The organism is Streptomyces sp. TM32 (assembly GCF_004122755.1).
GTDB classification, from domain to species: Bacteria; Actinomycetota; Actinomycetes; order Streptomycetales; family Streptomycetaceae; genus Streptomyces; species Streptomyces sioyaensis.
Window position 1 is genome coordinate 1 of sequence record NZ_SDIG01000010.1, and the last position, 56,652, is coordinate 56,652.

50 protein-coding genes, 2 tRNA genes and 1 pseudogene (1 of these 53 only partly in view) are annotated in these 56,652 nt (G+C 72.5%); 31 read left to right on the top strand and 22 right to left on the bottom strand.

Annotation, left to right across the window (positions count from 1 at the left end):
* Positions 1-118: 118 nt before the first annotated feature.
* Entirely contained in the window at positions 119-1,096 is a 978-nt protein-coding gene (speB, locus tag EST92_RS04250) for an agmatinase (protein ID WP_129244659.1), read from the bottom strand.
* A gap of 226 nt (positions 1,097-1,322) precedes the next feature.
* Between speB and EST92_RS04255 the strand changes: the two genes are divergently transcribed.
* A complete protein-coding gene (locus tag EST92_RS04255) occupies positions 1,323-2,123 on the top strand; it encodes a phosphatase (protein ID WP_129279591.1) in 801 nt (266 codons plus the stop codon).
* A 98-nt stretch (positions 2,124-2,221) separates the two neighbouring features.
* On the opposite strand, the pseudogene EST92_RS04260 reads toward EST92_RS04255, so the two are convergent.
* The 3 genes and pseudogenes from EST92_RS04260 to EST92_RS04265 form a co-directional block, all read right to left on the bottom strand.
* Positions 2,222-3,393 (bottom strand): annotated as a pseudogene (locus EST92_RS04260) (methyltransferase domain-containing protein).
* Complete coding sequence (locus EST92_RS31525; protein WP_174243917.1) at positions 3,390-3,542, bottom strand: hypothetical protein; 153 nt, start codon at positions 3,540-3,542, stop codon at positions 3,390-3,392. The pseudogene EST92_RS04260 and the gene EST92_RS31525 overlap by 4 nt, the downstream one beginning before the upstream one ends.
* Before the next feature lie 42 nt (positions 3,543-3,584).
* Positions 3,585-3,878, bottom strand: coding sequence for a hypothetical protein (locus tag EST92_RS04265; RefSeq protein WP_129279592.1), 294 nt, complete (start codon positions 3,876-3,878; stop codon positions 3,585-3,587).
* Between the two features lie 264 nt (positions 3,879-4,142).
* Here EST92_RS04265 and EST92_RS04270 point away from each other — a divergent pair, with 264 nt between their 5' ends.
* From EST92_RS04270 to EST92_RS04290, 4 genes are all read left to right on the top strand, one after another.
* The gene (locus EST92_RS04270) at positions 4,143-4,685 is read left to right on the top strand and encodes a UTRA domain-containing protein (protein ID WP_129279593.1); all 543 of its coding nucleotides are present in this window, start codon (positions 4,143-4,145) and stop codon (positions 4,683-4,685) included.
* Positions 4,682-5,461 (top strand): GntR family transcriptional regulator, encoded by a 780-nt coding sequence (locus tag EST92_RS04275; protein WP_129279594.1) that lies wholly within the window; start codon positions 4,682-4,684, stop codon positions 5,459-5,461. The genes EST92_RS04270 and EST92_RS04275 overlap by 4 nt, the downstream gene beginning before the upstream one ends.
* A 297-nt stretch (positions 5,462-5,758) precedes the next feature.
* Positions 5,759-6,613, top strand: coding sequence for a hypothetical protein (locus EST92_RS04280; protein ID WP_129279595.1), 855 nt, complete (start codon positions 5,759-5,761; stop codon positions 6,611-6,613).
* 790 nt (positions 6,614-7,403) lie between these two features.
* Positions 7,404-7,811: a hypothetical protein gene (locus EST92_RS04290; RefSeq protein ID WP_129279596.1), complete on the top strand. Its 408-nt coding sequence runs from the start codon at positions 7,404-7,406 to the stop codon at positions 7,809-7,811.
* A gap of 778 nt (positions 7,812-8,589) precedes the next feature.
* Here the strand turns inward: EST92_RS04290 and EST92_RS04300 are convergent.
* Positions 8,590-9,513, bottom strand: coding sequence for an acyl-CoA thioesterase II (locus tag EST92_RS04300; RefSeq protein WP_129279597.1), 924 nt, complete (start codon positions 9,511-9,513; stop codon positions 8,590-8,592).
* Between the two features lie 19 nt (positions 9,514-9,532).
* A complete protein-coding gene (locus EST92_RS04305; RefSeq protein ID WP_129279598.1) occupies positions 9,533-10,690 on the bottom strand; it encodes an acyl-CoA dehydrogenase family protein in 1,158 nt (385 codons plus the stop codon).
* Between the two features lie 262 nt (positions 10,691-10,952).
* Here EST92_RS04305 and EST92_RS04310 point away from each other — a divergent pair, with 262 nt between their 5' ends.
* On the top strand, positions 10,953-11,279 hold the full coding sequence (locus EST92_RS04310) for a hypothetical protein (protein WP_129279599.1): 327 nt from the start codon (positions 10,953-10,955) through the stop codon (positions 11,277-11,279).
* 74 nt (positions 11,280-11,353) lie between these two features.
* Here the strand turns inward: EST92_RS04310 and EST92_RS04315 are convergent, their stop codons facing one another.
* The 5 genes from EST92_RS04315 to EST92_RS04335 all read right to left on the bottom strand — a co-directional run bounded on the left by EST92_RS04315 (position 11,354) and on the right by EST92_RS04335 (position 15,343).
* The gene (locus EST92_RS04315; protein ID WP_161981696.1) at positions 11,354-12,355 is read right to left on the bottom strand and encodes a sporulation-delaying protein SdpB family protein; all 1,002 of its coding nucleotides are present in this window, start codon (positions 12,353-12,355) and stop codon (positions 11,354-11,356) included.
* Positions 12,355-12,960, bottom strand: a complete 606-nt coding sequence (locus EST92_RS04320; RefSeq protein WP_129279601.1) for an SdpA family antimicrobial peptide system protein — start codon at positions 12,958-12,960, stop codon at positions 12,355-12,357. Before EST92_RS04320 ends, EST92_RS04315 begins: the two co-directional genes overlap by 1 nt.
* A 110-nt stretch (positions 12,961-13,070) precedes the next feature.
* Entirely contained in the window at positions 13,071-13,754 is a 684-nt protein-coding gene (locus tag EST92_RS04325) for a hypothetical protein (protein WP_129279602.1), read from the bottom strand.
* Positions 13,755-13,958: 204 nt separating this feature from the next.
* Positions 13,959-14,339 (bottom strand): SdpI family protein, encoded by a 381-nt coding sequence (locus tag EST92_RS04330; protein WP_129279603.1) that lies wholly within the window; start codon positions 14,337-14,339, stop codon positions 13,959-13,961.
* Between the two features lie 386 nt (positions 14,340-14,725).
* Positions 14,726-15,343 (bottom strand): TetR/AcrR family transcriptional regulator, encoded by a 618-nt coding sequence (locus tag EST92_RS04335; protein ID WP_129279604.1) that lies wholly within the window; start codon positions 15,341-15,343, stop codon positions 14,726-14,728.
* 145 nt (positions 15,344-15,488) lie between these two features.
* On the opposite strand from EST92_RS04335, the gene EST92_RS04340 reads away from it, so the two are divergent.
* From EST92_RS04340 to EST92_RS04355, 4 genes are read left to right on the top strand one after another with little or no spacing between them, the layout of a single operon-like run.
* Entirely contained in the window at positions 15,489-17,120 is a 1,632-nt protein-coding gene (locus EST92_RS04340) for a carboxyl transferase domain-containing protein (RefSeq protein ID WP_129279605.1), read from the top strand.
* A 17-nt stretch (positions 17,121-17,137) separates the two neighbouring features.
* Positions 17,138-19,147, top strand: coding sequence for a biotin carboxylase N-terminal domain-containing protein (locus tag EST92_RS04345; RefSeq protein ID WP_129279606.1), 2,010 nt, complete (start codon positions 17,138-17,140; stop codon positions 19,145-19,147).
* Positions 19,144-20,085: a hydroxymethylglutaryl-CoA lyase gene (locus EST92_RS04350; protein WP_129279607.1), complete on the top strand. Its 942-nt coding sequence runs from the start codon at positions 19,144-19,146 to the stop codon at positions 20,083-20,085. The genes EST92_RS04345 and EST92_RS04350 overlap by 4 nt, the downstream gene beginning before the upstream one ends.
* 5 nt (positions 20,086-20,090) lie before the next feature.
* Positions 20,091-21,245 (top strand): acyl-CoA dehydrogenase family protein, encoded by a 1,155-nt coding sequence (locus tag EST92_RS04355; RefSeq protein ID WP_174243918.1) that lies wholly within the window; start codon positions 20,091-20,093, stop codon positions 21,243-21,245.
* Between the two features lie 42 nt (positions 21,246-21,287).
* On the opposite strand, the gene EST92_RS04360 is transcribed toward EST92_RS04355, so the two are convergent.
* Positions 21,288-22,889 carry a beta-N-acetylhexosaminidase gene (locus EST92_RS04360; protein WP_129279608.1) on the bottom strand — a complete coding sequence of 534 codons (1,602 nt, stop codon included), beginning with the start codon at positions 22,887-22,889 and terminating at the stop codon, positions 21,288-21,290.
* A gap of 188 nt (positions 22,890-23,077) precedes the next feature.
* Here EST92_RS04360 and EST92_RS04365 point away from each other — a divergent pair, with 188 nt between their 5' ends.
* The 3 genes from EST92_RS04365 to EST92_RS04375 all read left to right on the top strand — a co-directional run bounded on the left by EST92_RS04365 (position 23,078) and on the right by EST92_RS04375 (position 26,927).
* Entirely contained in the window at positions 23,078-23,368 is a 291-nt protein-coding gene (locus EST92_RS04365) for a hypothetical protein (RefSeq protein ID WP_129279609.1), read from the top strand.
* 61 nt (positions 23,369-23,429) lie between these two features.
* Positions 23,430-25,259 (top strand): glutamine--fructose-6-phosphate transaminase (isomerizing), encoded by a 1,830-nt coding sequence (gene glmS, locus EST92_RS04370; protein ID WP_129279610.1) that lies wholly within the window; start codon positions 23,430-23,432, stop codon positions 25,257-25,259.
* Positions 25,260-25,835: 576 nt separating this feature from the next.
* Complete coding sequence (locus tag EST92_RS04375; RefSeq protein ID WP_161981697.1) at positions 25,836-26,927, top strand: tyrosinase family protein; 1,092 nt, start codon at positions 25,836-25,838, stop codon at positions 26,925-26,927.
* A 194-nt stretch (positions 26,928-27,121) separates the two neighbouring features.
* Here the strand turns inward: EST92_RS04375 and EST92_RS04380 are convergent, their stop codons facing one another.
* Positions 27,122-27,643, bottom strand: a complete 522-nt coding sequence (locus EST92_RS04380; RefSeq protein WP_006605445.1) for a universal stress protein — start codon at positions 27,641-27,643, stop codon at positions 27,122-27,124.
* Between the two features lie 1,022 nt (positions 27,644-28,665).
* Here EST92_RS04380 and EST92_RS04390 point away from each other — a divergent pair.
* The 3 genes from EST92_RS04390 to EST92_RS04400 all read left to right on the top strand — a co-directional run bounded on the left by EST92_RS04390 (position 28,666) and on the right by EST92_RS04400 (position 30,814).
* On the top strand, positions 28,666-29,952 hold the full coding sequence (locus tag EST92_RS04390; RefSeq protein WP_129244692.1) for a helix-turn-helix domain-containing protein: 1,287 nt from the start codon (positions 28,666-28,668) through the stop codon (positions 29,950-29,952).
* A 5-nt stretch (positions 29,953-29,957) separates the two neighbouring features.
* Positions 29,958-30,578 (top strand): oligoribonuclease, encoded by a 621-nt coding sequence (gene orn, locus EST92_RS04395; protein WP_129279612.1) that lies wholly within the window; start codon positions 29,958-29,960, stop codon positions 30,576-30,578.
* Between the two features lie 160 nt (positions 30,579-30,738).
* A tRNA-His gene (locus EST92_RS04400) sits at positions 30,739-30,814 on the top strand.
* A 412-nt stretch (positions 30,815-31,226) separates the two neighbouring features.
* Here the strand turns inward: EST92_RS04400 and EST92_RS04405 are convergent.
* From EST92_RS04405 to EST92_RS04415, 3 genes are all read right to left on the bottom strand, one after another.
* Positions 31,227-32,276 carry a chitinase gene (locus EST92_RS04405; RefSeq protein ID WP_174243920.1) on the bottom strand — a complete coding sequence of 350 codons (1,050 nt, stop codon included), beginning with the start codon at positions 32,274-32,276 and terminating at the stop codon, positions 31,227-31,229.
* A 209-nt stretch (positions 32,277-32,485) separates the two neighbouring features.
* Positions 32,486-33,886, bottom strand: coding sequence for a HAMP domain-containing sensor histidine kinase (locus tag EST92_RS04410; RefSeq protein ID WP_129279613.1), 1,401 nt, complete (start codon positions 33,884-33,886; stop codon positions 32,486-32,488).
* Positions 33,883-34,575 (bottom strand): response regulator transcription factor, encoded by a 693-nt coding sequence (locus EST92_RS04415; protein ID WP_129279614.1) that lies wholly within the window; start codon positions 34,573-34,575, stop codon positions 33,883-33,885. Before EST92_RS04415 ends, EST92_RS04410 begins: the two co-directional genes overlap by 4 nt.
* A gap of 119 nt (positions 34,576-34,694) precedes the next feature.
* Here EST92_RS04415 and EST92_RS04420 point away from each other — a divergent pair, with 119 nt between their 5' ends.
* Entirely contained in the window at positions 34,695-35,255 is a 561-nt protein-coding gene (locus tag EST92_RS04420) for a hypothetical protein (RefSeq protein ID WP_129279615.1), read from the top strand.
* A 72-nt stretch (positions 35,256-35,327) separates the two neighbouring features.
* Here the strand turns inward: EST92_RS04420 and EST92_RS04425 are convergent, their stop codons facing one another.
* Together EST92_RS04425 and EST92_RS04430 are read right to left on the bottom strand one after the other, a co-directional pair.
* Positions 35,328-36,188 carry a fused MFS/spermidine synthase gene (locus EST92_RS04425; RefSeq protein ID WP_129279616.1) on the bottom strand — a complete coding sequence of 287 codons (861 nt, stop codon included), beginning with the start codon at positions 36,186-36,188 and terminating at the stop codon, positions 35,328-35,330.
* Between the two features lie 192 nt (positions 36,189-36,380).
* Positions 36,381-36,704, bottom strand: a complete 324-nt coding sequence (locus EST92_RS04430; RefSeq protein WP_129279617.1) for a chaplin — start codon at positions 36,702-36,704, stop codon at positions 36,381-36,383.
* A gap of 299 nt (positions 36,705-37,003) precedes the next feature.
* On the opposite strand from EST92_RS04430, the gene EST92_RS04435 reads away from it, so the two are divergent.
* The 6 genes from EST92_RS04435 to EST92_RS04455 all read left to right on the top strand — a co-directional run bounded on the left by EST92_RS04435 (position 37,004) and on the right by EST92_RS04455 (position 43,788).
* The gene (locus EST92_RS04435; RefSeq protein WP_343283771.1) at positions 37,004-38,041 is read left to right on the top strand and encodes a hypothetical protein; all 1,038 of its coding nucleotides are present in this window, start codon (positions 37,004-37,006) and stop codon (positions 38,039-38,041) included.
* Between the two features lie 165 nt (positions 38,042-38,206).
* Positions 38,207-39,694 carry a sugar transferase gene (locus EST92_RS04440; RefSeq protein ID WP_129279619.1) on the top strand — a complete coding sequence of 496 codons (1,488 nt, stop codon included), beginning with the start codon at positions 38,207-38,209 and terminating at the stop codon, positions 39,692-39,694.
* Positions 39,691-39,837 carry a hypothetical protein gene (locus tag EST92_RS31530; protein ID WP_154073960.1) on the top strand — a complete coding sequence of 49 codons (147 nt, stop codon included), beginning with the start codon at positions 39,691-39,693 and terminating at the stop codon, positions 39,835-39,837. Before EST92_RS04440 ends, EST92_RS31530 begins: the two co-directional genes overlap by 4 nt.
* Positions 39,834-41,108, top strand: coding sequence for a glycosyltransferase (locus EST92_RS04445; protein ID WP_129279620.1), 1,275 nt, complete (start codon positions 39,834-39,836; stop codon positions 41,106-41,108). Before EST92_RS31530 ends, EST92_RS04445 begins: the two co-directional genes overlap by 4 nt.
* Before the next feature lie 99 nt (positions 41,109-41,207).
* Positions 41,208-42,389 (top strand): ATP-grasp domain-containing protein, encoded by a 1,182-nt coding sequence (locus tag EST92_RS04450; RefSeq protein ID WP_129279621.1) that lies wholly within the window; start codon positions 41,208-41,210, stop codon positions 42,387-42,389.
* 145 nt (positions 42,390-42,534) lie between these two features.
* Positions 42,535-43,788: an NAD(P)-binding domain-containing protein gene (locus tag EST92_RS04455; RefSeq protein ID WP_129279622.1), complete on the top strand. Its 1,254-nt coding sequence runs from the start codon at positions 42,535-42,537 to the stop codon at positions 43,786-43,788.
* 126 nt (positions 43,789-43,914) lie between these two features.
* On the opposite strand, the gene EST92_RS04460 is transcribed toward EST92_RS04455, so the two are convergent.
* Complete coding sequence (locus EST92_RS04460) at positions 43,915-44,382, bottom strand: hypothetical protein (RefSeq protein ID WP_174243921.1); 468 nt, start codon at positions 44,380-44,382, stop codon at positions 43,915-43,917.
* 245 nt (positions 44,383-44,627) lie between these two features.
* On the opposite strand from EST92_RS04460, the gene EST92_RS04465 reads away from it, so the two are divergent.
* Positions 44,628-46,118: a tetratricopeptide repeat protein gene (locus EST92_RS04465; RefSeq protein WP_129279624.1), complete on the top strand. Its 1,491-nt coding sequence runs from the start codon at positions 44,628-44,630 to the stop codon at positions 46,116-46,118.
* Positions 46,119-46,207: 89 nt separating this feature from the next.
* On the opposite strand, the gene EST92_RS04470 is transcribed toward EST92_RS04465, so the two are convergent.
* A complete protein-coding gene (locus EST92_RS04470; protein ID WP_129279625.1) occupies positions 46,208-46,801 on the bottom strand; it encodes a histidine phosphatase family protein in 594 nt (197 codons plus the stop codon).
* Positions 46,802-47,036: 235 nt separating this feature from the next.
* Between EST92_RS04470 and EST92_RS04475 the strand changes: the two genes are divergently transcribed.
* The 6 genes from EST92_RS04475 to EST92_RS04500 all read left to right on the top strand — a co-directional run bounded on the left by EST92_RS04475 (position 47,037) and on the right by EST92_RS04500 (position 52,664).
* Positions 47,037-48,254, top strand: a complete 1,218-nt coding sequence (locus EST92_RS04475; RefSeq protein ID WP_129279651.1) for a hypothetical protein — start codon at positions 47,037-47,039, stop codon at positions 48,252-48,254.
* Positions 48,245-49,795, top strand: coding sequence for a hypothetical protein (locus tag EST92_RS04480; protein WP_129279626.1), 1,551 nt, complete (start codon positions 48,245-48,247; stop codon positions 49,793-49,795). Before EST92_RS04475 ends, EST92_RS04480 begins: the two co-directional genes overlap by 10 nt.
* A gap of 40 nt (positions 49,796-49,835) precedes the next feature.
* Positions 49,836-51,221 carry an AAA family ATPase gene (locus EST92_RS04485; protein WP_129279627.1) on the top strand — a complete coding sequence of 462 codons (1,386 nt, stop codon included), beginning with the start codon at positions 49,836-49,838 and terminating at the stop codon, positions 51,219-51,221.
* Between the two features lie 124 nt (positions 51,222-51,345).
* Positions 51,346-51,729, top strand: coding sequence for a hypothetical protein (locus EST92_RS04490; protein ID WP_174243922.1), 384 nt, complete (start codon positions 51,346-51,348; stop codon positions 51,727-51,729).
* 184 nt (positions 51,730-51,913) lie between these two features.
* Positions 51,914-52,534, top strand: coding sequence for a bifunctional DNA primase/polymerase (locus tag EST92_RS04495; RefSeq protein WP_129279628.1), 621 nt, complete (start codon positions 51,914-51,916; stop codon positions 52,532-52,534).
* Positions 52,535-52,590: 56 nt separating this feature from the next.
* Positions 52,591-52,664 (top strand) — tRNA-Lys (locus EST92_RS04500).
* Positions 52,665-52,735: 71 nt separating this feature from the next.
* Here EST92_RS04500 and EST92_RS04505 read toward each other — a convergent pair.
* Positions 52,736-53,977, bottom strand: coding sequence for a M6 family metalloprotease domain-containing protein (locus EST92_RS04505; RefSeq protein ID WP_129279629.1), 1,242 nt, complete (start codon positions 53,975-53,977; stop codon positions 52,736-52,738).
* Positions 53,978-54,338: 361 nt separating this feature from the next.
* On the opposite strand from EST92_RS04505, the gene EST92_RS04510 reads away from it, so the two are divergent.
* A complete protein-coding gene (locus tag EST92_RS04510; protein ID WP_129279630.1) occupies positions 54,339-56,153 on the top strand; it encodes an EAL domain-containing protein in 1,815 nt (604 codons plus the stop codon).
* 15 nt (positions 56,154-56,168) lie between these two features.
* Here the strand turns inward: EST92_RS04510 and EST92_RS04515 are convergent, their stop codons facing one another.
* On the bottom strand, positions 56,169-56,652 hold the final stretch of the coding sequence (locus EST92_RS04515; protein WP_129279631.1) for an LLM class flavin-dependent oxidoreductase. Its footprint extends 689 nt past the window's final position; only the last 484 of its 1,173 coding nucleotides appear in the window; its start codon lies off the right edge, out of view; it ends in the stop codon at positions 56,169-56,171.

Below are 56,652 nucleotides of genomic sequence, written 5' to 3' on the forward strand. Positions count from 1 at the left end.
GCTAGAGCCGTCCCCGGGGCCCCGGCCCCGGCCCCCGCCGCACGAACGCCGGCCCGCCACGGTCACCCGTGACGGGCCGGCGTTCTCGCTGCCGGGGACGCGCGGCCGCGCGGCGGACCTACTTCCCTTCCCGCCCCGCCGCGATCTGCCGCGACATGATCGTCGTCAGCTCGTACGCGGTGTGCGAGGCGGCCACGCAGGTGATCTCCGCATGGTCGTACGCCGGAGCGACCTCCACGACGTCCGCCGAGACCAGGTTGCAGGACGACAACCCGCGCAGGATCTCCAGGAGTTCACGGGAGGTGAGGCCGCCGGCCTCGGGGGTGCCGGTGCCGGGCGCGTGCGCCGGGTCCAGCACGTCGATGTCGATGGAGATGTACAGCGGACGGTCGCCGATGCGCTGGCGCAGCTGGTCGGCGACCTCGTCCACGCCGCGGCGCATGACATCGGCCGAGGTGACGATGCCGAAGCCCATCTTCTCGTCGTCGTCGAGGTCCTTCTTGCCGTAGAGCGGGCCGCGGGTGCCGACGTGGGAGAGCGCGGAGGTGTCGAGGATGCCTTCCTCGACGGCACGGCGGAACGGGGTGCCGTGGGTGTACTCGGCGCCGAAGTAGGTGTCCCAGGTGTCCAGATGGGCGTCGAAGTGCAGCAGCGCGACCGGGCCGTGCTTCTTGGCGACCGAGCGCAGGAGCGGCAGGGCGATGGTGTGGTCGCCGCCGAGGGTCATCATCCGGGCGCCGGAGGCGAGCAGGTCGTCGGCCGCGGCCTCGACCGTCTCCACGGCCTCGTTGATGTTGAACGGGTTCGCGGCGATGTCACCGGCGTCGGCGACCTGGGCGAGCGCGAAGGGGGACGCGTCCTGGGCCGGGTTGTACGGCCGCAGCAGGCGGGACGCCTCGCGGATGGCGTTGCCGCCGAAGCGGGCGCCGGGCCGGTAGGAGACGCCGGTGTCGAAGGGGACACCCACTACAGCGACATCGGCCCGGCCGCCGACCTCGTCGAGGCGGGGCAGCCGCGCGAACGTCGCGGGCCCGGCGTAGCGCGGGACACGGGAGGAGTCGACGGGGCCCACGGGCCCGGTGGAGGTGGAGGTCATGAAGGTGAGGGTAGGGACGGCCGGGCGATTCCCCCATGGACATTTGCGACGAGCGAGCCGGAGGCGTTCGACATTTCGGCCAGCCGCACGCAGAAGCCCTGGCACCCCGGTGACCTGCCCTTCCTCCCCTGCACCCGGCGACCTCGCCACCCCACTCCCCCCACCCCGGTGTCCGGGCTGCGGAACCGTCCGGCCCCGGCTCATCCCTGCGGGCACAATGGGCGCTATGCCGATAGCCTCCGCAGCCCCCGCCCCCACGCGCGCCGAACTCGTCGATCATCTCGTACGGACCCGGATCGCCGGTGAGGTCGCCACCCCCCGCGAGAACAACCTCTCCCACTACCGCAGACTCGCCAACGGCGACCGCCACTACTGGTTCGGCCTGGAATTCGGCGACCGGTGGACGGACGAGCAGGACGTCCTGGCCGTGATGGCGGAGCGCTGCGGGGTGAACGACGACCCGCACCACCGGCAGGGGCAGGACACCATCGACCCCGAGCTGACGCTGGACGCGCTGGACCGGGCGGCCGCGGTGCTGCGCAAGGCGGCGGCCGACCGGCAGCGGGTGCTGTTCGCCACCGGCCATCCGGGCGGGCTGCTGGACGTGCACCGGGCGACGGCCGAGGCGCTGCGCGCGGCGGACTGCGAGATCGTCGTCATCCCGGACGGGCTGCGGGCGGACGACGGCATGGTCTTCCAGTTCGGCGACGTCGCGATGCTGGAGCGCGGCGCGACGCTGTGGCACACCCACTCCCCCGAGCCGATGGCCGCGATCCTCGACGGCCTGGAGCGGGAGGGCCGCCCGCTGCCGGACCTGGTGGTGGCCGATCACGGCTGGGCGGGCTGCGCCGGCCAGCGCGGCCTGGACGCGGTGGGCTTCGCCGACTCCAACGACCCGGCCCTCTTCCTCGCCGAGTCCGAGGGCACGGTACAGGTGACCATCCCCCTGGACGACCACGTCCTGAGCCCGCGGCATTACGACCCGCTGACGGCTTATCTGCTGGATGCGGCGGGGTTGGTGGGCTGAACGTCTCCTGGTCGACGGGCGGCATGGAACACAGCGGCCAGTCAGAGCTGGAAGCCCGTCCACCGCTCCCCAGTGCCCGAACGGGCCGGTTGCGTTCCTCACACGGCCCAGGAGTCGGCCGGGTCGTCCAGCCACACCCGCTGCCCCTCCGCTGCGACGGTGAGACCGAACCGGGTGTGGCTCGGCTCGCCCCGGCCGACCCACCATCGGAGAGCCGCCTCCACTTCGTCCCACAGGCGACGCGGCCCCGACTGGTAGACCGTGGCCTCCGGTTCGCCGCTGCGGAAAACAGCGGCGGCCCACGAGCGGCTCGTCAGGTCGAAGAACCACGCCCTCGCGGTCCCCCCGTCCGGCCTGTTGATGACATGGGCACAGTCCGGCACACACAGCCCCATGACGAACCGTGCGGGCTCGTATCGGTCCCCCAAATCCGTCAAAGCGACGGTCGTGCTGGAGACGTCGGCGTCGCCGGGGAAATCCGGAACGTGTTCCCTGAACCGGTTCCAGTCCAGGCGCTGATCCCGCAGCTTCATGAACTCGACCATGCGCAGGAACGGTCCCGACGCGGAGCCGTCCTCCCGCACGGTCAACCGGGCAAGTGCGTCCTGGTCGCTGTAATGGGTGCCCCAGGGGGCGAGGATGACCCCGCCCGGCCGTGACTGCTCCAACCAGCGCGGCGGAACCGCTCGCACCCCTGCCGTGACGATCACCCGGTCATACGGCGCCCCGTCCGGCCACCCGTCCCCACCCTCCCCGTGGACCGTCTCGGGTGGAGTCCGGCGCGCAGCAACGCTCCTCGTGCCTGTTCGGTCACCGCCTTGTCGATCTCGACGCTGACCACGTTCCCGCTGCCCAGTCGGTGAGCGAGGAGGCCGGCGTTCCACCCCGTGCCGGTGCCGACTTCGAGCACCCGCATACCTTCGCTCACGTCCAGGTCGCGCAGCATCGCAGCCACGACTGACGGCATGCTCGCCGAACTGGTCGGCACCGTTCCGGGCTCGCTACCCGTGTGCTGTCCGTCGTCCCATTGGGTGACGAGCGGGACGTTCGCATACGCGGTCAGCTCCCACGCTGCGGGGTCGCTGCTCCGGGAGACGGGCACACTTCGGCCGGTTGCCATGTCATGGGCCCAGACGAGATCCGGCAGGAACAGCGAGCGGGGAACGGCTCTGAATGTCTCCGCCCAATCGGACGTCAGGGCTCCCGCTTCGCGGAGGGAGCGCGCCAGCTCGTCACTGGCGCGGTGCTCCTGTTGAGAGTTGAGCCTCACTTGCGATGCGTCCCGTCGCCGGGCGGCATGTCACCGTCCGGGGGCGGCGGCGGGGGCGGCGTCCAGGGCTGGCCGGGGTGCCCGTCCCCGCCGTCTCCTCCTCCGCCTTGCTGCCCGCCCTCGGCAGCGGTGGTGATCTGCAGGCCCATCCCGGACCTCTCTTTCATTCAGTGCGTGGTGCCCTGTACTTGCTACCCGCCGGTGCTCAGCCGCTCGCCCCTGCTCCCCGCGACACGGCGCACGTCCCGCAGCGCCGCACTCAACTGCTGTCCGAGGAAGCGGAGTTGCCGATCGGTCGCGGTGTCGTCCCCGAGCATGTCGGCCGCGTGATCGAGCAGCCCGTCCGCCATCTCCAGCTGTACGTCTTCCATCCGGTCCGCGACACGGGAAAAGCCGCTCTCACCTCTGCCGTCGCTCAGCAGGATGCAGGTCTTGCCGTCGGGGCTCACCCACGGCAGCAGGCGCGTGGTCGGCGACTCGCTCATCGCGCGACCGCCTCTGCCACCGGGGCGAGACCGGGCCGGTCGGAGCCGCGGCCCTGATTCTGCCCACAGGACCGAGGAAATCGGCATTGCCGCGAAAGGCACACGGACACGGGGAACCACCGCCTTGCTCCTTGGCTACACGATCAGCTGAGACCATATCGCTATTCACGAAAAGCAACAAGGTCTCGCGTGGTGGGTGGTGGCCGCAAGGCGTCGCATACCGTGTAGGCGAAGGGTTGGGAGCACCAATCGCCAGGAGGACGCGTGGGTACCAGCGAGTGGGTCAGCACCTCGATGCCGTATCTGACACCCCGTGAGAAGGGGCAGTCCGATGCCTGGGGCGCGGAGACCGCCGCCCGTGGCCGCCGCGGCAGTCAACGCATCGTGCACGCCGGGGAGATCGCGGCACCGGCCGGGATCGCGGAACTCCTGGGCATCGCGGAGGGCGAGAGCGTCGTCGTACGCCGTCGCGTGATGTATCTCGACGACGCACCCTGCGAACTGACCGACACCTACTATCCCGCCCATATCGCCCGGGGAACCCGTCTGGCCGGGACCGCCAAGATTCCCGGCGGCGCGATCTCACTCCTCGCCGACCTGGGGCACGTCGGCGCCAGGGTCCAGGAGGACGTCCTCGCCCGGATGCCTGGCCACGAGGAGCGCGAGGCGCTGCGGACCGGCGCCGACGAACCGGTGCTCCAGCTGACCCGGGTCACGCTGGACGCACACGGCCGGCCGATCCAGGTCGACAGAATGGCGATGCCCGGACACCGTCAGCGGCTGCGCTACGAGATCAAGATCGGATGACTGTGTCGAGAACCGAAGACGACGCGCACGACCGGCGTTCCCTGCACGAACGGATCGCCGCCGACCTCCGCGACGAGATCATGAGCGGTGATCTGGAACCAGGCGCGAAACTGCCGTCCACGACGCACCTCAAGGAACGGTTCGATGCCTCCAGCGCCACCGTGCAGAAAGCGCTCCACCTGCTCAAGGACGAACGCCTGGTCGTGGGTCGCGCCGGAGCGGCGGTGACGGTGCGGGAGCACCGGCAGCAGACCGTACGGCCCGCTTCCTTCATGGCGCCGGCCGGCCCCGGCGAGCAGTACCGCTGGCTCAGCGAGGCGACGAAGCGCGGAGGCCGGGCGCGCAGTGAGCTACTGGAGGTCACCGAAGCCACGCCGCCCAGTGATGCCGCAGCGGCCCTGGGCCTCCCGGACGGCGGCACCGCGCTGCTCCGCCGCCAGATTCTCTTCATCGACGACGAACCGGTCGAACTGGTCACGTCCTACTACCCGTTGGACATCGCCCGCGGTACCGCGATGACGGAACGCCGCAGGATCAAGGGCGGGACGCCCACTCTCCTGGCCGAGCTGGGCTACCCGCCCCGTCTCAGCGTCGACCGGGTCTCCGCCCGCGTACCCACCCAGGAGCAGTACGAGGCCCTCCGCCTTCCCAGCAGCCTGCCCGTCCTCCGTACCCTGCGAGTGATCTACAGCGACGATGAACGGCCCATCGAGGTCACGATCATGGTCAAGGCCGGCCATCTCCATGAACTCCAATACGAGTTCACGCCGGTGTGAGGCCGAGGAGGGCGCACCCCCGCGGCACCCGGACAACCCACCCCTGGATCACTGACCACCGCCAACTGCCCTCCGCCGTGAAGATGCGGCCCTCGCCAGCGAAGAGGGCACCGACCGACGAGAAGACCGCGTTCCCGCGCCGCCCTTCTCATTCCTCGCCGTGCGCTGCGCCGTCCGGCCTGTCGACCCCCGGTTTCTTGCCGACACCCCGGACCTCGCTCTGTCGCTCTCAACAGCTGTGGATGACGGACGCGAGGTGTTTCAGGGGCTCCCGTACGAATGGAAGGCAGTGAAGAAATGGGCGAGTTCCCTGGTTTCCCCACAGCCGCCGTTGCCACCATCGAAGCGGTCTGCGGCATTCCGGTCGAACTGAAGGAGATCTCCTACCGGCGTGGCGCGGCGGTGTGGAAAGCGACCGGCCCGGATGGGGCGGTCGCGGTCAAGGCCGGCGACAGCGAAGGTGCGGCCGTCACTCAGCGGGAGGCAGCGGTCCTCGATGCGATCGGTTGGCCCGACTACCTGCTGGGCTCCGGCGAGGGTGAAGGCGTCGCGTGGTTGGTGACCCGCTGGTTCAAGGGGCCGTCGACCTGGCATGCGTTCGCGCCTGTGCGGTCTGACGCGGACGGGAAAGCAGCCGCCCTGTCGGCCTCGGTGGACCTGTGCCGAGCCGTCGCCGCGCTGCACTCCTCCGCCTGGGTCCATGCCGACCTCCAGCCCTCGCACGGCATCCACACCGACCACGGCGTACGGCTGCTCGACTGTTCCTGGTCCTGGCGCGAAGGTACGGAGCCGGTCACCGGTTTCCGCGGCGGCCTCACCCACCTGGTAGCGCCGGAACTGGCGGCATCCATCAATGCCGGTATCCAGCCGGTCACCCCCACTACCGCCACCGATGTGTACGCCCTCGCCTGCTCGCTGTGGACCTGCGCCACCGGCCGCTGGCCACTGGACTACGCCGCGGCCGGGATCGAGCCCGGCCGGCTCACCCCGGCAGAAATCCGCGCGCACATCGCCCGTCGCCGCGTCCCCCTCGCCACCGCAGTTCCCTGGCCTGCGTTCCAGGACATCCTGCGGCCGGTCCTCCTCGGCGAAGCAACCGAGCGACCCACCGCCGTCGAACTCGCCGAAGCACTGGCAGAGGTGACCACGTGATCACGCTGCGGGAACTCGCCATGGATGACGGTCCCGCACCCCATCCGAGCCACCTCGGATGGATCTGCCGTTGCCCGGCCTTCCGGCAACTCAGATGGTCGAGCCGGACCCGGCACAGCCACGAAGACGTGCACCGCCTCGTGGACGCCGGCTGGACCATCAGCGCTATTGGCCGGAGGCTGAACCTGGACCGCAAGACCGTGCGACGCTTCCGCGACACCGACCTCGACCAACTCCTGGCCTGCGCCCGCGACCGCCGCCCGGCCGGAGTGCTGGAAACGTTCAACCAGCGCGGACACCTGGAGGGCAATGTATGGACGCGCGTCCTTCACGCTCCCTTCGGACCCGGATCCTCACCCAGCCATGAGCTTCACGGAACTGCGGTCAGAGCCAGTTCCCGACGTCGACCACGCCAAGGCCCGCGTGTTTCAGTGCGGACAGAAACCCGTCCGCACTCAGTGGAGTTGCCACGCTCGGTTCGCCTTCTCCCCGTGCCTATAAGGCAGTCGGCCGGGCCGGGCGGTCGCCGCGGTCGGTCCCTCGGGGAGCGGTCTCAGGGGTGGAGGGTCACCCAGTCATCATGCCCAGCGGCAGGGACGGGCGATGTTCGTGGCGAGGCGTTCGAGCCGGTGCTTCCCCGGAGCCTGGTGTACGGGAGTGGCCGGAATTCGCCCCCGGATTGAACCGCTCCGGCGAAGCCCGGCGTCCTCATGATTGCGAACGGGTGAGCCAGTGCTCCTTCATTGCGAACTCGTATCGCCATGATCCACCAGCGTTAGGACTTACAGCCATGAAGCATGCTCTCCGCACCGGACTGGCCGCCGCAGTAGCGGCCACAGCCCTCGCGGTAGCCGTCTCCCCAGCCGTCGCCGCCAACGCCAAGCCCGACCAACCGGCGAAGTCGCGTTATCAGCTTGACACCCGTGCGTCGGCAAACCCGAAGCAGATCAACACCAGCGCGTACAACCGGGCCCGGAGCCTCCTGGCACACGCCGGCAGCATGATGGCGGCCAAGTCTCATCCCATCCACGGCGTTAGTTCCGTAGCGGTCCATTACGGCACCGACATCCTGGCTGAGTCGCGGGACGAGTTCCGGGCCCTGGACGCGAGTGCTCCGATCAAGCGGTCGGGCATGTCGATGGCCCACTGGGACGCCATCCGCCGCGCGGCGGAGGCGATGGGCATCACCCGCTGGTGACCTTGCCGATGGTGTACCGGCCGTGCCGCGGCCGGTGCACCATCGACCTGCAGACGCCGCTTCCGCGACACCGACCTCGACCAGTTGCTGGTCTCCGCCCGCGACCGCCGCCCCAACGGCGTCCTGGAGCTGTTCAAGGCATACCTCAACGCCCGCTTCACCGAAGCGCAGGGCCAGGTCAGCGGCACCTGTCTCTTCCTGGAGATCCGTGAGCGCGGCTACCAAGGCAGCCGGCAGGTCGTTCGCAAGCACCTCGCCACCCTCCGAGCCGGCACCGCCGGACCCGTCCGAGCCGACATCCCGAGTCCTCGCAAGATCACCTCATGGATCATGCGCCCACGCGAGACATTATTGACCGAAAGCCAGGAGGAACGACTCCCCCGATATCGCCCGCGCCTGCGACCTCGCCCGGACCTTCGCCGACCTCGTCCGCCACCAGCGCGGACACCTCCTGCTCGAATGGATCCGCCAGGCCGAGCAGGACGCCCCGAAACCGATGAGCGGGTTCGCCGGCTTCCTCCGCCGCGACCTCGACGCCGTCACCGCCGGCCTCACTCTCACCTGGAGCTCAGGCGTCGTCGAAGGCCACGTCAACAGGATCAAAACGCTCAAGAGGGCAATGTATGGCCGCGCGTCCTTCACGCTCCCTTCGGGCCCGAATCCTCATCCAGCCATGAGCTTCACGGAACTCCGGTCAGAGCCCGGCTGCGACAACGCAACGACCGGAACACCACCCGGGACCGCTCCCCCGCGCCATCACCCGCCTACCCACTACTACCTACGTCCGCGGCACCCGGATGACCCCCTCCTGAATCACCGACACCGCCAACTGCCCCTCCGCCGTGAAGATGCGGCCCTTGCCCAGGCCGCGGCCGGACTGGGCCGTCGGGGACTCCTGGTCGTACAGGAGCCAGTCGTCGGCGCGCAGGGGGCGGTGGAACCACATCGCGTGGTCCAGGCTCGCGCCGACCACGTCGCCCACCGCCCAGCCGCCGCGGCCGTGGGCGAGCAGGATCGAGTCCAGCAGGGTCATGTCGGAGACGTAGGTGACCAGGCAGATGTCCAGCAGGGGGCGGGTGACGGTGTCGCCGCAGCCGGCGCCGTCGGCGAGCGCCTTGTCCAGGTCGCCGTTGGTGCGGAACCAGACCTGGGACCGCGGCTCGCGCACCTCGCCGACGGTGACGTAGGGCGGCTCGTCGACGTACCGCAGGTCGATCGCGGCCCGGGCCTCCAGCAGCCGCTCGGCGACGGCCGGGGTGAGGAACCGTCCGGCGTGCCGCGGCAGTATCTCGGCGGGGGTGGGCAGGGTCAGCGGGTCCGGCGCCGGCGGCATCGGCTCCTGGTGTTCCAGGCCTTCCTCGGCGGTCTGGAAGGAGGCCGAGAGGTGAAAGATCGGCTGGCCGTGCTGGACGGCGACGACCCGGCGGGTGGTGAAGGACCGGCCGTCGCGGATGCGGTCGACGGTGTAGACGATGGGCGCGCCGGGGTCGCCGGGGCGCAGGAAGTAGGCGTGCAGGGAGTGCGGCGGCCGGTCGGCGGGGACCGTGCGCCCGGCCGCGACCAGCGCCTGGGCGGCGACCTGGCCGCCGAAGACGCGGGGCACGACCGAGGCGCGGCTCTCGCCCCGGAAGATGTCCTGCTCGATCCGCTCCAGCGCGAGCAGATCGAGCAGATCGAGCAGGGACCGCTGGGCGTCGTTCACGTGCGAGGGCCCTTGCGGCTCAGAGGCCCATGGACTTGGCGATGATGGACTTCATGACCTCGCTGGTGCCGCCGTAGATGCGGTTGACGCGGTTGTCGGCGTAGAGGCGGGCGATGGGGTACTCGTTCATGAAGCCGTAGCCGCCGTGCAGCTGGAGGCAGCGGTCGATGACGCGGTGCGCGACCTCGGTGCAGAAGAGCTTGGCGGAGGCGGCCTCGGCCGGGGTCAGCTCGCCGGCGTCCAGGGCCTCCAGCGCGCGGTCGGCGACGGCCTCGGCGGCGTCCACCTCGGCCTGGCAGGCGGCCAGTTCGAACTTGGTGTTCTGGAAGGAGGCGACCGCCTTGCCGAAGATCGTGCGCTCCTGCACGTACTCCTTGGCGAACCGGACGGCGGCCTTGGCCTGCGCGTACGCGCCGAAGGCGATGCCCCAGCGCTCGGAGGCGAGGTTCAGGCCCAGGTAGGCGAAGCCCTTGTTCTCCTCGCCGAGGAGGTCCTCGACCGGGATCTTGACGTCGACGAAGGCCAGCTCGGCGGTGTCGGAGATCCTCAGGCCGAGCTTGTCCAGCTTGCGGCCGACGGAGTAGCCGGCGGACTTGGCGTCCACGGCGAAGAGCGAGATGCCGAAGCGGCGGTCGTCCTCGCGGGGCGCGGCGGTACGGGCGCACACGATGACGCGGTCGGCGTGCACACCGCCGGTGATGAAGGTCTTGGCGCCGTTGAGGACATAGTGCGTGCCGTCCTCCGACAGCTTCGCGGTGGACTTCATGCCCGCGAGGTCGGAGCCGGTGCCCGGCTCGGTCATCGCCAGCGCCCACATCTCCTCGCCACTGACGAACTTCGGCAGGAAGCGCTTCTTCTGCTCGTCGGTGGCGAGCATCTGGAGGTACGGGAGGCCCAGCAGCACATGGACGCCGGAGCCGCCGAAGGTGACGCCCGCGCGGGCGGTCTCCTCGTAGATCACGGCCTCGAACTTGTGCGAGTCGATGCCGGCGCCGCCGTACTCCTCGGGGACGCGGATTCCGAAGACGCCCAGCTCGGCGAGCTTGTAGTAGAAGTCGCGCGGGGCCTGGCCGGCGGCGAACCACTCGTCGTGGACGGGGACGACCTCGGCCTCGATGAAGGCGCGTATGGTCGCGCGGAACGCCTCGTGATCCTCGTTGAACACCGTACGGCGCATTGCTACGTCGCCTCCTCCAGGTCGCCGGACCAAGCGCATGGCTAAGCGCTTGCTCAGTGAAAGCTACCCGTCAGTCACCAAGGCTGTCCAGAGGTCAACGAAAACCCGTGCGGGCCGGGACCGCCCTACGCGCCCGGCGCCGCCGTCACGACCGGCGATCCCACCTCCGCGCTTCGCGCCGAAGCGTAAACAATCCGTCATCCGCCGACCATTTCCACAGGAAGCCGTTGATCACCACCGATGAGCCATTTAGCATCAACTCATGGCGGATCAAACGGCAGTTGTAGAAGTCCATGTCAAACCGTCACTTATTGCATCGTGGTTTCACCACCTGCTGACGAATCCGGTCATTGAGGTCGACGGCCAGGAATATGCCGCGAAATGGGGCACGTCAAAGGTCACTGTGACTCCCGGCACACACCGCATCAGTGTGTATTTCCGCTATCGCGGACAAAAGAGCGCGCGGCTCGCCGAGGCGAGCAAGGAGTTCTCGACGGTCGAAGCGCCGTCGGGCGTGCGTGTCACGGCCAGCCTCGGTCCGCGCAACGGAAGCAGGTTCCGGTTCGAAGAACCTGTGACGAGTGGGTAGGACGGTCTCGCGCCACGGGAAAGAAGCCCGTCAGAGCTTTTGGGCTCTGACGGGCTTCTTTCCTTTGCCCGGTCTCAGACGGGCGACGCGGCGGCGGACGGGGCATGCGCACCGCACTCCGGGCACGGATCGACGGCCCGGCCCGCCTCATCCGCCCGGGCCCCGGCGGTGTCGGATCCGGAACCCACCGCCACCGGTTCCGCGGGGCGGCGGTCCGGGGTCGCGCAGACAATCGCGGAACCGATCATCGCCAGCGCGAAACTCCACAGACCCATCGTGAGAATGATCGAGCCGTGCAGCACGATGTCCAGGACCATGCCGACCTTGCGCCGGCGGCCCGAGGACAGCAGGCACACTCCGATCGCGATTTCGATCAGCAGCGCGCCCCACGTCAGGGAAACCACGACCAGCGGACTCTTGGACATCCACAGCAGGACACCGTCCCAGGGCCGGCTCACACCGAACATGCCGTCACGCAGGAAGTAGTACTCGGCCGTTCCATTGGCCCAGTCGGCCACACCGAATTTGCTGAGGGCACTGTCCAGGTAGAGATAGGCGATCTGCACCCGGATGGCCAGAAAAGCGGCCAGCGAAACCGTACGCCACGACGGCGCCAGAGCGGAGTCGGGCCGTTGCCAGTGCCAGGTGCGGCCGTCCGCCAGCCCGATCGGAATCATCAGGAAACACATGATCATGCCGACCGACTCACCGCCGTCGGGCACCGAAATGCCGACCGCGACGGAATACGCAGCCCAGGCGTGCGGGATCACGGTCCACCGCGGCCGATAACCACTGGCGGCCACCAGCAGCACCACGATCAGCAGCCACCGCCGGGGCTCCGCACCCACCGCATCGCCGCCGAGACACAGCGCGGAAGCGGCGCGAACGGTATCGCAGCGCGGGAACTCCCCCATCCCGACGACGGGGACGAGCAGGGCCTTGAGGGGAGTCAGCAGGAGAACACTCAGTTGGGCCACGGCGATGACGCTGCGTCCGACACCGAACCACCGGGAGCGGAGATCGTGCCGTGCGGTGTGCTCGGCAAGCCGGCCGGCGAGGGAATGGACAGCGGGCATTATCTGCATCGGACATCCAGATGTACGATCTTGACAACTCGCCTGGAATACGGGACCAGTTCCCGATAGCTCCAGGGCACGGTCTTCTCCTGGGTGAGATAGGCGTCACCGCACACCGTCGGCACCGGGCTCTCGTTCTTCACCCGCCAGGCTCTGCCGCCGGACGACTCCCGCAGACAGTCGGCGAGGCGACCGTCGCAGGCCTTCCAGCGCGCCGCCGCAGCCGCATTGAGATACCCCAGCTCCGGCCCCTGGGCCCGTTGCGTACGGGACAGGCCGAACAGGTTCGACGGGGCGCCCTGCGGTGTGCGCATCAGACTCCGCCCCGCACCATCCGCCCCCAGGGCATAAGCACCTATCTGCGTGGTCTCGGGATCACGGGTGAAGAAGGCCCAGTTCTCCGGCGTCAGAATGTTCAGGGCGTGCCTGGCACCGCCTTTGGACTGACGGCTGCTCAGCGCGTTGCTCGGCAAGGTGTAGAAGAGGGACGCGGCAAGGTAGCCGAAGAGACACAGGCAGGCTCCGGCGAACAGGACCAGTTGACGTAGCGAAGCATTCCGTCCTTCCGCTGGTTTCACGGGGTGTGTGGTGGGCTTATTGGCCATGCGCGCGCGACCTCGGCTGCGTGTGGTCCGATGGATCAGCGGGGTGTGCCGGCCGCGGCGTCACCACGGCCGACCCACCCGTCATTCCTGCTGCTCGGCGAGCCGGTCGCCTACAGGCTCCGAGCCACGTCCGAGACCATGGTGTCGGCGTCCAGGCTGTTGGGCCGGCTCATGTCGAAGCCGTAGCTCACCGCGGACGGGACCACCACCAGGGCGATGGCAACCTCGGTCGCGCCGGCCACATTCGCGTATCCGATGGCGTTGATGGCACCGATCACGTTGATCTCGATCAGGCCGTTGACGTCGTGCCACCACCAGCCGTTGGTGCGGGCCGTGTCCGTGGTGGCCGCCGCCTTCTGCTGCGCGATGTACTTCTTCACGTCATCGTTGAGCCGGAGCATTCCCTGCTTGGCCTGGAACGGGTCGTTGATCTGGACCGGAACCGTCACCTTCTCGTGGAAGGCGGAGTCGATCCGCTTGAGTACCTTGGTGAATTCGGCTATCTGGGCCGCCGTCACCTTGTCCGCCCCGTCCGTGCGCCGGGCCCTGATCTGCTTGGCCAGGGCGGGGTGGTCGTGAGCGGCCCTGCCCTTGGCGAAGATGAGCAGGCCGACGATGTCCTCGTCGGAGTACTTGATGTGGTGCTTCGCGGTGCCGGCGGAAGCGGCCACGGTCTGCGCCGCCGGGGCGGCTGCCACCGCCGGCGGGGCGGCCACGGCCGACGCGCCACAGGCCACGATTCCGGCCAGTGCCGCTGCCGAAGTGGCGAGTACGGCAGTTCTGTGGAAATGCATGGATCACCTTCACAAGTGGGTTGGTGGTGGGGGTGTTCGGTCATGCCGGAGCACACGACGGAAGGCCCGCTGTCTGCTTGGCATGGGAATGAGGGCACCCGTCGCTTGCCGCACATGACCGGCCGCGCGGGGCGCCGTGGGGCGCGGCGATCCGCCGCACCGGCGGTGGGCCGATGGGTGACTGGAGAGAGAGTTGGGTGCGGCTCAGTCGAGGTGCCGGCGCTCCTCGCGCACCGCGGCACGGGCGGCCGCGGTGGACGAGAGGGCGATGACGGCATCTGCGCTGCCGCTGGTCACGACGATCACCACGTAGACCCAGGACGGGCCACCGAGGAAAGCGTTGACCAACGACGCGACGGCTGCGACGCCGAGCACCGGAATCAGGCGCACGTATTTCCGCTGGGCCGCATACTGCCCGGCACGCCAGGCCACGTCGCTGCTCCGGGTTTCCTTGCTGCGCATTCCAGCAAAGGAATTCTTGCGCAGTGTGCCTTTTCGACTCTTGCCGGCGATGACCCCAACAATGACGGCGGCGGCGGCGAAAATCCCGCTCAGAAAAATACCCGCCATGGACTGGCCGGTCATCGACACATCATGCGGTCCGTGGACCGGATTCCTCTTACGTGAAGCTCAGGCACCGAAACGTCTCCCCCGTGAGTACACAGCTTCCGGCGCTACGTGGTCCCCCGCCGGCCGGCCCTGCGGCCACTGTTTCTACGGGCGTAGCAACTGCGGTTCATCGTGGCACCGTCGCTCGCGGCAATCAACGGCAATCCGGGAGCCTTGACGCCGTCCCCACGGCCGCAGATCCTCCGGTTCACTCCCGGCAATGCGTCCGACATCCGGGAAGGCGGTCGCCGGGCGCATTCCCTTTGCCACCCCATAAAATCTGCCATGGCAATTCCTTGGCATTTCCTTGGTGATCCGGGAACCATCGGCCGGCCGGCGACCAGCGCGGCCGGCGGCCGGGGTCACTTCACCGGCGACGGGTCCCGGTCCGCCGCCGCCGCGAACGCCCCCAGGGCGAGCCGCTTGAGCAGGGACTCGGTGGCCGCACGGGGCAGCAGGCCGGCACGCGCGCTGAGGTGCGGGGTGGAGTTGAGCAGCCCGAAGACCGCGTGGACCGCGGACCGGGCCTCGACCTCCGCGCACACGGGATAGACCTCCCGCACGACCTCCACCCACAGCTCCACGTACTGCCGCTGGAGCTGGCGGACCCGCTTGCGGTCGGCCTCGCGCAGCCGGTCCAGCTCGCGGTCGTGCAGGGTGATCAGCGGGCGGTCGTCCAGCGCGAAGTCGATGTGGCCGTCGATCAGTGCGCGCAGCACCGCCTCGGGGGTCTCGCCGCCCTCCGCGACCCGCATCCGCCCGCCGTCGAGCAGCCGCTCGCTGATGCCGACCAGCAGCTCGGCCAGCATCGCGTCCTTGCCGGCGAAGTGCCGGTAGAGACCGGGGCCCGAGATGCCCACGGCCGCCCCTATTTCGTCCACGCCGACGCCGTGAAAACCGCGCTCCGCGAAGAGCCGGGCCGCCTCCCTGAGGATCTGCTCACGGCGGCTGATCGGGGCGGGGGCCTGCGCATTACTCATGCCGTCGATTGTAGACAGCCGGGTTAGTGCTCGTTAACCTGAAGGGGGAGTGGTTAACGCCCATTAACCCGGCCATCAACCCGAATGGCCCGGCATCCGCGGACCGCGGCGACGGGACAGCGACCGAGCAAGGGGGCTCGTACTGATGGAGCAGGCACCGGTGCTGGGGAGTACCGCCGATCCGGCGTCCGACTCCTGGCGTGCCAACGAGGCCGCGCACCGCGAGCTGGCCGACCGGCTGCGCGAGAAGCTCGCGGCGGCCCGGCTGGGCGGCGGCGAGAAGGCCAGGGCGCGGCACACCGCGCGCGGCAAGCTGCTGCCGCGGGACCGGGTGGACGCCCTGCTGGACCCCGGCTCGCCGTTCCTGGAGCTGGCGCCGCTGGCCGCGGAGGGCATGTACGGCGGGGCCGCGCCGGCCGCGGGCGTGATCGCCGGCATCGGCCGGGTCTCCGGCCGCGAGACGGTGATCGTCGCCAATGACGCCACGGTCAAGGGCGGCACGTACTACCCGATGACGGTCAAGAAGCACCTGCGGGCGCAGGAGATCGCCCTGGAGAACCGCCTGCCCTGTCTGTATCTCGTGGACTCCGGCGGCGCCTTCCTGCCGATGCAGGACGAGGTCTTCCCCGACCGGGAGCACTTCGGGCGGATCTTCTACAACCAGGCGCGGATGTCGGGGGCGGGTATCCCGCAGATCGCCGCCGTCCTCGGTTCCTGCACGGCGGGCGGTGCGTACGTCCCCGCCATGAGCGACGAGGCCGTGATCGTCCGCAACCAGGGCACGATCTTCCTGGGCGGGCCGCCGCTGGTGAAGGCCGCCACCGGCGAGGTGGTCACCGCCGAGGAGCTGGGCGGCGGCGAGGTGCACGCCAGGACCTCCGGCGTCACCGACCATCTCGCCGAGGACGACGCCCATGCGCTGCGCCTGGTGCGCACCATCGTCTCCACCCTGGGCGAGCGCGCGCCGCTGCCGTGGACGGTGCGGACCGTCGAGGAGCCCAAGGCCGATCCGGCCGGGCTCTACGGCATGGTGCCCGCGGACTCCCGTACGCCCTATGACGTGCGCGAGGTGATCGCCCGCCTCGTGGACGGTTCGCGCTTCGCGGAGTTCAAGGCGGAGTACGGCACGACGCTGGTCACCGGCTTCGCCCACCTCCACGGCCACCCGGTCGGCATCGTCGCCAACAACGGCATCCTGTTCTCCGAATCCGCCCAGAAGGGCGCCCACTTCATCGAGCTGTGCGACCAGCGCGGCATCCCGCTGCTGTTCCTCCAGAACATCTCCGGCTTCATGGTCGGCCGCTCGTACGAGGCCGGCGGGATCGCCAAGCACGGCGCGAAGATGGTGACGGCGGTGGCCTGCACCCGCGTCCCGAAGCTGACGGTCGTCATCGGCGGCTCGTACGGGGCGGGCAACTACTCCATGTGCGGCCGGGCCTATTCGCCGCGCTTCCTGTGGATGTGGCCGAACGCCAAGATCTCGGTGATGGGCGGCGAACAGGCCGCCTCCGTCCTCGCGACCGTCAAGCGCGACCAGCTGGAGGCGCACGGCGAGGAGTGGAGCGCCGAGGAGGAGGACGCCTTCAAGGCGCCCGTCCGCGCGCAGTACGAGTCCCAGGGCAACGCCTACTACGCGACCGCGCGGCTGTGGGACGACGGCGTCATCGACCCGCTGGAGACCCGGCAGGTGCTGGGCCTGGCGCTGACCGCGTGCGCCAATGCACCGCTCCCCGAAAAGGACAGCACCGCGCCCGGCTACGGCGTCTTCCGGATGTGAGAGGGATGTCCCCAGGTATGGCCACCAATTTCGACACCGTGCTCATCGCCAACCGCGGCGAGATCGCGGTCCGTGTCATCCGCACCCTGCGCGCCCTCGGCATCCGCTCGGTCGCCGTCTTCAGCGACGCGGACGCCGGGGCCCGGCACGTCCGCGAGGCCGACACGGCCGTACGGATCGGCCCGGCCCCGGCCGCCGAGAGCTATCTGTCCGTGGAGGCGCTGCTGGCGGCGGCCGCCCGCACCGGTGCCCAGGCGGTCCACCCCGGCTACGGCTTCCTCGCCGAGAACGCCGCCTTCGCCCGTGCCTGTGCGGACGCCGGGCTGGTCTTCATCGGCCCGCCCGCCGAGGCCATCGAGCTGATGGGCGACAAGATCTGCGCCAAGGAGACGGTGCGTACGGCCGGTGTCCCGGTCGTCCCCGGCTCCTCGGGCAGCGGCCTGGACGACGGGCAACTGGCCGCCGCGGCCCGGGAGATCGGCATGCCGGTGCTGCTCAAGCCGTCCGCGGGCGGCGGCGGCAAGGGCATGCGGCTGGTCCGCGAGGAGACGCTGCTGGCCGACGAGATCGCTTCCGCCCGCCGCGAGGCCCGCTCCTCCTTCGGCGACGACACCCTGCTCGTCGAGCGCTGGATCGACCGGCCCCGGCACATCGAGATCCAGGTCCTGGCCGACGGCCACGGCAACGTCCTCCACCTCGGCGAGCGCGAGTGCTCCCTCCAGCGCCGCCACCAGAAGGTCATCGAGGAGGCCCCCTCGGTGCTGCTGGACGAGGCCACCCGCGCCGCGATGGGCGAGGCGGCCGTCCAGGCGGCCCGCTCCTGCGGCTACCGCGGCGCCGGCACCGTCGAGTTCATCGTCCCGGGCAAGGACCCCGCCTCGTACTTCTTCATGGAGATGAACACCCGTCTCCAGGTGGAGCACCCGGTCACCGAACTCGTCACCGGCCTCGATCTGGTGGAGTGGCAGCTGCGGGTGGCGGCCGGCGAGCATCTCCCCTGCGCCCAGGAGGACATCACCCTGACCGGGCACGCCATCGAGGCGCGGATCTGCGCCGAGGACCCCGCCCGCGACTTCCTGCCGACCGGCGGCACGGTGCTGGCGCTGCGCGAGCCGCAAGGTGGAGGGGTCCGCACGGACTCCGGGCTCTCGGAGGGCGGGGAGGTCGGCAGCCGCTACGACCCGATGCTGTCCAAGGTCATCGCCCATGGCCCGGACCGGGCGACCGCACTGCGCCGGCTGCGGGCCGCACTGGCCGACACCGTCACCCTCGGCGTGACGACCAACGCCGGTTTCCTGCGCCGGCTGCTGGCCCACCCGGACGTGGTCTCCGGCGAACTGGACACCGGCCTGGTGGAGCGGGAGGCGGCCGGGCTGGTCGACGGCGCGGTGCCGGACGAGGTGTACGCGGCGGCCGCGGCGGTACGGCAGGCCGCGCTGGAGCCGCCGGCGGACGGCGGCTGGCGCGACCCGTTCGCCATGCCCAGCGGCTTCCGGCTCGGCGGCGAGCCCGCCCCCGTCCGCCACTGGCTGCGGGTACCGGGCCACGACCCCGTCGCCCGTGACGTCCGGCCGGACGCGCAGGACGCGCAGGTCACCGCGGACCGGGTACGGGTCACCGTCGACGGCGTGGTGCACAGCTTCCACCGCGCCGGCGACTGGCTCGGCAGGGACGGCGACTCCTGGCAGGTGACCGACCACGACCCGGTGGCGGCCGCGCTGCGCGGGGCCGCCGGGGCGCACGGCGCGGACACCCTGGCGGCCCCGATGCCGGGCACCGTCACCGTCGTCAAGGTCGCCGTCGGCGACGACGTGGCCGCGGGCCAGGGCCTGCTGGTCGTGGAGGCGATGAAGATGGAACACGTCATCTCCGCACCGCACGCCGGACGGGTCACCGAACTGGACGTCACCGCGGGGTCGACCGTCGCCATGGACCAGATCCTGGCCGTGGTCGCCCCGCACGAGGACCCCGACGAGGCCGCCGCGTCCGCCGGCGCCCCCGAGGGCGGGCAGGAGAGCGCCTCATGACCGCGACCGGACTGCCGATGGAGGTTGCCGCGGAGGGGCTGCCCACCCGCGTACGGATCCATGAGGTCGGCGCGCGCGACGGGCTGCAGAACGAGCAGACCGTCGTTCCGACGGAGATCAAGGCGGAGTTCATCCACCGCCTCGCCGCGGCGGGTCTGCCGCTCGTCGAGGCCACCAGCTTCGTCCATCCCAAGTGGGTGCCCCAACTCGCCGACGCGGAGCAGCTGTTCCCCCAGCTGAGCGACCTCGATCCGCACCGGCTGCCCGTCCTGGTGCCCAACGAACGCGGTCTGGACCGTGCGCTCGCCCTGGGCGCCCGCCGGATCGCGGTGTTCGGCAGCGCCACCGAGTCGTTCGCCCAGGCCAACCTCAACCGCACGGTCGACGAGGCCCTGGCGATGTTCGCGCCGGTCGTGGCGCGCGCCAAGGACGCCGGGGTGCATGTCCGCGGCTACCTCTCGATGTGCTTCGGCGACCCCTGGGAGGGCCCGGTGCCCGTGGCACAGACCGTCCGGGTCTGCCGGGAGCTGCTGGACCTGGGCTGTGACGAGCTGAGCCTGGGCGACACCATCGGCGTGGCCACCCCCGGTCATGTACAGCATCTGCTCGCCGCCCTCAACGAGGCCGGGGTGCCCACCTCCCGCCTGGGCGTCCACTTCCACGACACCTACGGGCAGGCCCTCGCCAACACCTTCGCCGCGCTCCAGCACGGCGTGACCACCATCGACGCCTCGGCGGGCGGCCTCGGCGGCTGCCCGTATGCCAAGAGCGCCACCGGAAACCTCGCCACCGAAGACCTCGTGTGGATGCTGCACGGCCTCGGCATCGAGACCGGGGTCGACCTGGACCGCCTGACCGCCACCAGCGTGTGGATGGCCAAGGCCCTGGGCCGGCCGAGCCCCTCCCGTACCCTCCGTGCCCTCTCCCACAAGGAGTGACCCTCATGTCCCTGGACCACCGTCTGCCCGCCGAGCTGGAAGAACTCCGGCGCACGGTCGAGGCGTTCGCGCACGACGTCATCGCCCCGAAGATCGGCGAGTATTACGAGCAGCATGCGTTCCCGTACGAGATCGTGCAGGAGATGGGCCGGATGGGCCTGTTCGGCCTGCCGTTCCCCGAGGAGTACGGCGGGATGGGCGGCGACTACCTCGCGCTCGGCATCGCCCTGGAGGAGTTGGCCCGGGTCGACTCCTCGGTGGCCATCACCCTGGAGGCCGGCGTCTCTCTGGGCGCCATGCCGATCTACCACTTCGGCACGGAGGAGCAGAAGCGCGCGTGGCTGCCCAAGCTGTGCAGCGGTGAGGTGCTCGGCGCCTTCGGCCTCACCGAGCCGGACGGCGGCTCGGACGCCGGCGCGACCCGTACCACCGCAGTACGGGACGGCGGGGACTGGGTGATCAACGGCAGCAAGTGCTTCATCACCAACTCCGGTACGGACATCACCGGTCTGGTCACGGTCACCGCCGTCACCGGCCGCAAGGCCGACGGCTCCCCGCTGATCTCCTCGATCATCGTGCCGTCCGGCACCCCGGGCTTCACGGTCGGCGCCCCGTACTCCAAGGTCGGCTGGAGCGCCTCCGACACCCGGGAGCTGTCCTTCTCCGACGTACGGGTCCCGGCCGCCAACCTCCTGGGCGAGGAGGGCCGCGGCTACGCCCAGTTCCTGCGCATCCTCGACGAGGGCCGGATCGCCATCGCGGCGCTGGCCACCGGCCTGGCACAGGGGTGTGTGGACGAGTCGGTGCGCTACGCCAAGGAGCGGCAGGCCTTCGGCCGGCCGATCGGCGGCAACCAGGCGATCCAGTTCAAGCTCGCCGACATGGAGATGCGCGCCCACACCTCCCGGCTGTCCTGGCGCCATGCCGCCTCCCGGCTGGTGCACGGCGAGCCGTTCAAGAAGGAGGCCGCGCTCGCCAAGCTCTACTCGTCCGAGATCGCGGTGGACAACGCCCGCGAGGCCACCCAGATCCACGGCGGGTACGGCTTCATGAACGAGTACCCGGTCGCCCGGATGTGGCGGGACGCCAAGATCCTGGAGATCGGCGAGGGCACCAGCGAGGTCCAGCGGATGCTGATCGCCCGGGAGCTGGGGCTCTGACGCCGGACCGGCCGGGCGTCCGCGGACGCCCGGCCGGCGGGCTCACTTCCCGGGCCAGGGCACGTCCGGGGAGCGGTAGTAGTTGATGCCCAGGGCGTCCCAGCGCGGCCCCTGGGCGGCCAGCCGCACCTTGTAGCCGTCCCAGTCGTGGCTGTCCGCCGGGGACCAACCCAGCTCGGCGATGCCCGGCAGCCGCGGGAAGGCCATGTACTCGATGTGCGCGGTGGTGGAGAGGGTCTCGGACCACAGGGGTGCCTCGACGCCGAGGACGGAATCGGCGGGCGCGCCGTCGAGATAGCGGCCCGGGTCCCAGTCGTAGGCGCGCTTGACGTCGACATAGCCGGCCCAGGACAGGCCCAGCGGCGTGTTCCGGTCGTACTTCATGTCGAGGTAGGCGCGGTCGGCCGGCGAGAGGATCAGCCGGGTGCCGTTCCTGGCGGCGTCGGCGACCTGGTTGCGCTCCGCCGTGCCGGTCTTGTCATAGCCCCAGTACTGGGCGACGGCGCCCTTGACCGGGTGCGCTCCGGTCAGCTGGTGCCAGCCGACCACGGTCTTGCCGTACTTGGCGACGACCGGCTGCACCTTGTCCATGAAGGTCACGTAGTCCGCATGGCTGGTGGAGTGTGCCTCGTCGCCGCCGATGTGGAGGTACCTGCCGGGCGTCAGGGCCGCCAGCTCGCGGATGACGTCGTCCACGAAGTCGTAGGTCACCTGCTTCGGCACGCACAGCGAGCTGAAGCCGACCTTGGTGCCGGTGTAGAGCGGCGGGGCCTGGCCGTTGCAGTTGAGCTCCGCGTAGGAGGCGAGCGCGGCGTTGGTGTGGCCGGGCATGTCGATCTCGGGGACGACGGTCAGATAGCGGTCGGCGGCATAGCGGACGATCTCGCGGTAGTCGTCCTTGGTGTAGTAGCCGCCGCGGCCCCCACCGACCTGGGTGGAGCCGCCGTAGGTCGCCAGCCGCGGCCAGGACTTGACCGCGATCCGCCAGCCCTGGTCGTCCGAGAGGTGCAGATGCAGCTTGTTGATCTTGTACATGGCGAGCTGGTCGATGTAGCGCTTGACCTGCGCGACGGTGAAGAAGTGCCGGGAGACGTCGAGCATCGCCCCGCGGTAGGCGTAGCGCGGCGCGTCGGTGATGGTGCCGCCGGCGATCCGCCAGGGCTCGCGCCGCGCGCCCCGCCCGCCGTCGACGGGCAGCAGCTGGCGCAGCGTCTGGACGCCGTGGAAGAGGCCGGCCGGGCGGGCGGCGCTGAGGGTGACCGTACGGCCGGCGGAGGTCAGCCGGTAGCCCTCGGCACCCAGGCCCCCGGTGCCGCTGCCGCCGAGCCGCAGCACGATGCCGTCCCGGCCCTCCTTGGTGGTCACCGGGAAGGCGAAGCCGGTGGCGGGCCGCAGCAGCCCCGCCAGCCGGCCGGCGATCTTCCGGGCCTCGCCGGAGCCGCCCGGGACGCGGATCGGGGTGTGCGCACCGAGGGTGACGGCGTCCCCTCCGGCGCGCACGGACGCGGGAGCGGGGATGACCTGGTCCAGGGGGGTGGCGGCCCGGGCGGTGGCTCCGGTGGCGCCCTGCGGGGGTACGGCGGCGGTTCCCAGCCCCGCCGCGGCGACCAGCAGCAGGGAGAACAGCAGTCTGCGTCGTCTCATCGACGATCCCTTCGGCAACGTCGTGCATGGCATCGTGCATGGCATGGAGCGACCGAACGGTGACCATGCGTACCGTGACCCTCTGATCCGGTCAAGGTTCAGACCAGTTTCCGGCCGCCAAACCGGGGATGTGCCCGATAGCGGGCAGATTTCTTGCGATTCCTCGCGCCGCCAAGCAATATCGACGGGTGCTCGAACGCCGTAACCGCAGCGCAGAGGCGCCGCACGAAGACCTGGTGGACCACCTGGTGCGCAGCACGCCGCTGCAGCGCGGTGAGGCCGCCCGGGTGGTGCTGGACGTGCTCGCGTACTTCGACGAGACGACGGAGGAATTCGTCCGCCGCCGCCATCGGGAGCTGCAGTCCCAGGGACTGCGCAACGAGGAGATCTTCGAGCGGATCCGCCACGAGATGCCGCACCGCGCCGTGGCCCCGCCCGCTCTCTCGGCCCGCCAGCTGCGCCGCCTCGTCTACGGCTGACGCCCCCGCCACGGGCGCCGGGCACGACCATTGCCACACCATTTTCTCGGAGGGTCACTGTATGTGCGGGATCGTCGGCTACATCGGCAAACGTGATGTCGCTCCGCTGCTCCTGGAGGGCCTGCAGCGCCTGGAGTACCGCGGCTACGACTCGGCGGGCATCGCCATCCACGCCAAGGGCACCGGCAAGGCCGCGGGCGGCCTGAAGACCGCCAAGGCCAAGGGCCGGGTTCGCGAGCTGGAGTCCCGCCTGCCGAAGCGCTTCGCGGGCCACACCGGCATCGCGCACACCCGCTGGGCCACCCACGGCGCGCCGACCGACGAGAACGCCCACCCGCACCTGGACACCGAGGGCAAGGTCGCGGTCGTCCACAACGGCATCATCGACAACGCCGCCGAACTGCGCGCCAAGCTCCTCGCCGACGGCATCACCTTCGCCTCCGAGACCGACACCGAGGTCCTCGCCCACCTCATCGCCCGTTCCGACGCCGAAAAGCTGGAGGAGCGGGTCCGCGAGGCCCTGCGGCACATCGAGGGCACCTACGGCATCGCCGTCCTCCACGCCGACTTCCCCGACCGGATCGTGGTCGCCCGCAACGGCTCCCCGGTCGTCCTCGGCATCGGCGAGCACGAGATGTTCGTCTCCTCGGACGTCGCCGCGCTGGTCTCGCACACCCGCCAGGTCGTCACCCTCGACGACGGCGAGATGGCCACTCTCAAGGCCGACGACTACCGCACGTACACCACCGAGGGCTCGCGGACGACGGCGACGCCGGAGACCGTCGAGTACGCGGCCGAGTCGTACGACATGGGCGGCCACGACACCTACATGCACAAGGAGATCTCCGAGCAGGCGGACGCGGTGGACCGCGCGCTGCGCGGCCGGATCGACGACCGCTTCTCCACCGTGCACCTCGGCGGCCTGAACCTCGACGCCCGCGAGGCGCGCGGGGTGCGCCGGGTCAAGATCCTGGGCTGCGGCACCTCGTACCACGCGGGCCAGATCGGCGCCCAGATGATCGAGGAGCTGGCCCGCATCCCCTCGGACGCCGAGCCGGCCTCCGAGTTCCGCTACCGCAACCCTGTCGTCGACCCCGACACCCTCTACGTCGCGGTCTCCCAGTCCGGCGAGACCTACGACGTCCTGGCGGCCGTCCAGGAGCTCAAGCGCAAGGGCGCGCGGGTGCTGGGCCTGGTGAACGTGGTCGGCTCGGCGATCGCCCGGGAGACCGACGGCGGCATCTACGTCCACGCGGGCCCCGAGGTCTGCGTCGTCTCCACCAAGTGCTTCACCAACATGGTGGTCTCCTTCGCGCTGCTCGCCCTGCACCTGGGCCGGATCCGTGACCTCTCGGTCGCGGACGGCAAGCGGATCATCGAGGGCCTGCGCAAGCTGCCCGGCCAGATCGACGAGATCCTCAAGGGCGAGGAAGAGATCAAGAAGCTGTCGGCCGCCTACGCGGACGCCAAGTCGATGATGTTCATCGGCCGGGTACGCGGCTACCCCGTGGCCCGTGAGGCCTCCCTGAAGCTCAAGGAGGTCTCCTACATCCACGCCGAGGCCTACCCGGCCTCGGAGCTCAAGCACGGCCCGCTGGCCCTCATCGAGCCCGCCATGCCCACCGTGGCGATCGTCCCGGACGACGACCTGCTGGAGAAGAACCGCGCCGCCCTGGAGGAGATCAAGGCCCGCAGCGGCCGCATCCTGGCCGTCGCGCACCAGGAGCAGGAGAAGGCCGACCACACCATCGTCGTCCCCAAGAACGAGCCCGAGCTGGACCCGATCCTGATGGGCATCCCGCTCCAACTCCTCGCCTACCACACGGCATTGGCCCTCGGCCGCGACATCGACAAGCCCCGGAACCTGGCCAAGTCCGTCACGGTCGAATAACCCACCCGAGGCCTCCCGCCCAGCGGCTCCGTGCGCGCCACCTTGCGCACGGAGCCGCCGCCTCCCCTGCGCCGGCGTCGCCCATACGCCGGCAGGATGCCGCCACTCCGGGAACCGTCACCACCCGGGCGGCAGCACGCAGTTGCCGTGTGCGCGGCCGCCGGGCCCGTCACGCGGCGCGCCCACGTGACCGTTTTCTACCCCTCACAAGCGCACAATCCACCTCCCACAGGCCGGCGAAATGCGCCTGCGCACAATCCCCATGACGCCCGATCAGGCGTTTAGGTCCGCCGGGTGATTGATCGGTGCTGTGGCGGGGCGTGCTGCATGAAGGCGCTGTGCCGGTGGGACTGTGGGGTCGGCAGGTGCGGGGAAGTGCTCGGCGGCGCGGTTCCCGGCGGTCTCGGCCCGTGTGCAGGGCCGCTCGCACCGCCGGATGTCTCGCGGGTAGGGCTGACGGATCGGAGGGCCCTGGTGGGCGCAGAGGCGTGGTCGGCAGGAAGTGGACGCGGTGACCGGGGCGGGAGCGGATCCCGCAGGAGCTTTCTGCGGTCCTCGGCAGGGGCCGCTCTTGCCTTGGAAGGGCTGGTGGGCTCGGCCGCCCGGGCCTGGGCCAGGGAAGCGGACGGTCCGCCCCGGCATGTGCTGGTGCGCAGGGACGTCAAGGACCTGACGCGCAAGGAGAAGGGCGAGTACGTCGAGGCAGTGCACCGACTGAAGCGGATGCCGTCGCCGTACTCCGCGCGCCTGAGCTACTACGACGAGATCACCAGCTGGCATCTCCAGGTCCACCGGTGCGGTCTGTATGGCCACATGTCACCGGTGTTCCTGCCCTGGCACCGGGCCCTCATGCTCCTCTTCGAGGCCGGCCTTGCCCGAGCGGCAGGCAAGCCGATCGCCGTCCCCTACTGGGACTGGACGGACCAGTCGTCGACCGACGCGGTGCTGGCCGACGACTTCATGGGGCCGTACGGCGCGCCGCAGGACGACTACGCGGTGCTGTCGGGGCCGTTCCGCCGCGGATCGTGGGAACTGACGGTCCACGGCCCGCCGTCGGACGACCCGGCGCAGTTCCGGTACCTGGTCCGGGCCCCGGGGACGGCCTCGATCGCCCCGGACCTGCCCACCGCGGCCGACATGCGGACGGCCCTGTCCCGGCCGGTGTACGACCTCCCGCCGTGGGACCTGTCCTCCGACCCTGAGCAGAGCTTCCGGCAATACTGGGAGGGGTGGATCGGCTTCGAAGGCCACGGCGTGTGCGTCGACGACATCATGCAGCCCACCACCGGGGGCGACGTGTCCAAGATCTCGGTCGCCAACCACAACCGCGTCCACTTCTACGTCGGCGGCATGTTCACGCCCAGCAGCGCCGTCACAGTCCACGGCGAGGGCTACCTGGCCTCGCAGCTCGGACTGACCGGGGCCGTCTACGGCACGATCGTCCCGGCGTCCGCGCCCAACGACCCCCTCTTCTGGCATCTGCACTCGAACGTCGACCGCATCTGGGCCCAATGGCAGGAGAAGCACCCCGACGGCTACCGGCCGGTCTCCGGCGGACCGCGCCCGCAGAACCTCGACGACCGGTTCGACGTACTCGCCCCCTACAGCAGGTACAAGACCATCAGGAGCGTGCAGGACATCCGTGCCCTCGGCTACCGCTACGCATGACCGCCGGAAGGCCTCCCATACGGCTCCCCACTGCTGGCTACGGCCGGGGGAATTGGCACCTGGCCGTAGCTTCGGGGGCACCGGGCCGAGTCACGCGCGGCCGGCATCTCGCAGCTCAGCGCCTACTCCGTCGGTCTTCCCGCGCGTACTGCCGAATCCCCGTCAGGGATGCGCCAGGGGTCGTCAGAGATCCGTCAGGGGATCACGATGACCGGGCGCTGCGCCCGGCGGGCCAGCCGCCCGGCGACCGAGCCGAAGATCCGGCCGACCAGGCCGTGCGTGGAGCCGACCACGATCGCGTCGGCCTCGTACTCCTGGCCGACCTCTTCCAGCTCGTGACAGATGTCACCGCCGCGCTCGACGAGGATCCAGGGGACCTCGGAGAGATGATCGGCACAGGCCAGCTCCAGGCCGAGGACTTCGGTGCGGTGATCCGGTACGTCCACGAAGACCGGGGGCTCACAGCCCGCCCAGACGGTCGTCGGCAGCCGGTTGGCCACATGGACGATGATCAACCCGGAGCCGAGGCGCCGGGCCATACCGATTGCATACGCCAATGCCCGCTCGCTCGACATGGAGCCGTCGAAGCCGACCACGACGCCATGACGGAACGCAGGGTCGCAGGAGTGGCGCGTCTTTTCCGCCGCTTCGAGGTCCGCCATCGGATCGGCGACCTGCTTGCGGTCCGCGGGTTCGGGGATTTCGTGACCGGCCATGGATGTCTCGGCGAGGGCGTCCTCTTGCGGAGGGGCGAACGGGGAACAGCGATTGACTTGATCCGGCAGTTGACTGAGCTGGCTCGATCGAGGTCCGGGAGCCATAGTTCAAAGAGGAACAATACGACTGGGAATCATCTTCCCAACCCGATACCCCAAGAGTACGGCGCCACTCCCCCGCTGCCCAGAGCACGCCGGGGACGCGAAGCGCCCACGCGAGCCGGGTGGGGCCTCGAACGTTCCCCGGAGCATGCCGGAGCGTGGCGCGGATGGCAATGCCCCGGCCTGCCCCCGTACGTACCCTCTGACGGTGACCCATGATCGTCGGCGGCGTTGTATCCAGCAGCCCGTCCGAGGGGAGCACATGGTGCCGTTGCCGTCCGACAGATCACCCGACCCGGTGAGCGATGTGGTGCGCTGGGGCGCGTTCAGCTGCGCCCTGGTGCCCTTCGTTTTGATCCTCAGCGGTGCCTCCTGGGCCGGCGCGGTCGGCGCGGCCGCCGGCCTGGGCGCGGTGACCTGCGTCTGTCGCGCACTGTTGCGGCAATCCGAACGGGCCGCCGCGCGGGTCCGGGTGCGCGACTTCGGAAGACACCGGGACAGAACGGGACGTCCGGGTCCGGCAGCGCACGGGGGCGGGCGCCATTCCGGAGGGCGTACGCCGGTCAACTGAGGCCTCCGCAAGTCCGCGCGCGACCGTTTTCAGCCAACTTCCGGCCGAGGTCCATACCTTCTCCTGAGCCCCTCTCAACCCTGGTGTGAGCAGGGAGGAAAGGACCGCTGGGCATGGTTGTGCCCTACTGCGAACGGGCAGAGCCGAGACGCGTACTTCCCATGGAGGCCCGACGAGTGGAACGCTTCGTGATCGAATGCTTCGCGCCAAGTTGCCATATCGACATACCAGCGGGTGGTGAACTTGGCACTCCATCCTCACGGAACACAGTAGATTCGATCTTGGTAGTAACGGCGGGGGAACTGTGCAGGACCGAGAGGGCGAGACGACCGAGGGGGGCTTAAGTGCCATGAGCCAGGACTCCGCTGCCGTACCAGATGCCGCACGCAAGCTCGCCGCCCGACGACGCCGCGAAATAGTCGCGGTGCTCCTCTTCAGCGGCGGCCCCATTTTCGAGAGCTCCATTCCGCTCTCGGTCTTCGGCATCGACCGCCAGGACGCAGGCGTGCCGCGGTACCGGCTACTTGTGTGCGCGGGCGAAGATGCGCCTTTGCGCACGACCGGGGGGCTCGAACTGTCGGCCCCCTACGGGCTGGAGGCGATCTCCCGTGCCGGGACTGTCGTCGTACCGGCCTGGCGTTCCATCACCCAGGCCCCGCCGCCCGCCGCGCTCGACGCGCTGCGCCGCGCGCATGAAGAAGGGGCCAGAATCGTCGGGCTGTGCACGGGGGCGTTCGTCCTCGCCGCGGCCGGACTCCTCGACGGCCGGCCGGCCACGACCCACTGGATGTACGCGCCGACGCTCGCCAAGCGTTATCCGTCCGTCCATGTGGACCCCCGCGAGCTCTTCGTCGACGACGGCGATGTGCTCACCTCCGCGGGAACGGCGGCAGGCATCGACCTGTGTCTGCACATCGTGCGCACCGACCACGGCGCGGACGCCGCGAACGCGCTGGCCCGCCGGCTCGTCGTGCCGCCCCGCCGGACCGCGTCCGACATGGGGCACCAGCGCTACCTCGACAGGTCATTACCTGAAGAGATCGGCGCCGACCCGCTCGCCGAGGTCGTCGCCTGGGCGCTGGAGCACCTCCACGAGCAGTTCGACGTGGAGACGCTCGCGGCGCGCGCGTACATGAGCCGGCGCACCTTCGACCGGCGCTTCCGCTCCCTGACCGGAAGCGCTCCGCTCCAGTGGTTGATCACCCAGCGGGTCCTGCAGGCCCAGCGGCTGCTGGAGACCTCCGACTACTCGGTGGACGAGGTCGCGGGGCGCTGCGGTTTCCGCTCGCCGGTGGCGCTGCGTGGCCATTTCCGGCGGCAGCTGGGCGCCTCACCCGCGGCCTACCGTGCGGCCTACCGCGCGCGCCGGCCGCACGGGGCACCCGAGCCCGCGCTCAGGCCGGAGCGGGCCGACCGCGCCGAGCGGCCGGAGCGCGAGCGGGCGGCGCTGGGTGCGAGCGGCGGGGACCGGTTCTCCGCCGCCGCGCTGGCCGGCCACGGTCTGGCGACCGCGGAACCGGGCGAGGCGGGCAAACCGCAGCCGGAGGGCTATGCCTCCCGGCTGGCGGAGGCCGCCGTCGGGCGAGGACCGGCCCGCCCCGTGCTGCCCGGACAGCGCGAGCGCCCCGTAGGGTGAGATGTATGAACGATCGCATGGTGTGGATCGACTGCGAGATGACCGGACTCTCGCTGGCGAATGACGCGCTCATCGAGGTGGCCGCCCTGGTCACCGACTCCGAGCTGAATGTGCTGGGCGACGGGGTGGATGTGGTGATCCGCCCTCCCGCCGAGTCGCTCGGCACCATGCCGGAGGTGGTGCGCCAGATGCACACCGCCTCCGGGCTGCTGGAGGAGCTGGACTGCGGGACGACGCTGGAGGCGGCCGAGGCGCAGGTGCTTGCGTACATCAAGCAGCATGTGCCGGAGCCGGGGAAGGCGCCGCTGTGCGGCAACTCCGTCGGCACCGACCGCGGCTTCCTGCTGCGCGACATGCCGACGCTGGAAAGCTATCTGCATTACCGGATCGTCGACGTCTCGTCCGTGAAGGAACTGGCCCGGCGCTGGTTCCCGCGGGCGTACTTCAACAGTCCGGACAAGAACGGCAACCACCGGGCGCTGGCGGACATCCGCGAATCCATCGCGGAGCTGCGCTACTACCGCGAGGCGGTCTTCGTACCGCAGCCCGGACCCGACTCGGACACCGCGAAGGCCATCGCCGCCAAGCACGTCCTTCCTGCTGAGCCGCAGTCCACGCCACAGTGAGCCGTGGGGGTGCGTGTCGTGTGGTTCCTTGCGGGTCCGCCGTGACCCGCACGACACGCCCTCGGTCCCGGGACGCAAAACCTGGGCGCGAGCACCCCTCGGGACCCTGTACACTTTTTCTCAGCCGGTGGGGAAAAAGAACCACACAGCACCGGTCATGGTGGGTATAGCTCAGCTGGTAGAGCACCTGGTTGTGGTCCAGGATGTCGCGGGTTCAAGTCCCGTTACTCACCCCACTTCAAGGCCCCCGACCTCAGGTCGGGGGCCTTGGCGTTTGTCGGCCCGAGGGCAAGGGGCCGGAGGACGGGTCGAGAGCGTCGCCGGTGGTCACCGTGGGGTTCGGGCGGGTGAGGGTGATCTTCGCGGGGGGGGCGCGGTGGAGGCCCCCCGGGCGGTACGGCCGCCGACGGCGCGATGCGTCCCCGAATGGACAGTCCGGGCATAGCGGACACGAGGATCTTCCCGGGGCGGCAGACAGGCACACCGCCCCGTCGTCTTCCGTGCGGCGGAGCGGTGCAGTGCGGGGCCGTCCGGGCCGGTGGGCCGCTCTAAGGACGCAGCGGCGGGGCGCGGCGGGAGGGGGGGGCCGCCGCGCCCCGCCGTGGGGGGGGGCGGTCCGGGCCGGCGCCCGGGCCGCCGGGGGGGGGGTCAGCCGGTGTAGGCCCCGAAGGCCTTGGTGAAGTCCAGCGGCTGCTGGTCGATGGAGCTGCAGGTCGGCTGCGCCGAGGGGGCCGGGCCGCCCGGGCAGGGCCGGTCGCGGGTCGAGGACCACATCGACAGGCCGCCCAGGTGCTTGGCCTTGGCGAACGCCACCAGCTGCTTGGCGTCGTCGAGCCGGAAGACCTCCTGCTGGACGTCGTTGACGCCGATCATCGGAGTCACGGCCACGGTCTTCCAGGCGGCCGCGTCGCGCAGCCCGAGCGCCTTCTTGAGCTGGCCCTGGGTGGCGGTGGCGGCCTGGGTGGCGTAGGTGCCCATGTCGCCGCTGTAGGAAGCGCCGTAGTCCATCGCCATGATGTTGACGGCGGAGATCTTGACGCCGTTCTTCTTGGCGTCGGCGACCAGGTTCACCCCGTCCTGCGTCAGGCCCTCGGGCATGACCGGCAGGGTGAAGGAGACGTCCAGGCCGGGGTGGGTCTTCTGGAGCTGGGCGATGGCCTGGGCGCGGCGGGTGTTGGCGGCGGCGTCGGGCAGGGCGCCGCCCTCGATGTCGAAGTCGGCCTTGGTGAGCTTGAACTGGTCGATGACCTTGCCGTACGCGGCGGCCAACTGGTCCGCGGAGCCGCAGACCAGGGCGAGTTCGGAACCGGTGGCGCCGCCGAAGGAGACCCGGGCGTCGCCGCCGGCCTTGCGCAGCGCGGGTATCTGCTGGGCCACCGCGTCGTTGCCGAGCTCGCCGGAGCCGCCCCACTTGGGGTCGCAACCGCCGCCGGAGGTGATGAAGGCGAGGGTGAAGTTCTTCACCCCGGTCTTCCGCACGGTGCCGGGCAGATCGTAGGCGGGGGTCAGCGAGGTGTCGACATACGGGGCGAAGCCGGCGGCGGCCTTGGCGGTGGCGCCGGCGGTCCGCGGGGCCTTGGCGGCCATGGCGCCGCCGGCGACGGCGACGGCACCGCCCGCCGCGACCACGGCGGCGGCGCCGATCACGATCAGCTGGGTGGTGCGGCTCTTGCGCCGGCGGTGTGCCGAGGAAGTCATCTCGTGCCTGCCTGTCGTCACGTGGGGGGTGGGGTGGGGGTGCACCGTGGTGCGTCCCGCACGCTAGCGCCAGGGAAACGGACAAATGTCGGTAATGGTGCGGAGGTTGGGGGACTTATGACCGCCTTAAGGAAGCGGAAGGGGGTGGTTAAGAGCCAGGGGCACATGCCCCGGCCGGATGCCCGGCACCTGCCCCGCCGGGCGGGCGGTCAGGAGCCGGAGCGCGCGGCCCGCCGACGGCGGCCGAGGGTGCGGCGCAGCCGGTGCCCGCGCCGTCCGCCCTGGCGGGCGCGCCGGTCGTCCAGGGCCAGCCAGACCCGCACCTCGGTGCCGCCGAGGACGGAACGGCCCAGGCGGACATCGCCGCCGGTGGATTCGGCCAGCCGCCGCACGATGTCCAGGCCGAGGCCGGTGGAGCCCTCCCCGCCTCCGCCGTGGCCGCGGCGCAGCGCGGCGTCCGGGTCGGCGATGCCCGGGCCGGCGTCCGAGACCAGCACGATCACCGCCTCGTCCGCGTTGTGGACGTCGACCGCGAAGGCGGTGCCCTCGGGGGTGTGCCGGAAGACGTTGCCGAGCATCGCGTCCAGGGCGGCGGCGAGTTCGGGGCGGGCGACCGGGACCCGTACGGGGCGGTCGGCACCGGCGATGCGCACGGTGCGGCCCTCGTCCTCGGCGAGCGCGGACCAGAAGCCCATCCGCTCACGGATCACCTCGGCCGCGTCACAACCGGCCGCGGTGGCTGTCTGCTGGGTCTGGGCCTTCTGCTCGCGGACGGTGCGGATGATCTGGTCGACCTCCCGTTCCAGCTGGGCGACGGCGGCCCGGGTCTGCTCGGCGGCCGGGGTGTCGCCGAGCGAGGCGGCGTTGAGCCGGAGCACGGTCAGCGGGGTGCGCAGCCGGTGCGAGAGGTCGGCGGCCAGCTCGCGTTCGTTGGCCAGGAGTTGGACGACCTGGTCGGCCATGGAGTTGAAGGCGCTGGCGGCCAGCCGTAGTTCCGTGGGCCCGTCCTCCTGGACGCGTACGCCGAGCTTGCCCCGGCCGAGGTCATGAGCGGCGCCGGCCAGCCGCTGCGCGGGGCGCACCATGCGGGTGCCGAGCCGGTCGGCGACCGCGACCGAGCCGATGACCAGCGCCAGGCCGACGCCGGCCAGCACCACCCAGGAGGTGGTGACGCCGTTGGTGAGGGCCGCGTCGGGGACGAAGACCTCCACGACCGCGATCCCGGAGGCAACGGCGGTCGGCTGCAGGAGCGCGGAGCCGCCGCGGACCGGGGAGATGGAGGCCCGGCCGAGCTTCACGGCGGCTGCCACGTCCGCCTCCGCCGCGCGCCGGGCGCCGATCTCGGCGGGCCTGCCGTTCCGGCCGCTCGCCGGCACATGGACGCCGATCCGGCCGCCGGGGCCGGTCTCGGCGCTGGCGACGGCCCGTTCGAGCTGGGTGCGGTCGGTGGTGATGGCGAGGACCGGACCGATCGTGGCGGCCTGCCGCTCGGCGTTGGAGTACGCGCGGTCGCGGGCCAGTTCCTTGACGACGAGGCCGAGGGGGACGGCGAACGCGACCACGACCATGGTGGTGACCGCCAGCGCCACCTTGACCAGGGCCCATCTCACCGCGGCGGCTCCAGCTTCACGCCGACGCCGCGCAGGGTGTGCAGGTACCGGGGCCGCGCCGCGGTCTCCCCCAGCTTGCGGCGCAGCCAGGACAGATGGACGTCGATGGTCTGGTCGTCGCCGTAGGACTGCTGCCAGACCTCGGCGAGGAGTTCCTTGCGGGCGACGACGACACCGGGCCGCTCGGCGAGGAAGGCCAGCAGATCGAATTCCCGGCGGGTCAAGTCGAGTGCGGTGCCGTCGAGTTCGGCCTGCCGGCGCAGCGGGTCGATGGACAGGCCGCCGACCCGGATCACCCGTGAGGGCGGTTCCGCGCCGGAGGCGGTGACCCGGGAGCGGCGCAGGACGGCCGCCATCCGCGCCGAGAGGTGCTCGACGGAGAACGGCTTGGTGAGATAGTCGTCGGCGCCGTCGTTGAGCAGCCGGACGATCTCGGCCTCGTCGTCCCGGGCTGTGGCGATGATCACGGGCACATCGGTGATCCCGCGCAGCATCTTCAGCGCCTCGCCGCCGTCCAGATCGGGCAGGCCGAGGTCGAGGACGACCACGTCGAAGCCGACCTGTGCCACCTCGCGCAGCGCCTCCAGAGCGGTGCCGACGCTGCGCACCGTATGGGCGGCCTCGGTCAGATGCCGGATCAACGCCGAGCGTACGAACTGGTCGTCCTCGACCACGAGCACACGTGCCATGGGCGGCACCGTACGCCATTCGGGGCCGGTTCCCCGCCGGGTGTTGACACCGTGACAGAGCGGTGGGCGGTGCGGCAGCGGGCTGCGTCCGTGCGGTCCGGTGGTGCAGTATGAGCCGGATGCAACGAGGACTGGTTCACGCGGTGGCCTGGACGCTGGCGACCGGAGCCGCGGTCACGCTGTCGTGGTTCGGGGTGCACACCGTGCTGTCCGGCACCGCGTACGACCCGCCGCGCGCGCTGCCGTTGTCCGCCCGGGTGTCCGGGGCCGCGCCGGACGGCGACGCCTCCCCGCGGGCCTCCTCCACGCACCGCCCGAAGCCGTCCCGTTCGCCGGACCGCGGCCCGGCGCCCGCCGACGGCACGCCCTCCGGTCCGGCGGACCCGTCCGCCACGGGCGGCGCCCGGCCGCACCCGGACCCGTCCCCGCAGGACAACTACCCGCAGGCCTCCGGCGGCCGGATCAAGAGCTACTCCACGGCGGGCGGCCGGGTGGTCTTCGATCTGGGCGGCCGCTCGGCCGAGTTGGTGTCGGCGACGCCCGACGCGGGCTGGCAGATGCAGGTGTGGAAGCAGGACGGGTGGATCCGGGTCGACTTCTCCGGCAGCGCCCATACGTCGGTGTTCTGCACCTGGAACGGCCATCCGCCGACCGTGCAGATCAACACCGGCGGGGCGTAGCGGCGAGCGGCCCCGCCCGCGGCTCCCGGCTCCCGGCTCCCGGCTCCCGGCTCCCGGCTCCCGGCTCCCGGCTCAGTCGAAGGCGCCGGCCGGCGGGGCGGGTGAGGCGAGCGCGGTGGCGTCGGTGACCGGTGCCGCGCCGCCGGTGAAGTCCCGCAGTGCCCGGCCGTGTTCGACCCGTGCGGACTGCGGATCGGTCGCCGCCCGCCGGGTCAGTTCGGCGACGGGCAGCTCCCCGTCGGCGGCCAGCAGGACGGCGTTGCCGAAGCGCCGGCCGCGCAGCACGGCCGGGTCGGCGGTCAGGCACAACTCGGGGAAGACCGTACGGACGGTGGCGATCTGGCCGCGCAGGAACCGCAGCGGCGGCCCGTCGGCGAGGTTCGCCGCGTAGAACCCGCCGGGGCGCAGCGCCCTGCGGACCTCCGTCACGAACTCCGTGCTGGTCAGGTGCGCGGGCGTGCGCGCACCGCCGAAGACGTCGGCGATGACCAGGTCCGCCCAACCGTCGGGGATCTTCGCCAGGCCGGCGCGGGCGTCGCCGCCGCGCACCCGGATCCGCCAGCCGCTGTCCCATGGCAGCTGCCGGCGTATGAGCTGGACCAGCGGTGCATCGATCTCCACGACCTGCTGGGTGGACCGGGGGCGGGTCGCCGCGACGTAACGGGCCAGCGTCAGGGCGCCGCCGCCGAGGTGGACGACGCGCAGCGGTGCGCCGGGCGGGCCGGCGAGGTCCGCCAGGTGCCCGAGGCGCCGCTGATAGGAGAAGTCGAGGAAGGACGGGTCGTCGAGGTCCACATGGGACTGCGGGGCCCCGTCGATCAGCAGCGTCCAGCCGCGCGGCCGGTCCCGGTCGGGCCGTAGCTCGGCGAGTCCGCCGTCCACCGCCTCCGTGACGGTCTCCGGGCCGCCGCGCCCGCGTCTGCTCTTCGCCATGCCCTCCAGTATGGCCCGTGAGGTGACGCCGGAATCCGCAGGTCAGCGCAGGGGCCCGTCTCTCGCGACGCGGCCGCCTCCGTGGTGCGGGGGCAGAGTGGCGAACCACCCACGACCGGAGCCGGAGGTGGTCCGCCAACTTGACCTCTCGAACCGGGCCGGCCCCGATGGTGCTCCGGACCGGCCGGCCGATCAGCGGTTGATGCAGACGTTCCCGAAGGCCGGGTTCAGCAAGCCGGGCGCGTTGACGCTGTTGCCGCACACGTTGATCGGGATGTTGATCGGCACCTGGATGTTGTTACCGCTGAGGATGCCCGGGGAACCCGCGGCAAATCCCGCAGCGGTGGCGCCACCGAAGCCCCGGCCATCGCGACCGAAACGACCGTGGTCGCCGCGGCCGTGGCGGCCGTGGTTGCCGTGGTGACCGTCCGTACTTGCAGATGCGATGCCGGCGCCGCTGAGCACAACGGCGCAGCTGACGGTGGCAATCGCGGCGGTCGTAACAAACCGCTTCATCCCATTCTCCTTTCAGTTCGTGAATGGGGCAACCGGTCACAACGAGCGAAATGGGTCAGGGATGCGGGCGTTCCCCCGTCCGGGAAATCGTTAGCCCTTATGGCAGTAACGAAGCGGCCCCGCCGAAGTCCGGTATTCCGCTGTTCGGGAACCCTGACCCGGATCCGGCGTGCCTGCCGCGGTTTCCAGCATGATTTCTGTCAGAGTGCTCTCCTGTTTGACTGATTGAAGTCGGAGAGGAAGACATGCGGAAGTCGATGGACCGCCCCGGGCGCGGCGTCGTATGCGCACTGGCTTCCTTGGCATTGTCGGCCGCACTGTCCTCGGCGGCCGCCGCGCCGGCCCCCAGGGAATCCGCAGGAATTCCCTTCACCGAGCGCTATCACGTCACCCAGCACGGCGGTATCGCCCGCGCGGCGAACTCCTCGGCCATCTGCAAAGCGGCGGCCGGCCGCACGGGCGGACCGTGCGCGGCGGCCCGGCAGGACGGGGCCGGCCGGATGGGACACCACGGGACGGCGTACCCCGACGTCGACTCCGACGCCCGCACCGACAGCTCCAGCCGCGCGACCCTGCGCCTCCCGGCCGGCTCCCGGGTCAGCTACGCCCGGCTGTACTGGGGCGGCACCCTGCGGGCCGGCACCCGCAAGGCCGCCGGGGACAGCGGACGGATGCTGGTCGCCGGTCCCGGCGGCCGGTACCGGACGGTGCGCGCCGACACCGTCACCGGCCACCTCGGCCGGGCCGCGGCCGACGGCTTCCAGGCGTCCGCGGACGTCACCGGGCTGGTGCGCAGGAGCGGTCCCGGCGCCTACACGGTGGCGCGGACCAAGGGCGCGAAAGGCCCGTCCGCGGCCGGCGGGTGGGGCGGCTGGACGCTGGTGGCCGTATACGAGAACGCGAAGGAACCGCTGCGCAAAATCGCGCTGTGGGACGGCTTCCCACGGCTGACGGCGGACCGTCGTGCGTTTACGGTCCGGCTCAACGGACTGCACATCCCGGTGAACTCACAGGGCCGCGCCGGCGTCGTCGCATATGGCGGATACCGGGGCCGCGGAAATGACGCACTCACCGTCCGGGCCGGCCGCCACCGCCCGCTGAAGGTGCACGATTCCGCCAACCCGGCGAACGATGTGGTGAACTCGACCATCACCGACTTCGGCCGGCCGGCGGCGCGGCGGCCCGCTTACCGGAACACCCTCGGATTTGATTCCGATGTATTCGACATCACCCCCGCACTGCGGTCCGGCGCCGATCGGCTCACATTCCGTTTCACCACCCGCAACCCGGGATATCTGCTCGGCGCGCTCTTCGTCCAGGCCGATACCAGGCACTGAACGGCGCGCCCGGAATTTCCCGCAGAGAGTTCTGTCGGCTCGCTAATCAGGGGAGCAGTGCGTGCTGCCGCAAGACCAGCAGTACCGAGCGCGGCCCATGACGTCGGGCGACGGCGGGGCGCGGCCCGGTGTGCCGGGCACCAGGACCAGGGAGCCGATCAGGCGATGACGACGGACAGCGCGGACGCGCCCCACTCCGCCCGGGTCCGGCCCCCGGCGGCGGCCGCCGTTCCGGCCACCGCCGGGGTCCACCCGCCGCGCGGGCCGGCCCGGGAGACCCTGCCCCCGCCCCGGCCCGGCCCCGGCGTACGACAGCGGGCCGTCGCCCCGCTGGTGGCCGCCGACTGCCTGGCCACCGTCTGCACCGCACCGGCCGTCCTCGGCACCGGCACCGCGCCGATGGCGCTCGGCCCCCTGGTCCTGGGCCTGCTGCTGCTCCACTCCCGCGCCGGCCTCTACCGTCCGCATCCCGCCCCGAGCCTCCTCGGCGCGCTGCCGGTGCTGCTCGGCCGGGCCGCCGTCTGCTGGTGCGCGGTGGCCGCGGTGCTCGCCGCCGTACGTCCCGCGCAGGCGCTGCCACCGGCCCTGCTGGCCGGCGCGGTGGCGCTGCACACCGCGCTGGTCTGCGGCGCCCGGGCCCTGGTCCACCGGGCGCGGCGGGCCGCCGCCCGCCGCCTCCCGCGCGCCACGCTGATCGTCGGCGCCGAACCGGCCGCCCGGCAGCTCGCCGCCGTGCTGCACGCCCGCCCCGGGTACGGGATGCGCCCGGTGGGCGTGGTCGTGACGGGGGAGCCGGCCGGGCCCGAGGCGCCCCCGGCACCCGCCGGACCGCCGCGGCTCACCACCCCGCAGGACATCACCCGGGCCGTCATCCGGCACACGGTGCGGGACGCGGTGTTCACCGTGCCGCCGCACGGCGATCCGTACACCGCCGCGCTGTTGCGCCGCTTCATCGACCAGGGCGCGGCGATCTGGCTGGCCGGTGCCGCGGCCGCGCTGGAGGGCCGCCCGCCGCCGGCGTCCGGCCATCTGGGGGGCTTCGCCTGGCGGCGGCTGGAGACCGCGCCGCCGCGGCACGGCGGCGCGGGCAAGCGGGCGCTGGACCTCGTCGTGGCGGTGGTGGCCCTGGTGGTGGCGGCCCCGGTGCTGCTGGGCGGTGCGCTGGCGGTCCGGCTCGCCGACGGCCCGGGGGTGCTCTGCCGGCAGGAACGCGTCGGCCGGGGCGGCCGCGGCTTCCTGCTGCTGACGCTGCGCACCCGGCGCCCGTACGACGGGGACGCGGCGAAGGCGCCCGGGGAGGCGGCGGACGACCTCCGGACGAGCCGGGTCGGCCGGCTGCTGCGGCGTACCGGGGTGGCGGGGCTGCCGCGGTGGTGGAACGTCCTGCGCGGCGACCTGAGCCTGGTCGGGCCGTGCCCGGAAACCCCCCGCACCGTCGAGCGGTGCACCCGGAGTTGCCCGGAGTACGGAGCCCGGCACCGGATGGCGCCGGGCCTCACGGGGCTGGCGCGGGTGCACGGGCTGCACGGCGGCTCCCCCGTGGCGGACCGGGCCCGCTACGACAACCTCTATATCGACAGCTGGTCGTGGGGGCAGGACGTCCGGATCATGCTGCGGGCCGTGGCCCGGCTGCCGCGGCGGGAGGGCCGATGAGCACCCGCGCCGCGTACCCCCTCCGCCGGCCGCCCGCCCCGCGCGCGCCGCGCCGCCGTGCGCTGCCCGCGGGCGGCCCGGCCGGCCCGGCGGCCGCCGACCAGATCACCACCCCGGCCGCTATCCCTGGAGGCATCCGGTGAAGGTTCTGCATGTGATCACAGGCCTCGAAGTGGGCGGCGCCGAACAGCAGTTGCGGCTGCTGCTGCGCCGGCTGCCCGCGTACTGCGAGGTCGTCACCCTGACCGGCCCGGGCCCGGTCGCCGAGGGCATCGAGGCCGACGGCACCCCCGTCACCCACCTCGGCATGACCGGCGAGCGGGATCTGTCCGCACTCCCCCGCCTCGCCCGGCTGATCCGCGACGGCGGCTACGACCTGGTGCACACCCACCTCTACCGGGCCTGTGTCTACGGCCGGATCGCCGCCCGGATGGCCGGCGTCCGGGCCGTGGTCGCCACCGAGCACTCCCTGGGCGACGCGGTCATCGAGGGCCGCCGGCTGACCCGTGGCGTGCGGACGCTCTACCGGGCCACCGAGCGGCTGGGGGCGGCGACGGTCGCCGTCTCGGACACCGTCGCCGCCCGGCTGCGCCGCTGGGGAGTACCGGAGCAGCGGATCCATGTGGTGCCCAACGGGATCGAGGCGCACCGCTTCGCCTTCGATCCGGCCGCCCGCGCCCTGGTCCGCACCCGGCTGGGGCTGCCGCTGGACGCCTTCGTGGTCGGCGGGGCCGGCCGGCTGGTGCCCGGCAAGCGGTTCGACGTCCTGGTCCGGGCGGTGACCCAGCTGCCGGGCGTGCATCTGCTGCTGGCGGGCGAGGGGCCGGAGCGGGAGATGCTGCGGCGGATGGCGGAGCAGTTCGGCTCGGGCGACCGGATCCATCTGCTGGGCACGCGGGGCGGCGCGGTCGACACCGAGGCCGACGGCCCGGAATCCGCCGGACCCGATATCCCGGGACTGCTCTCCGCGGTCGACGCCTTCGTCTCCCCCTCCCCGTCGGAGGCGTTCGGACTGGCCGTGGTGGAGGCCCTCGCGTCCGGCCTGCCCGTACTCCACGGCAGCTGCCCGGCGGTCGACGAACTGCCCGCCGACCAAGCGCCCGGCGCCCGCCACTTCAGCCCGGTCGTCCACGAACTTGCCACCGCACTCCGGGAGTTGCGCCGTCAGGGACCGGACCGGCTGCCGGTCCCGCCGGTGGTGCGGCGCTATGACATCACCCGCAGCGCCGCGGCGCTGATGTCGGTCTACGAACAGGTCCTGGCCGGCGCACCGGTACGGCGGCGCGGCCCGGCGCGGGTGTCCCCGGTGCCGGTGCCCCCGCCGCAGGGGCGGGCCGCCGCGCTCCCGGCGGCGAGCGTGTGCCTGCCGGACCCGGCCCGCTCCCCCGCCCCGTCCCCGCTCTCGAACAGGTAGGCAGCGCGATGGCCGAGACCGTGCAGCAAGCACCCCCGGAGGAAGGGCGGGCGGGGGCCGGGGGCGCCGTGGGCCCGCCCGCACGCACGGTCCGCGGTCGTGGCTGAGGGGCTGCGCGCGGTGTCCTCGTTCGACACCGAGGTGCCCGTCCTGCTGCTCCGGCTCGACCCCGGCCCCTTCCCCCGCGACACCCTCGGCGTGGTCGGCTCACTGGGCCGGGCGGGAATCGAGGTGCACGCGGTGGCCGCATCGGCGCGCGGTCCCGTGGCCCGGTCGCGGTATCTGCACCGGATGTACGCCCGGCCCGGAGAGCTGGCCGCGCCGAGCGCGCAGGCCCCGCTGCTGGACCTGCTGCGCGACCTCTCCGAGGGCATCGGCCGGCCCGCCGTGCTGCTCCCCGTGGACGACCGGGGCGCCCTCGCCGCGGCCCGGCTCGCCGGCCGGCTGCTGGGCCGCTATCTGCTCCCCGCCCAGCCCCCCGGCCTGCCCGAGCAACTCGCCGACCGGGCCCAACTCGCCCTGCTGTGCCGGGAGCTCGGCCTGCCGCACCCGGCGACCGTCGCCCCGGCCGGTGCGCGGCACGCCGCCGACGCGGCAGCCGAGCTCGGGCTGCCGCTGGTCGCCAAGTGGAGCCGGCCGTGGCTGCTGCCCCCGTCGGCCGGGCTGCCCGGCACCACCCTGGTGCACACCCCCGACGACGCCCGGCGGCTGTACGAGCGGACCGAAAGCGCCGGCAGCGCCCTGCTGTTGCAGCGCCTGCTGCCCGGCGGACGGGGCACCGACTGGTTCTTCCACGGCTGCTTCACCGGCGACGGCGGGTGCCTGATCGGCGGACCGGGCCGCGCGGGCCGCGGCCGGCCGTGGGCGGGGCCGGCCGCGGCCGGCCGCCGGCTGCCCAACCCCCAGGTCGAACGGGCCGCGCTGCGGCTGGCCGGGCACCTGGGCTACCGCGGCCTGCTCGACCTGGACTTCCGCCGGGACGCCCACGGCCGCTACCACCTCCTCGGCGCCGCCCTGCGGCCCGGCGCCCACGTCCGGCTCGTCACCGACCCGTCCTCGGGACTCGATCCGGTCCGGGCGCTGCACCTGGACCTGACCGGCCGTACGGTGCCGCGCGGCCCCGGCGCCCCCGGGCGGCGGTTCCGTCCGGGCACGTACCGCAGGCGCACCGCCCCACCGGACGGCACCCCGCCGCTGCCCGCCCGCTCCTCCGCGGCGCCGCACGGCATGCCGCGCGGCGTGCCCCCCGCGCCCACGCCCGGGGCGCCGCCCCGGCCTTGAGCGGCACGGCACCTGACGACTTGTAGCCGGGGCGGGGCGCTCTCCGGTCCGGAGGGGCGCCGCCCCCGGGGGCCGCCTCCGGCCCCGGGGCCCCGCCGGCTCGGGGCCCTCCACACCGCACCCAGAGAAAGAGCAGGGACCTTCCATGTACGACCTCGTGGTGGTGGGCGCCGGCCCCTACGGACTCTCGATCGCCGCACACGCGGCGGCGGCCGGACTGCGGCTGCGGGTCCTGGGCCGGCCGATGGCCTTCTGGCGCGACCACATGCCCGACGGCATGCTCCTCACCTCCGAACCCTGGGCCTCCGATCTCTCCGCCCCGGAGGGCGCCCACACCCTCGCCGACTACTGCGCCGCCCACGACCTGACCGCCGAGCACGGCGTCCCGCTGCCCCTCGACACCTTCACCGCGTACGGCAGATGGTTCGGCGAACAGGCGGTACCCCAGGTCGACGAGGTCACCGTCACCGCCGTACGCCCCGACGGCGACGGCTTCCACGTCGAGACGGACACCGGCGAGCAGATCGCGACCCGGACGGTGGCCCTCGCCCTCGGCGTGCTGCCGTTCGTCAACCGCCCCTGGCCGCTGCTCGAACTGCCCCCGGACCTCGCCTCCCACAGCAGTGACCACCGCGATCTGCGCGGCTTCACCGACCGGGACGTCACCGTCATCGGCTCCGGGCAGAGCGCGCTGGAGACCGCGGCCCTGCTGGCCGAACACGGGGCCCGGCCCCGCATCGTGGCCCGCGCCGACCGGCTGCGCTGGCACGCCCCGCCGCAGCCGCCGGCCCGCGGCCGGCTGCGGGCGCTGCGCGATCCGCACTCCGCGCTGGGCACCGGCTGGCCGAACCGGGTGTGGTCCCAACTCCCCTGGGCGGTGCGCCGACTGCCCTCGGCGACCCGGCTGCGGATCGCCGAGCACGCGGTGGGCCCGGCCGGCGCCTGGTGGTTGCGGGAGCGCTTCGAGCCGGTGGTTCCGGTGCTGCTCAACCACCGGGTCCGGGCCGCGGCCGCCCGGGACGACGGGGTGCGGCTCCACCTCACCCATACGGAGGGCGGCACCGAGACGCTGGACACCCACCACGTGGTGGCGGCCACCGGGTTCATCCCCGACCTCGGGCGGCTGCGGCTGCTCGCGCCCCACGTACGCACCACGCTCTGGACGGTGGGCGGCAGCCGGGCGCCCGAGCTGACCTCCGGCTTCGAATCGTCCTGGCCCGGGCTGTTCTTCGCGGGGCTGCTCACCGCGCCGTCGTTCGGCCCGTCGATGCGCTTCGTGCACGGCGCGGCCTTCACCGCGACGCGGCTGGTGCGCGGCGTCCAGCGCCGGCTCGGCGAACGGCGCGGCGCCACCACGATCCCCCGCCCTGCCAGGGACAGCGAACCGGCCACCCCCTAGGGCCGGTCACCGCCCCGGCCCCGGACACACTGCGGGCCGCCCGGCACCGGCCGGGCGGCCCCTTCCTCCGTTGTCCTTTTTCTTCCGTTGTCCTTCTTACCGGCAGCGGTCTCACCGGCAGGGGTCCTACTGGCAGCGGTCGACGGCCTCGATCGTGCGGGCGGCCTCACCGAGTGCCGCGCGCAGCACGACGGGGTCGGTGGCGTCGGCACCCGCGCCCTCCGGGGGCACCAGCCAGCCGGTCCCGGTGGCCGGCGGCTCCACCGGGGTCCCCTCCCCGCACAGCGCGGCCAGGTTGATGCCCCGTCCGGAGGTCTGGGTACAGGCGCTGCCCGGCAGGTCCCAGCCCGCGGCGGTGCCCGCCGGGACCAGAAAACCGAGGGTGTCGCAGGCGCCGTCGTGCAGCACCGGGCCGACGCCGTCCCGCAGCCGGAGGATGTCCACGGCTTCCAGCCCCTGCCGGGCCGGCACCGTGACGAGGTCACACTGCCGCTCCGGTGCCGGCGGTGCCCCGCCCGTGACGACCTGCCCCCGCCGGCCGCCGGCCTGGCCCGCGGACCCCTTGCCGCCCCTGCTCACGCCGGTCTCCCACACGGAGAACCCCTCCTCCTGCACGCGGTGCGCCCTTTACACCGGGTTCAACGTCCGGAGGTGTCAACAGCTACGGCGGCGTAACGCTGCAAAGGATGGCAGTTCATGGCAGATCGCGCGTGAGATATCCGATTTGCGGCCAAACTGTGCGTATCGAAGCCATCACAGCCGGTACGGTCGTCCCGCCGCATCGCCAGGAGGCGGCAACGCCGCAGGATGGCACGGAGAGGGCACGGAGAGGGTCCGCCATGGCGTCGCCAGAAGCAAGATCAGCGTCGTCCCGCACCGTACCCGCCCGCCCGAACCTCGCTTTCCGACAGCTGCGCGGCCGGCTGTCGCCAGGCGAGTTCGCGGCGGCGGTCCGACGGTCCGCCCGTGAGATCGGCGAACAGGTCTCGTGTGACGCCCGCTATGTGGGGCGTGTCGAGTCCGGGGAAATCCGGTGTCCGAACTACGCCTACGAGCGGGTCTTCCGGCACATGTTCCCCGGGCTGACGCTGCCCGACATGGGGTTCGCGCCGCGCGAGGCGGTACGCGGACGGGGGGCGCGTGCCACAGCGGTCGGCGCCGCGCCCCTGGCACCCGTTCCCGACCACCGCGATACCCGTATCCAGATCTGCGAGGAGAGCGACGTGCTGCGTCGCGCGTTCATCACCGGCGGCCCGGCAGCAGCCCTGGGCATTGCCGCCCTGCACCCCATCGAGGCCGCTGCCGCCGCCGTGTCCGCCCCTGTGCCGGGGCCCCGTACACCGCCGGTCGGACGGGCCGGTGCCGCCGAGGCCGCCGCCGTCGAGGAGGCGGTCCGGCACATCCGGCTGCTGGACGACCGGCACGGCGCGGAGGGCATCTACCGCCGCGCCGCCCAGCCGCTGCGCGCCGCCTACGAGTTGCTGGACGCGGATGTGCAGCGCCGCTCGGTCTCCGACCGGCTGCACGCCGGCGCGGGCGAACTCGCCATCTCCGTCGGCTGGTTGGCGCACGACTCGGGCCGCTTCGACGACGCCCGCTCGCACTACGCGGAGGCGCTGGCCACCGCCCGGGTCTGCGGCGACGCCGGCCTGGAGGCGCATGCCTTCTGCAACACGGCCTTTCTGGCCCGCGACGCCGGCCGCCCGCGCGAGGCGGTGCGTGCCGCGCAGGCCGCGCAGCAGGCCGCCAAGCATCTGGCCTCACCGCGACTGCTGTCGCTGCTGGCGCTGCGGGAGGCGGGCGGCTGGGCCGGGCTCGCGGACCGCTCCGGCTGCGAGCAGGCGCTGGCCAGGGCGGAGCGGCTGTTCGCGGGCGGGGCGCGGGACGGCGACCCGGAGTGGATGACGTTCTACGGCGAGGCCGAACTGGCGGGCCTGGAGGCGCAGTGCTGGTCGGCGCTGGGTGACGCGGAGCGCGCGGTGGAGCACGCGCGCCGGGCGGTGGCGCTGCAGAACCCGCACTTCACCCGCAATATCGCCCTGTTCACCGCGGAGCTCGCGGGCGACCTCGCGGACAGCGGGGAGTACGAGGAGGCCGCCGAGGCCGGGGGCCGGGTGCTGACGCTGCTGACGCAGGTCCGCTCGGCCCGTATCCGCACGATGCTCGACCGCACCGTCCACACGCTGCGGGCGCACCGCGACCGGGGTGCGGTCGACGACTTCCTGGCGCGGCACGCGGCATCGGACGCGGCGGCAGCGACCGGTCCGTCCGGTGCGGCCGGTGCGGCCGGTGCGTCCGGTGGCGGGGCGCCGGACGCGGCGCCCGGATGACGGCCGCGGCCGCCGGGCCGGGGCCCGGCTGACGCCCCGCCGGCTCCCGGGCCGGAGCCGGCCCGGGAGCCGTCGGCCGAGGTGGCCCGTCAGCCGAGGTGGCCGGTGTCGTTCCAGCGCTCGATCGCCGGCTCCCCGTAGGCCCGGCCGAGCACCGACAGGGACGTCGGCTCCAGCCGGATCCGGGCGCCGAAGGAGATGTCCAGGCCCAGCCAGCGGGCGCCCAGGGCGCGCAGGATGTGGCCGTGCGCGAAGACCAGCACATCGCGGTCGGCCGACCGCGCCCAGCCGATGACCTCGTCCGCCCGGGCGGTGACCGCGGCGAGCGTCTCGCCCTCCGGCACCCCGTCGCGCCAGATCAGCCAGTCCGGCCGGGTCGCCTTGATCTCGTCCGGCGTCAGGCCCTCGTACGCGCCGTAGTCGATCTCCATCAGGGCGTCCCAGGGCTGCGCCCGGTCGCCGAAACCGGCCAGCTCGCAGGTCTCCTTCGCGCGCACCAGGGGGCTGGTGCGGACCTCGACGCCCGGCAGGCCGTCCCAGGGGGCGCGGTGCAGCCGCTCGCCCAGCAGCTTGGCGCCGCGCCGGCCCTCGTCCAACAGCGGGACGTCGGTGCGGCCGGTGTGCCTGCCGGACAGGGACCACTCGGTCTGTCCGTGCCTGGCCAGGAATATGCGCGGTGCCATGGTCGTACCTCTCGCCGGCTTCTCGGCTGATCGTTGCTCGGTGCGGGCGGCGCTGACCGCGGGCTTTCCATCATCGCGCACCGGGTCGTTTTGTCCGCGGCGGGGGAGGCCGAGCCCGGCGGGGAGGGCCGTCCCGCCGCGGCCGGGCGGGCGGACGCCCCTCTTGTCGGTGCCGGATGCGAGACTTCCGCGGGTGAACGTTTCACGCGACGGCCGACCCGCGTCGGCCGCCCCCGTGGCGGGGCGGCCGGCGGCGACACCGAGCCTGCGCCAAAGGCTCACCGAACTGCGCGGCCCCGGTGTCCGCCCCCGCTCCCTCGATGCCCGCGCGCTCGCCGCGCTGGCCGCCAACCCCGGCTGCCGGCGCCGGGCGCTGCTGGACGGCGCGGGCATCGACAAGGCCGCGCTGGCCCAGGCGCTGGGCTCGCCCGCGGCGTACGGCCAGTCCCAGTTCGCGATCGTCCGCAGCCATGCCTTCGAGGCCCGGGTGACCGCCGACGGCGGCACGGAACTGCTGCGGCTGCTGCACGAGCGGCTGCCGCCCGGCACCCCGCCGCCCGCGCCCGACGAGGTCGCCACCCCGGAGCTGTCCGCGGCCGGACCGGAGGGCCGTACGGCGCGTACGGCGCTGGCGCTGCGCGAGGCGACCGCGGCCGGCGGCTGGGCGCTGCTGCGGCACCCGATGCTGGCGGTCGAGGTGGCCGGCTCGCCCGCCTATGTGGAGCCGGACGCGGTGGTGGTGCATCCGGACGGCAGCTGGACGGTCGTCGAGATCAAGTCCTTCCCCATGATCGACGGTGCCGCGGACGCCGCCAAGGTGGGCGCCGCCGCCCGGCAGGCCGCGGTGTACGTCCTGGCCCTGGAGCCGGTCGCCGGCCATGTCGGTGCGCACACGGGCCGCGAGGTGACGGTCCGCGACCGGGTGCTGCTGGTGTGCCCGAAGGACTTCTCCAACCTCCCCACCGCCGCGTCCGTCGACGTCCGCAAGCAGTTGGCCACGACCCGACGGCAGCTGGCCCGCCTCACCCGCGTCGAGGACATCGCCGGCGCGCTCCCCGAGGGGACCACCTTCGACCTCCGCCTCGGGGACGACGGGAAGACGGCCACCCGTCCGCCCGAAGAGCTGGCCGAGGCCGTCGAGGCGGTCGGCGCGGCCTACGCCCCCGAGTGCCTGGCCGCCTGCGAACTGGCCTTCCACTGCCGCAAGCGGTCCCGCGAGGAGGGCGCGGTGGAGGCTCTGGGGCGCGGCGTACGGGGCGAGTTGGGCGGGCTGCGCACGGTGGCGGAGGTGCTGGCGGCGGCCGGTCCCGGTGCCCCGGAGCCGCCCGTGGCGCCCGGCGGCCCGGACGACCCGGCCGTCGTCGCGCTGCGCCGGGCCGCCGCGCTGCGCGCCGAGACACTGTCCCGGGCCAGGGTGCCGGGGCCGCGAGCGGAGGAGCCGGGATGTCACTGATCGACACGCTGGCCCGGATGGAGGCGGTCGCCGCGGGACGCGCCCAACCGCGGTGCACGGTCCGCCACCGTCATCTGTCCCAGCGGCCGCTGGTGCTGGTCCCGTTGACGACCGCGGGCGAGGCCGGTGCCCCGCTGGGCGCGCTGGTCGGCACGGACCGCGAGAAGCCGGCGCTGCTGGCCGTGCCCCAGCCGCGCGACCGTGAGCTGCGGTTCGCGTTCCTCGCCGAGCTGGCCGAGGCGGTGCTGCCGTACATGGACGGCTTCGCGGACGCCGTCGAGTGGGAGGAGCGCAAGGAGACCGACCCTCAGACCGGCAAGAAGGTCCCGGTGCAGGTCGAACTGTGCGCGGACGCACCGCAGTTGCTCGTGCCCAGCGGCGCCGGAATCGAGTTCGTACGGCTGCTGGGCCGCTCGATGCGGTTCCGGCGCACGGCCGAGCAGGAGCCGGAGGCGCCGTACCCCGCGCCGCCGCACGTCCCGCTGCTGGGCCGCTGGCTGACGCATGTCGGCGAGCGGGCGCGGGTCCCGGGCTCCGGTCTGCTGCTGTCCATGACGGACCTGCTGACCCGCCACTGGGCCACCGGCCAGAGCGCGCTGGAGGACCAGCATCTGGGCGCGCTGCTGTCGTGGATCGACCCGCCGCCGGGGATGTCGGGGCGGGCGGCCGCCGAGCGCGCGGAGTGCGCGCGGGACGCGGACGGGCAGCTGCTCTGCCCGCCGGCCGGCCCGGCCACCGACCCGGCGTTCGACAACCGGCTGCTGGCGCCCGCGATGGCCCGCTACGACGCCGGGCTGCCGGGCGCCGAGGAGGCGCTCCGCGCCCTGATCGAGGGCCAGTTGCGGCCGACCTGGGACGCCGTGTGGCACGGCGTCGACCTGCTGCGGGCGCTGCCGGAGGGCACGCGGGTCGCCGAGCGCTGGAAGCGCGACCGCTGGTCGTACACCGCGCACCGGGACCGGGTACGCGCCGGCGAGCCCCCGCAGCCCCGGCAGGACGACGCGGTCACCGCCGCCCAGAAGTTGTCGGCCCGGGAGAGCGCGCAGGCCCGGCTCGACGCCCAGGAGGCCCTGGACGACCCGCTGGTGATGGCGGGGCGCCGGCTGGCCGGCGAGGCGTTCCAGGGCACGGTCAGCGCCGTCGAGATGGCCTTCTCCGAGGGGAAGCGGCCGATGCCGCGCCCCCTGGTCACCGTGCACACGGACGACCGCCCGCAGCTGGCGGAGGGCGTCAGGCTCCACCGTCCGCTGCCGGACGGCCGCACGCAGACCGCCGAGTTCGTCGCGTTCGAGGATGGCGACGAGGCGGCGCCGGTGGTGCGGCTGACGGGCGGCATGGGGCGGGGCCGGGCCCCGGAGCCCGGGTCGGTGCCGGAGCCCGCGGACACCGTGTGCTGGACGCTGTTCGAGCACTCCCCGCGCGGCGGGCCCGAGCTACCGGACCCCGAGGAGACGCCCTGGACGCACGGCGGCCCGCCGCCCGGTGCCGCCGGTGCGCCGCACGACGCCCCCGACCCCGTGACCGCGGAGGACTATCTGTGACCCGTCCCCGGCCCTCGACCGCCCTGGAGAACACCGCCGTATGACGGCCACTCAGGCTCACCGTCCCGACCCCGGCCGGCCCTTCGATCCCGCCGCCGAGGCCGCCGCGGCGACCGACCGGATCCTGCACGACACGCTGCACGGCACCCAGCGCGGGGTGGTCGTGGACTCCCCGCCCGGCGCCGGCAAGTCCACCCTCGTGGTGCGGGCGGCGCGCGAACTCGCCGCCGCCGGACGCCCGCTGATGGTGGTGGCGCAGACCAACTCCCAGGTCGACGACCTCGTGCTGCGGCTCGCCGAGAAGGACCCGCGGCTGCCGGTCGGCCGACTGCACAGCAGCGAGCCCGGGGCCTTCGACCCGGCGCTGGCCGAGCTTCCCGCGGTCCGTACGTCCGCGAAGATCGCCGAGCTGGCCGGGATGGACATCGTGGTCTCCACGGCCGCGAAATGGGCGTACACCAAGGTCGACGAGCCCTGGCGGCACGCCATCGTGGACGAGGCCTATCAGATGCGCTCCGACGCGCTGCTGAGCGTCGCCGGGCTCTTCGAACGGGCGCTGTTCGTCGGCGACCCGGGCCAGCTGGATCCCTTCAGCGTGGTCGGCGCGGAGCAGTGGGCGGGGCTGGCGTACGACCCGTCGTCGAGCGCGGTGTCCACGCTCCTGGCCCACAACCCCGGTCTGCCGCAGCACCGGCTGCCGGTCTCCTGGCGGCTGCCCGCCTCGGCCGCGCCGCTGGTCTCCCGCGCGTTCTATCCGTACACCCCGTTCCGCAGCGGCACCGGCCCCGGCGACCGCCGGCTGGCGTTCGGCGTGCCGGGCGACGGCTCGGGCGTGGACCGCGTGCTGGACGAGGCCGCCGAGTCCGGCTGGGGCCTGCTGGAACTCCCCGCCCGCCACACCCCGCGTACGGACCCGGAAGCGGTACGCGCGGTGGCCCACGTCGTACGCCGGCTCCTCGACCGCGGCGGCGCCACGACCAGCGGGGTCTCCCCGGCCGCGGCCGGGGAGGCGCCCGCCCCGGCGCCCCTGACGGCCGGCCGGATCGCGGTCGGTACGGCCCACCGGGACCAGGCGGCGGCCGTCCGCGCCGCGCTCGCCCAGCTGGGGGTGACCGGCGTCGCGGTCGACACCGCCAACCGCCTCCAGGGCCGCGAGTTCGACGTCACGGTCGTGCTGCACCCGCTCTCCGGCCGCCCCGACGCCACCGCCTTCCACCTGGAGACCGGCCGGCTGTGTGTGCTCGCCTCCCGCCACCGCCACGCCTGCATCGTGGTCTGCCGGGCGGGCGTCGCCGACCTGCTGGACGAACACCCCTCGACCGAACCGGTCAGCCTCGGCGTCACGGTCAAGTTCCCGGACGGCTGGGAGGCCAACCACGCCGTCCTCGCCCATCTGGCGGAACACCGGGTGGGGTGGCGCCCGTAGGCCGGACGGGCCCCGGTTTCCCGCCGCCGCGGCCGGCCGGTACGTGCCGGCGGACGGTCCTGGGCGGGGCGTACTTGCGCGGGGCGGGACAATGGAATGCGGCACTCGATCTGGAGGTAGGTACATGTCCGAGCCGCAGCCGGCTCCCGACCCGCGTGGTGCGGCACCCGGACCACGGCGCATGAAGCCCGCGCAGCTGCTCTTCGAGCCGCCCGAGGCCGCCGCCGATCCCGAGCACTTCTTCGATCTGGAGTCGATGGAGGATCCGCGCGAGCTGCTCAGCCGCGCCACGGAGCTGACCCTCGCCTTCCGCGCCGCGGCCGACCGCGCCACGGAGTTCCAGGCGCTGGCCGCGGCCCAGCTGGCCGACCCCAGCCGGTTCGACCGGATGCCGCTGGCCGTGCTCGCCGAGCAGGCGGAGTGGACCGAGGACTACGCCCAGAAAATGATCGAGTTCGGGCGCAGCCTGATGCGCAGCGGCAGCTCGCTGCCCGGCGACATGGACTGACCGCCCCCGCCCTCGGCCGGCTCCGGGGGTGCTGCCCGCCCCAGGCGTCCCCTCCGGCTCATGGTCCATGATCATGGGCCGGGGGCATATGCAGGGAGCGAAAGATACCGGCTCCCGCCCCGCCCCGCCCCGATTTCCCGCAATCAGCGAAGACCTGGCGCGCCGGCTGGGTAGACCTGTTCCCATGAGCGACTGGCTGCCTGACACCCCGCGCACCCTGGCCTTTCCCACCTCGGCATATGTCACGCTCGCCGGCGCGGACTGGCTCGCCTCCGCCGGCCCCGACCCGGACGCGGTACAGGCGGCGTGGGCCGCCCAGCCGGCGGCCCCGAGCGTGCTGCCGTGCGGCACCGCCTTCGACGTCATCAATGCCCCCGCGCTCTTCGGGCGGCGGATGGTGGACCACTTATGGTCCACCGGCCCCGGCTCGGGGCCGGTGGCCGCGCACCGCGGCCGGATCCTGCTGTTCGCCACCCCGGGCGCGGCCCAGCGGCTGCCCGCGCTGCTCGTCTGGGAGGAGTGGGCCGCCGCCGTCCCCCCGCTGTTGTGCCACGGCAGCGGCGACGCGGTGACCGTCCCCCCGCTGCACCCCCGCCACGGCGCGGCCGAGGTCGCCGCCGCGGCCGCCGAGGACCCGTCCGGTCCGGCCGCCTCCCGCTGGCTGGTGGCACCGGATGTCCGCAACCCCTGGCTGCCGGGTCCGGACGTCCTGCTGTGGGCGTGCGTCCGCGCCGCCCGTTCGATGGCCGGGCCGGAGCGGGACACCGCAGCTCAGCACCGCGTTTCGGCGCTCACACCGGGCTGAGACAAACCGATTTTTGCCCTCCCCGGCCAGGATGCTAATGTTTTCCCCGTCAGCAGGCGCCGCTAGCTCAGTTGGTTAGAGCAGCTGACTCTTAATCAGCGGGTCCGGGGTTCGAGTCCCTGGCGGCGCACAGACAAACGAAGGCCTCCACCATGATGGGGGCCTTCGTCGTGTGCGCTCCCGCGGTGTGCCGGGCCGGCGTCAGCCGTGCCCGACCTTGACCGCCCAGTCCCCGTCGGTGGTCCGGCCCGCGACCTGGATGCGGACGCCGTCCTTGGCGTCGTCCATGCTCTCCCCGACGCCCAGCGGCGCGTCCGCGAGCGGCGGATAGACCGAGGTACCCCAGCAGGCCGAGGTGCCGGGGTGGCCGTCGAGGACCTGCACCGGCCCCGAGCCGGAGGCGGTGTCGCTGTGCACGCGGTAGACCAGGACGCCCTCGGTGCACAGCGAGCGGTCGTTGCCCGTGGCGTCGCGTGCCTCGATGACCAGGGCGCTGTCGTGCCCCGTACGCAGCACCAGGAGCCGCGGCCGGCGCCGCTCGCCGGCGTCCCCGGGGGCGGACAGCGTCCGCAGGGAGTGCATGGCCGGGCCGGCCAGGTCGATGCAGTCGACCTGCCGGTCGGTGATCCAGCCGAGCCGCCACTTGTGCCAGGCGAAGGGGTCGGGCGCCAGGCCGAACTGGCTGCCCATGAGGTCCCAGTCGCCTACGTAAGTGTCCCAGTCGCCCTTGCCGCCCTCGGGCCGGTGGTAGAGATCCGGCAGATCGAAGACGTGCCCGGTCTCGTGGGCGAGGACGTTGCGGTCCGGCGGGCTCTGCTCGAAGACGGTGACGAACCGGCGCAGATCGCGGTCGTCGGCGTGCATCGGCTGGTCGAGGTTGACGACCTTGGTGGCGTCCGAGTCGACGCCGGGGGCGTCCGGATCGGCGACGAAATAGACCACGTCGTAGCGGCTGAAGTCCACGGACGGATCGGCGGCGGCGACCGCGTCGCGCAGATAGGCCGAGCGCCGGTCGGCGTCCCAGTCACGCTGTATCCCGTACGAGGCGGAGGGGCGCGGCATCCGCACCCAGGAGCGGTGGATGTGCGGCCGCAGCCGGAACCGGCCGTACGAGGCACGGGCGAAGAAGCCCGAGGTGGCCGGGAAGTAGTCGTGGGACAGCTCCTGCGGGGTGCTCTCGGGCCGGGCGTCCGGGAAGGACAGGTAGATCATGACGGCGTCGAGCCGGCGGTCCGGGCGCGGATAGGACCCGTTCCAGCCGTCGACCCCCTCGGAGTGGTGCGCGTCGGTGCGTCCCAGGGCGCACGGGAGCACGGCCTCGGAGGCGGTGGCGGGGCCCGCCACGATCGAGGTGGCGATGAGCGCGCTCAGGGACGTGGCGACGGCCGCGAAGCGCCGCAGACGGCGGCGGTCTCCCCCGTCGGGTGTCCGGGCGCACGGCACACATACCTCCAGGGACGGATTCGGAGACCTCATCTACCCTGGGGCGATTTAATGCTATTCGGCCCGTTTTGGAGACCCGGGCGGGTGACCGGCGCGTCTTCATTGACTCGTAACGGAAAGTCACAAACGACCAACGGGGCATTCGGCATGAACACAGGCGGACAGAAATGGCTGAAGTTCCGTCATGCGGGCGGAGGATCCCGGTTGCGTCGCTGGATCGGCCGTTGCACCAGCCTCTATGATCGCCACACTTTCCAGCGCGAGATCCCCCCTCCATCACGAGACAAGCGCCATGCGGGAGCGAGCAGTGAGCGGACACCCCGACAGCCCGGGCCGCACGCCCGGGGCGACGCTCCCCTCAGTGACGGAGCGTAATGGCACGACCAAAGAACCCGCCGAGACCCGGCCTGCCCCGACCGGCCGCCGCGACGACGGCGCGGCCTCGCTCGGCGACTACCGCGCGGCCTTCTACGCGGGCCGGCTGGCGATGGCCGTCCTCAACCGCGACGGCCTGGTGCTCGCCGCCAACCCCGCCTTCGGCGAGCTGCTCGGCACCGACCCGGACGAGCTGGTCGCCACCAGCGCGGCCGACCTCACCGACCTCGGCGCCGACCCCCGGGTGTGGACCGCCTACCGCGAGGTGCTGTGCGGGCGCAGCGAACGGCTGCGCTGCACCCGCCGGCTCAAACACACCGAGGGGCACTCCGTCTGGGTGGAGGTGACCGTCGAGCCGCTCACCCCGGAGCCGCTCAGCGGCGAGGAGCGGATGCTGCTGTCGGTCGCGGACATCAGCGACCGGCACGATCTGCTGGCCCGGCTGCGGCATCTGCAGATGCACGACCCGGTGACCCGGCTGCCCAACCGGGCGCTGTTCTTCGAGCGGCTCTCCACCGCGCTGGAATCCGCCTCCGTCGAGCCGTCCGGCACCGGCCGGATCGGGCTCTGCTACCTCGACCTGGACGGCTTCAAGGCCGTCAACGACACCCTCGGGCACCGCGTCGGCGACCGGCTGCTGAGCGCGGTGGCGCAGCGGCTGACGCGCTGTGCGGAGAGCGCCGCGGACCGCGGGCCGGGCCGCGCCGGGCATCTGGTCGCGCGACTCGGCGGTGACGAGTTCGCTCTTTTGGTGGAAGACTCCACCGGCACCGAACAGCTGGCCGAGCTCGCCCAGTGCGTCCTGGACGCGCTGCAGCGCCCGTTCGACCTGGCCGGGCAGCGACTGTCGGTCTCGGCGAGCATCGGCGTGGTGGAGCGGGCCGCCGGCGGCACCACCGCCACCGGTCTGATGCAGGCCGCGGACACCACGCTGTACTGGGCGAAGGAGGACGGCAAGGCCCGCTGGACGCTCTTCGACCCGGAGCGCAACGCCCACCGGATGACCCGGCAGGCGCTCTCCAGCACCCTGCGGCCGGCCGTCGACCGCGGCGAATTCACCCTGGAGTACCAGCCGTTGGTCGGACTGGGGGACGGCCGGGCGCAGGGCGTGGAGGCGCTGGTGCGCTGGCGGCACCCGCAGTTCGGGACGCTGTCGCCGAATCGGTTCATCGCGCTGGCGGAGGAGAACGGCGCGATCGTCGAGCTGGGCCGCTGGATCCTGGAGCGGGCCTGTCACCAGGCGCGTGCCTGGCAGCTGGCGCACCCGGACCAGCCGCTGTTCGTCAGCGTCAATGTGGCCGTACGTCAGGTCTGGGACTCCGACCTGGTCGCCGATGTCGCCGGGATCCTCGCCGAGACGGGGCTGCCGCCGCATCTGCTGCAGCTGGAGCTGACCGAGTCGGCGGTGATGGGCTCGGCCGGCCGGCCGCTGCAGGCCCTGCAGGCGCTGAGCGACATGGGCGTACGGATCGCCATCGACGACTTCGGCACCGGCTACTCCAACCTCGCCTACCTCAGCCGCCTGCCGGTGTCGGTGCTGAAGCTGGACGGCTCCTTCGTCCGCGGCTTCCGTTCGCAGGAGCACCCCAACCCCGCGGACGAGATGATCGTCGAGGCGCTGGTGGCGCTGGCGCACCGGCTCGGCCTCACGGTCACCGCCGAGTGCGTGGAGAGCGCCGAGCAGGCCGAGCGGCTCCGCCGGATCGGCTGCGACACCGGCCAGGGCTGGCTCTACTCCCGTCCCGTGGCCCCCGACCGCGTCGAGGCCCTCCTCGACGCGGGCCGCCATACGGGGGCCTGAACCGAACGACAGGCCCTAGCCCCGCGGCAACCCGTACGCGTCCGCGATCAGCTCGTACGCGCGCAGCCGGGCCGCGCTGCCGTGGGCGTTGGCGGTGATCATCAGCTCGTCGGCGCCGGTGCGCTTGGCGAGGTCGTCCAGGCCCTGGCGGACCGCGTCCGGGGTGCCGTGGACGACGTTGCCGAGCCAGCTGTCGACGAAGTGGCGTTCCGCCTCCTGGAAGGGGTACGCCGCGGCCTCCTCCGGGGTGGGGACGAGGCCGGGGCGGCCGGTGCGCAGCCGGAGCATGGACAGCGCGCCGGTCATGACCTGGCGGCGGGCCTCGCGCTCCTCCTCGGCGGCCAGCGCCGCGACCCCGATCAGGGCGTACGGCTCCGCGAGCGTCTCGGAGGGGCGGAAGGAGGCGCGGTAGAGGTCCAGCGCGGGGAGGGTGTGGGCGGCGGAGAAGTGGTGCGCGAAGGCGAACGGCAGGCCGAGCGAGCCGGCCAGCCGGGCGCTG

Excerpts from the sequence above, each read along its gene's own strand:
- EST92_RS04280 (WP_129279595.1), top strand. The coding sequence starts at position 5,759 with ATGGGCGAGTTCCCTGGTTTCCCCACAGCCGCCGTTGCCACCATCGAA.
- EST92_RS31530 (WP_154073960.1), top strand. The coding sequence starts at position 39,691 with ATGAGCACCCGCGCCGCGTACCCCCTCCGCCGGCCGCCCGCCCCGCGC.
- EST92_RS04440 (WP_129279619.1), top strand. The coding sequence starts at position 38,207 with ATGACGACGGACAGCGCGGACGCGCCCCACTCCGCCCGGGTCCGGCCC.
- orn (WP_129279612.1), top strand. The coding sequence starts at position 29,958 with ATGAACGATCGCATGGTGTGGATCGACTGCGAGATGACCGGACTCTCG.
- glmS (WP_129279610.1), top strand. The coding sequence starts at position 23,430 with ATGTGCGGGATCGTCGGCTACATCGGCAAACGTGATGTCGCTCCGCTG.
- EST92_RS04390 (WP_129244692.1), top strand. The coding sequence starts at position 28,666 with ATGAGCCAGGACTCCGCTGCCGTACCAGATGCCGCACGCAAGCTCGCC.
- EST92_RS04290 (WP_129279596.1), top strand. The coding sequence starts at position 7,404 with ATGAAGCATGCTCTCCGCACCGGACTGGCCGCCGCAGTAGCGGCCACA.
- EST92_RS04340 (WP_129279605.1), top strand. The coding sequence starts at position 15,489 with ATGGAGCAGGCACCGGTGCTGGGGAGTACCGCCGATCCGGCGTCCGAC.
- EST92_RS04455 (WP_129279622.1), top strand. The coding sequence starts at position 42,535 with ATGTACGACCTCGTGGTGGTGGGCGCCGGCCCCTACGGACTCTCGATC.
- EST92_RS04420 (WP_129279615.1), top strand. The coding sequence starts at position 34,695 with ATGCAACGAGGACTGGTTCACGCGGTGGCCTGGACGCTGGCGACCGGA.
- EST92_RS04425 (WP_129279616.1), bottom strand. The coding sequence starts at position 36,188 with ATGGCGAAGAGCAGACGCGGGCGCGGCGGCCCGGAGACCGTCACGGAG.
- EST92_RS04325 (WP_129279602.1), bottom strand. The coding sequence starts at position 13,754 with ATGCATTTCCACAGAACTGCCGTACTCGCCACTTCGGCAGCGGCACTG.
- EST92_RS04490 (WP_174243922.1), top strand. The coding sequence starts at position 51,346 with ATGTCCGAGCCGCAGCCGGCTCCCGACCCGCGTGGTGCGGCACCCGGA.
- EST92_RS04350 (WP_129279607.1), top strand. The coding sequence starts at position 19,144 with ATGACCGCGACCGGACTGCCGATGGAGGTTGCCGCGGAGGGGCTGCCC.
- EST92_RS31525 (WP_174243917.1), bottom strand. The coding sequence starts at position 3,542 with ATGGGCCTGCAGATCACCACCGCTGCCGAGGGCGGGCAGCAAGGCGGA.
- EST92_RS04315 (WP_161981696.1), bottom strand. The coding sequence starts at position 12,355 with ATGCCCGCTGTCCATTCCCTCGCCGGCCGGCTTGCCGAGCACACCGCA.
- EST92_RS04310 (WP_129279599.1), top strand. The coding sequence starts at position 10,953 with ATGGCGGATCAAACGGCAGTTGTAGAAGTCCATGTCAAACCGTCACTT.
- EST92_RS04355 (WP_174243918.1), top strand. The coding sequence starts at position 20,091 with ATGTCCCTGGACCACCGTCTGCCCGCCGAGCTGGAAGAACTCCGGCGC.
- EST92_RS04495 (WP_129279628.1), top strand. The coding sequence starts at position 51,914 with ATGAGCGACTGGCTGCCTGACACCCCGCGCACCCTGGCCTTTCCCACC.
- EST92_RS04480 (WP_129279626.1), top strand. The coding sequence starts at position 48,245 with ATGTCACTGATCGACACGCTGGCCCGGATGGAGGCGGTCGCCGCGGGA.
- EST92_RS04485 (WP_129279627.1), top strand. The coding sequence starts at position 49,836 with ATGACGGCCACTCAGGCTCACCGTCCCGACCCCGGCCGGCCCTTCGAT.
- EST92_RS04380 (WP_006605445.1), bottom strand. The coding sequence starts at position 27,643 with ATGGCCGGTCACGAAATCCCCGAACCCGCGGACCGCAAGCAGGTCGCC.
- speB (WP_129244659.1), bottom strand. The coding sequence starts at position 1,096 with ATGACCTCCACCTCCACCGGGCCCGTGGGCCCCGTCGACTCCTCCCGT.
- EST92_RS04330 (WP_129279603.1), bottom strand. The coding sequence starts at position 14,339 with ATGACCGGCCAGTCCATGGCGGGTATTTTTCTGAGCGGGATTTTCGCC.
- EST92_RS04415 (WP_129279614.1), bottom strand. The coding sequence starts at position 34,575 with ATGGCACGTGTGCTCGTGGTCGAGGACGACCAGTTCGTACGCTCGGCG.
- EST92_RS04470 (WP_129279625.1), bottom strand. The coding sequence starts at position 46,801 with ATGGCACCGCGCATATTCCTGGCCAGGCACGGACAGACCGAGTGGTCC.
- EST92_RS04465 (WP_129279624.1), top strand. The coding sequence starts at position 44,628 with ATGGCGTCGCCAGAAGCAAGATCAGCGTCGTCCCGCACCGTACCCGCC.
- EST92_RS04430 (WP_129279617.1), bottom strand. The coding sequence starts at position 36,704 with ATGAAGCGGTTTGTTACGACCGCCGCGATTGCCACCGTCAGCTGCGCC.
- EST92_RS04320 (WP_129279601.1), bottom strand. The coding sequence starts at position 12,960 with ATGGCCAATAAGCCCACCACACACCCCGTGAAACCAGCGGAAGGACGG.
- EST92_RS04255 (WP_129279591.1), top strand. The coding sequence starts at position 1,323 with ATGCCGATAGCCTCCGCAGCCCCCGCCCCCACGCGCGCCGAACTCGTC.
- EST92_RS04275 (WP_129279594.1), top strand. The coding sequence starts at position 4,682 with ATGACTGTGTCGAGAACCGAAGACGACGCGCACGACCGGCGTTCCCTG.
- EST92_RS04360 (WP_129279608.1), bottom strand. The coding sequence starts at position 22,889 with ATGAGACGACGCAGACTGCTGTTCTCCCTGCTGCTGGTCGCCGCGGCG.
- EST92_RS04345 (WP_129279606.1), top strand. The coding sequence starts at position 17,138 with ATGGCCACCAATTTCGACACCGTGCTCATCGCCAACCGCGGCGAGATC.
- EST92_RS04265 (WP_129279592.1), bottom strand. The coding sequence starts at position 3,878 with ATGAGCGAGTCGCCGACCACGCGCCTGCTGCCGTGGGTGAGCCCCGAC.
- EST92_RS04305 (WP_129279598.1), bottom strand. The coding sequence starts at position 10,690 with ATGCGCCGTACGGTGTTCAACGAGGATCACGAGGCGTTCCGCGCGACC.
- EST92_RS04335 (WP_129279604.1), bottom strand. The coding sequence starts at position 15,343 with ATGAGTAATGCGCAGGCCCCCGCCCCGATCAGCCGCCGTGAGCAGATC.
- EST92_RS04405 (WP_174243920.1), bottom strand. The coding sequence starts at position 32,276 with ATGACTTCCTCGGCACACCGCCGGCGCAAGAGCCGCACCACCCAGCTG.